The organism is Kribbella sp. NPDC051952, from assembly GCF_040680855.1.
Taxonomy (GTDB): Bacteria; Actinomycetota; Actinomycetes; order Propionibacteriales; family Kribbellaceae; genus Kribbella.
In genome coordinates, this window is the sequence record NZ_JBFAXQ010000035.1 from 1 (window position 1) to 56,541 (window position 56,541).

The window sequence follows — 56,541 nt, forward strand, 5'->3', positions numbered from 1 at the left end:
GCCGGAAGGGAACGACGCGCTACGCAGCCGGATGCTGTCCGGGCTGGCGTTCACCGAGTTCGTCGGAGCTCCCGGCGTCGAGGCGCAGCAGCACGCGACCGAGGCGCTGACGCTGGCCGAACGATTCGGCGATGACCAGGCCCTTGCCGAGGCGCAGCTGGTGCTGGCCGGGCTGCGGATCCACAGCGGCAGGTCGGACGGGATGCGCGACCTCCTCCAGCAGGCGCAGCGATCGGCCGAGGCAGCCGGTGATCAGCACACCTACCTGACGTCGCTGCAGTGGGAAGGCATGGCGCTGACGCAGTCGGGTCAGCCCGAGGAGGCGGTGCGGTTGCTCGAGCGGGCCGAGCGACTGGCCCTGCAGTGGGGCCGGATGCGTGCGCGCGGATCGATGCTCGCGGCGAACCGGGCGATAGCGCTGGTCATGCTCGGTCGATGGGACGAAGCAGAGGACTTGATCGACCTGGCTCTGGCCGATGCCCCGCCCGCCTGGTACGACGCGACCCTGCGCCTGACGCTGGCAGATATCGCCGTACGCCGGGGGGACTATGACCGAGCTGCGGATCATTTCGCCCAGATGCGGGTGCAATCGGAAGTCGCCAGCGAGTTGTGGCGGCAGTGCATGCCGGTCCAAATGATGCTCGCGCTCGGCCGCGGCGATCTCGCGGCGGCGGATGCCCTCCTCGCCGACGCGGCGGCCGCGATGCCGGCGGATTTCGAGATCGACGCCACCGGGGCGCGCCTCTACCTCGCGGCTGCTCGGGTGGAACACGCTGCGCGGGACCGGCGGCAACCGCGGCGATCGGAGGAGTTCCGGCGCCGGCTGCCCGATCCGGAGGCGGGGTGGCTGGATGTCGCGGCGGCCGTGCGGACCGGTGACGCGCTCGCCGCCGGAACGGTCTCGGCCTGGGATACCGCGGAGCAGGCCTGGCGCGACTGTGGTGACGTCTACGAGTTGGCGATGAGTCTGGCCGACGGAGCGGCGGTCGCGCTCGGATCGAACAACAAATCGGGCGCCCGGCGGCGCCTCGACGAAGCGCGTGAACTCGCGACCCGGCTGGGCGCGGCGCCGCTGCTCGAGGAGATCGACCGGCTCGCGGAACGCGCCGGGCTCCGGGACGCCGCGCCGGCTCAGGCGCACGGCCTGACCGCTCGCGAAGTCGTCGTACTGAAGACCCTGGCGCGCGGCCTGTCGAACGCCGAGATCGCGCGCGAGCTCTTCGTCTCGTCGAACACCGTCGCGACCCACGTCGCCCGGATCCTCCGCAAGCTGGGTGTCACGACCCGCACCGAAGCAGCGGCCGTCGCCCACCGGACCGGCCTCACCTCCGACTGACTGAACCCGGTGGTGTGGTTTCGTTGACGGGTGAATGGAGTCGGACTCTGGGTCCTGGTCGTCTTGGTGCTCGGCGCGGCCGGGATCGCGTGGGGCATCATCGCGATCGTACGGCGGCAGCGCTACATCCGGTCGCTACGGGACCGCGGCTGGACGTTCGTGAACAGCCCGACGTTCGACGCCGTCGCGCGGTTCGCCAATCCGCCGTTCGGGATCGGTTTCACCCGTCAGCCCGACGACCAGATCATCGGACTGACCAGCGCCGGGCGGCCGTTCCAGGTGATCGAGTACAAGTCCGAGCAGTGGTCGGGCTGGGTCGGGATGGCCAGCCTGTCCCGCCGGCTCCCGGAGCTGTGGATCACCGGCGGAGAGACCCGGCCGCGGTTCGGCGTCGAGGCATCGGTGATGGCGGCTCCGGCGCAGCTCGGACCGGGCTGGCAGATCGGCGCGCTGGACGCGGAGTTCGCCGCCGCGGTGCTGACCCCGCAGGTGTGTGAGCGGCTGACCGCGCTGGCCGCGGGACAGCCGGGGGTGAACCTGAGCATCGACGGCGACCAGGTGGTGTCGCTGGACCCGCCGCACAAGGATCCCGAGCTGCTCGCCCCCTGGCTGGAGCTGCTCGGCACCGTCGCCCAGGCGATCGACGCGGCTCCGGTCGATCGCTGGATCGAGCCGGAGTTGCCGCCGCGGCTGCACTTCTACCACCACCCGGAGTGGTACTGGGTCGGCGTCGACGACAGCCTGCTCCAGTACACGCCGGTCACGCAGGGTGGCCACGGCCACGAGACCCGCGACGTGATCCGCGGACGGGACGGTGACGGGCCGCCGTTCGTGGCGTTCACCCACCACTGGAAGACGACCCGGACCGAGACCTACACCGACAGCGAGGGCCGGACCCAGACCCGGACCGTCACGGACAACCACAGCGAGGCGATCCTCGGGTTCCAGTTGCCGGTGCACATGCCGCCGCTGCAGGTCGCGCGGAGCGGACGCGGGATCAGCTTCGAGAGCGAGGCGTTCAACAAGCAGTTCTCCGTCTACGCCCAGGACAACAAGTACGCGTACGACGTGATTCACCCGCGGCAGATGGAGTACCTGATGGCCAGCCAGCCGACGGAGTTCAGGCTGGCCGGCGACTGGGCCTGGTTCTCGCCGGGTCGGCACAACCACCCGACGATCGCGCACAGCTCGCAGTTCATCCGCGGCTTCCTGGCCCGCGTCCCGCGCTTCGTCTGGCGCAACATCGGCCTGGCCGAATCGCCGTACCCTCCGCTCGACGCACCCGTCACCCAGGACGGCCGTTCCTGACCGGATCGGGCCGAGCCCTCTGCACGGAGCGTGTGGGGGTGCATGATCTGCGGTATGGGTGAGGGTGATGATCTGCGCGCGATGATTACGGGATTCCGGACCTCGGCGGCGCTCAGCGTCGCGGCCGAGTTGGGGATCTCGGACGCGCTGGCAGACGACGGGCAGACCGTCTCGGAGTTGGCAGCCGCCGTGAAGGCGGACGAGGACACGCTCGGCCGGTTGCTGCGGGCAATGGTCGCGATCGGGGTGTACGCCGTCCAGGACGGGGTGTACACGAATACGTCACTGGGGGAGCGGCTGCGTTCCGACGTACCGGGGACGCTGCGTCCGCTGGCCCGGATGGGGCAGGACCCCGCGTTCTGGGCGGCCTGGGGGCATCTGGCGCACAGCGTGCGGACCGGGGAGAACGCGTTCGAGGCGATGCAGGGTGTCGACGTCTGGACCTATCGGGAGACGCGGCCGGAGCTCAACGCGAACTTCAACGAGAACATGACCGCGCTCAGCTGGTACGTCGGGAAGGCCGTGGCCGACACCTACGACTTCGGCAAGCTGAGCACGGTCGTCGACGTCGGGGGCGGTCACGGCATCCTGCTGGACGCCGTCCTGAACCGGTACGAGAACCTGCACGGCGTGGTCTTCGACCTTCCGCACGTCGTCGCCAAGCAGCCGCGAACCGAGGCATTGGCGCCGCGATGGTCGGCCGTGGCCGGCAACTTCTTCGAGGCGGTCCCACCGGCGGACGCCTACCTGATCAAGTCGATCCTGCACGACTGGCCCGACGACCGGTGCGTCCAGATCCTCCGTACCTGCGCCGCCACCCTGAACCCGGGCGGCGTCGTCCTGGTCGTCGAACTCGTCCTGGACCGCTCCGGCTACGAAGGCGAAGCGGCCTTCTCCGACCTCAACATGCTCGTCATGCCCGGCGGCCGCGAACGCACCGAGGACCAGTACGCCGCACTCTTCAAGGCGGCCGGCCTACACCTGACCAAGGTCATCGACACCAGCGCCCGGTTCTCGATCATCGAAGCAACTGCCTGAGCTATCTGCTCGCGGGTTTGGGTCCGGTGGAGCGCAGCGATCCGAGCCGGGAGAGGGCGTCGAACCAGAAGCGGGCGCCGGGGACGACGGCGAGGATCATCAAGGCCCAGCCGACCAGGACCAGGAGGAAGTAGCCGATGTCGTGGCCGACCCCGTCGTCGGGGTCGGCCAGGCCGATCCGTTCGAACCAGTTGCAGTCGGAGGTCGCGCACGCCGCGACCGTGCCCCAGCCGACCGGGAGGCCGGAGGTGTGGACGGCCCGGATCTCCTTCTGGATGTCGGTCAGGCAGACGGCGGGATCCTTGTCGTCGCAGTTCGCGGAGTCGACGGCCTGGCTGACGACCGACCCGCGCAGAGCCTCGTCGGTGTAGAGCGATCGGGTGATCTCGACCGCGTTGACGTTGAAGAGCAGGATGACGACGGCCGCGATCCCCAGCGAGATCCAGCGGACGTGGCGCTTGTACCAGCCCGAGACTCGCGCCATGTGGTCGTCGTACCACTCCTCGACGCCCTCCCGGAACCTCGTGACGTCGTCGCCGGCCTCGGTCAGCAAGCTCAGCAACGGCCCGCGGATCGGGTTGTCGGCGGTCAGGTCGGAGACCTTGTCCTTGATGTCGACGATCGTCGTCTGGCCGTGCACATCGGCGACGAGAACCCCGATCAGCGCCCGCGCAAAGGCCCGGCCCGACACGTACGACGGAAGCCGGCGGCGATCGTGGACACTCAGCTTGGCGTTCCCCGCGTTCGCGGGCGGTGAGCCCTTGTCGGCCGACGGGGACACCATCGGCTGCTCGATGATCTTCGTGACCATCGGCGTCTGCTCCGACGGAACCACCCGCCGGTCGGACTCGCGCCGGAGCAGGTCCCGCCACGGCAGCTCGAAGGTGCTCTTGCCGTCGACCAGGGAGCGGATCCCGCGCAGGAGGTACTCGCCGCGCAGGCCGATCATCCGGGCCGCGCCCTCGGTCAGCACGGTGACGAGCGCCGAGAAGGTCAGGAAGATGAAGACGAGGCCGATGGCGGTCTGCAGGATCAAGCTGTCCATGGTTCCCCCCACCGACGATGTCCGCTTCGCAAGGTAGCGGGGGGATCGGCCTTCTGGCTAGCAGGTAGCGAAGATGGGCGCCTGCCGGGATGATGCGCGGGCCGGTGGAGCGGAACGTGGCGAGTATGAAGGCTCTCTGGGATATGCGCAGAACTCTCCGCACCGTCGCAGCGATGACCGGAGTCGCCGCCGCGATGACGGTCGGACTGGTCGGGTGTGGCAACAACAAGGCCGCTTCGTCGGGCAGCAGTGCTCCGCCGGCGAACACGAAGGTCGGCATCCTGCTGCCCGACACGGCGTCCTCGCCGCGCTGGGTCTCCGCGGACCCGACCGAGCTGAAGGCGCAGTGCGCCGCGAACAAACTCACCTGCTACATCGACAACGCCAACAACAGCGCGACCACGCAGCAGTCGCAGGCGCAGGCCCTGATCAACCAGGGCGTCGGCGTACTGCTGGTCGTGAACCTCGACTCGGGCTCCGGTAAGGCGATCGAGGCGCTGGCACAGCAGCACAACGTCGTCACGATCGACTACGACCGGCTGACCGCCGGTGGCACCGCGTCGTACTACGTGTCCTACGACAACGTGAAGGTGGGTGAGGACCAAGGCACCGCGCTGACCCAGGCGCCGCAGGTGAAGGGCAAGAGCGCGGTCAACTACGTCGAGATCGACGGCGCGGCGACCGACAACAACGCGACGCTGTTCGCGCAGGGCTACAACTCCGTGCTGTCGAAGCAGCCGGGCTGGAAGAAGCTCGCCGACCAGAGTGGCAACTGGGATGCCGCCACCGCGCAGACCGTGTTCACCACGATGCTCGGCCAGCACCCGAACCTGAACGCGGTCATGGTCGCCAACGACACCATGGCGCAGTCGGTCATCAACGTGCTGAAGTCCCAGGGCCTGGCCGGCAAGGTCGCGGTCTCCGGGCAGGACGCGACCGCGGGCGGTCTCGACAACGTGATGGCCGGTACGCAGGCGTTCACGATCTACAAGCCGGTCGCGGGTGAGGCCGATGTCGCGATCAAGCTCGCGGCCCAGATTCTCGCCGGCCAGAAGCCGACCGCACCGACGACGGTCAAGGACCCGACGAGCGGCCGTGAGGTCCCGTCGTACCTGGCCGACCCGACGGTCATCACCAAGGCGAACGTCGCCCTCCCGGTGACCGATGGCTACGTGACCGCAGCAGCTGTCTGCCCCACTCCCGCGCTCGTCAAGGTCTGCGCGGCCAACGGAATCAAGATGCCGTGATGGGCGACCAACCCGCCCTCGAGCTAAGGGGCGTCGACAAGTCCTTCGGCCCGGTGCACGTGTTGTCGTCGGTGGACTTCACCGCGTACAGCGGTGAGGTCACCGCCCTAGTCGGCGACAACGGCGCGGGCAAGACGACCCTGGTCAAATGCATCGGCGGCACCTACCGCGTCGACGCGGGGGAGTTGCTGTTCGACGGTACGGCGCAAGTCGTCAACGGACCGCGGGACGCAGCCCAGCTCGGGGTCGAGATCGTGTACCAGGACCTCGCGCTGGCGGACAACCTCGACATCGTCGAGAACATGTTCCTCGGCCGCGAGAGGGTCACCAGGCTGCGCACGCTCGACGAGAACTCAATGGAGAAGCTGGCCCGGCAGGCGCTCACCTCGTTGTCGGTGCGGACCGTCCGGTCGGTCCGGCAACGCGTCGCGAGTCTCTCCGGCGGCCAGCGCCAGACCGTGGCGATCGCCAAGTCCGTGCTCTGGCAGTCGAAGATCGTCATCCTCGACGAGCCGACGGCCGCACTGGGGGTGGCCCAGACCGAGCAGGTCCTCGACCTGGTCCGGCGCCTGGCCGAACAAGGGGTCGCGGTGATCCTGGTGTCGCACAACATGAACGACGTCATGAAGGTCGCCGACTCGATCGGGGTCCTGTTCCTCGGCCGGATGGCGGCCCAGGTACGCCGTACCGAGGTCACGCAGACGCAGGTGATCGAGCTGATCACGACAGGCCGTGCGGGCGACCTCGGCCTGTCCCGTGAAGAGTCGACGGGAGCGACGGTATGACCGCGGCGGCCGATCACCTGGTCAAGCAGGAGGACCCACCCAGCGAGGGCCTGACGGCGTTGGGTGAGTACGTCAAGGACTACCTCGGCCGCGTCCGTGGCGGTGAGCTCGGATCGCTGCCGGCGCTGGCCGGGCTGATTGTCATCACGGCCGTGTTCGCCCTTGTGCACCAGGGATTCCTCAGCGCCTACAACTTCGAGGCACTGGTGATCCAGGCCGCTCCGATCATCGTGATGGCGATGGGCCTCGTCTTCGTCCTGCTGCTCGGCGAGATCGACCTGTCGGCAGGTACGACGGGTGGCCTCTGCTCGGCCATCACCGCCGTACTCATCCTGCGGCACGGCCTCGCCTGGTGGCTGGCCCTGGTGGTCGGGCTGGCGGTCGGGGTGCTGATCGGGTTCGGGATGGGCTGGCTGCGGGCGCGGGTCGGCATCCCGTCGTTCGTGATCACGCTGGCGACGTTTCTGGCGTTCCAGGGCATCACGCTGATCCTGATCGGCGGCCAGGGGTCGGTGATCCTGCCGGACAACTCGCCGCTGATCAAACTGGAGAACAGTTTCGTGCCGATCTGGCTCGGCTGGACGCTTCTGGTGCTGGTCGTGGCCGGCTATGCCGCGATCAAGATCAACGACGCGGCCGGGCGGCGGCGGTCCGGCTTGTCGCGGCCGCCGTACACGGTGATCGCGGCGAAGGTCGTCGTCCTCGCGCTGCTCGGTACGGCGTTCACCTACGAGATGGGCGTGAATCGCAACCTGACCGTCAACGCGTTCTTCAGCAACAAGGCCCAGGGGATGCCGTGGGTCGTGGTGCTGCTGGTGATCATGTTCGCGGTCTGGAACTTCGTGCTCAGCCGGACCCGGTACGGGCGGCACGTGTACGCCGTCGGCGGCAACGAGGAGGCGTCACGGCGCGCGGGCGTCGTGGTGTCCCGGATCCGTATCTCGGTCTTCGTGATCTGCTCCGGGATGGCCGCGATCTCCGGTCTGGTCGCGGCCTCGCTGCTGCAGTCGGTCCAGTCGAACGCGGGCGCGGGCAACACCCTGCTGCTCGCCGTGGGTGCGGCCGTCATCGGAGGTACGTCGCTGTTCGGCGGACACGGCCGGATCATCGACGCCGTCCTCGGTGGCCTGGTCGTCGCGGTCATCATCAACGGCATGAGCGACCTCATCCAGGGCGCCAACTCGGCCGGCTACGAGTGGGTCGTCACCGGCGCCGTACTGCTGCTCGCGGCCGGATTCGACGCCGTCGTACGCCGGGCCCGGTCGAGGTGATCACCCGTGCAGCGGGAGCACCATCACCATGGTGGTGCCCTCGCCCGGCGGGCTGGCCACGGTGACTGTGCCACCCAGTGCCTCGACCCGGTCGACCAGTCCGATCAGGCCGGACCCATACCGGGGATCGGCGCCACCTTTGCCGTCATCGCGGACGGACACGTGAAGGGTGTCGGCATCCGCGCGGGCGTCGATCCACACGGTCTCGGCGGCAGCATGTTTGGCCGTGTTGGCGAGCGCCTCGGAGACGACGTAGTACGCACAGACCTCGACCGGCTCGCTGAGCCGGGCCGGGATGTCCACGGAGATCTCCGTCGGTACGGCGCTCCGCCGAGCCAGCCCCTTGAGCGCCGGCGCGAGACCGCCCTCGGTCAGGATCGCCGGGTGGATGCCGCGGGACAGCTCACGCAGTTCGTCCAGCGCGACGGTGAGCTCACGCGCGGCACTGGCGAGCTGCGTTCGTACCTCTGGAGGTGCGCCTGCCTCGGCCGCCCGCAGTTGCAGGGCGAGCGCCACGAGCCGCTGCTGGGTGCCGTCGTGGAGGTCGCGCTCGATCCGCCGACGGGCTCGGTCCGCGGCCGTGACGATCCGGGCCCGCGAACCGGCCAGCTCCTGCTGACCTTGCTGGACCGCCCCGGCCATGGTGTTGAAGCTTCGCTGCAGCACGCCCAGTTCGCCGACGCCGTGATCGGAGACTCGAGCGCTGAGATCACCATCGGCGAGCCGGCCGGCCATGGCCGACGTACGGCGGACCGGGCGCAGGATGCTCCGGTTCAGATTCCAGGTGTACAGCGCGATCAGCAGGACGGATCCGGTCAGGCCGCCGGCCGCGGCGATCATCGCGCGGGTCTCGACGGCATCCGCGTGGTCCTGTCGCTCGGTCGCGAGCCGTTGCTCGGTGGACAGCAGCTGATCGAATTGCTTGCGCATGGCATCGACCCGCTGCGTGCCCTCCGCGGTCACGGAAAGAACGTTGATCGAGGCCCGATCCCGTTGTGCGGCAGCGATCAGCGGGATGGAGTAGTCGTTCAGGTAGGAGTTGCCTGCCTGGGTGAGGCTAGCGGCCTGGGTTTGCTGCTCGGCGTTGCCGGCGACCAGGTTCTCCAACGCGGTGGCCTGCACCGGGAACTGGCCGCGGGCAAACACCCAGGGCTGCAGGAACTGGTCGGACCCGGTGAGCAGGAACCCGCGCTGGCCGTCTTCCAGATCGACGATCAGTCGCTCCAGCCGGTTGGTTGCCACCAGCACGTCCTCGGACTGCTTCGCGCTCCGTTCGAGGCCGCGCAGTTCGGTGACCGAGGTGAGCAGTACGGCGAAAGTGGCGCCGATGATCGCGGCAAGCAGGGCGCTCGCGATGATGATCCGTCCACTCAGGCCAAATCGCCTCATACACCGAGCGTCTCTCGGATGGCGGCACCGGACAACGCGGTCTTCGGCAGGAACCCGATCGCGGGGCTCGCGGCAACGAGATCGGCGTAGTCCTCCTCTGAGTGGGTGGAGATCATGATCAGTGGTCCCGGCGACCCGTCGGCCTGCTCCGCGATGAGGGTCGCGAGCCGCAGCCCGCTCTCACCGCCGAGATCGATATCGACGAGCGTCACGTCGGGCCGCAGCCGGACCACCAGGGCCAAGGCCTCCGCGCCGGTGCACGCCGTACCCACCACCTCGATGCCGTCGGGTTCCAGCACCGCCCGCGCGACCTCGAGGAAGCGCAGGCTGTCGTCAACAATGAGGCACCGGAGCATGCGTTCATCATGTCAACGATGCGAACCCGGGGCATTCCCGCTACCTGCACCCTCAACGGCGTTCAAGGAAGGTCAGTACGGCGAGGACCCGCCGGTGGTCGTCCTCCGCCTCCGGCAACTCGAGCTTGGTGAGAATGCTGCGCACATGCTTCTCCACCGTGCCCTCGGTGACCCACAGCAGGTGGGCCACGCCGGCATTCGACCGGCCTTCGGCCACGAGCGCGAGCACCTCGCGCTCGCGTTCGGTGAGTACGGCGAGTGGGTCGTGCCGGTGCCTCGCGTCGACCAGTTCCTTCACCAACGCCGGATCCACCACCGAGCCGCCACGGGCAACCCGCTCCAGGGTTTCGACGAACTCGGCCACATCCGTGACGCGGCTCTTCAACAGGTAGCCGACTCCCTGCCCACTCGCGAGGATCTGCATCGCGTGCTCGACCTCAACATGGGCCGAGAGCAACAAAACCGCGGTGTCCGGGAACTCGCGACGGATCGCCTGCGCGGCCTCCAGCCCTTCGGTGGAGTGGCCCGGAGGCATCCGGATGTCGATCACGACGAGATCCGGGACCTGCTCGCGGACGAGGGTCAGCAGTCCCGGGGCGTTGCCGGCCTGACCGACGACCTCGAACTCCGACCGCTCCAGCAGGCTTGCAAGCCCCTCCCGCAACAGGACGTCGTCATCAGCGATCGCCACCCTGGTCCGGCCCATACCTTCACATTAGCTCGGAGCCCTTACGGTACGACGGTTACCGGCCAGCGCGCGTCGCGGACCAGGCGGGACGCGAGCGAACCCACCAACCGGCGACCGGACCGCGTCGAGGCACCGATGACCACCGCGTCGACGCGGAGCTCGTCCGCGAGCCGGACCAGCTCGAGGTAGGGATTGCCGTGGCGTTCGTGGAAGGTGAAGCGGACGCCGAGAAGCGTTGCGTTGCGCCTGATCTCGACCTTGAGCTCATCGACCACGGTCGCCTGTGCCTCCCGCTGTACCTCGATCAGGCCGGCACTCAGGATGCCGGCGCCCGGGGGAGTGTGAACGAAGAGGATGATGACCTCGGCGCCTTGGCGCCGGGCCAGACCGGCGGCGTAGGCACCGGCGCGCAACGATGTCTCGGAGCCGTCAACACCGACCAAGATCGAGTGGGGACCATCGGTGCCGAGCTCGAACATCTGCCAACCGTATCGAGTCTGCGCTCACTCGGCGCGATCCGGGGTTTCGACGTGCACGTAGCGACCGCCGCGGAACAGCGATGCGGCGGCGGCGATCAGCGACATCGCCACGGCCGCGCTGAACACCACCATCAGCCCGTGATGGAAGGGACTGGCGATGAGCTGCGGGAAGAACTGCTTGCTGGTCAAGGTGTTCAGGTCCGCGCCCTGGGTCGCCGATGCGGGCAGAGCGCCGAGCAAGGTACCGATCGGGTTGGCCCCGAGGAAGGCGGCGAACAGGCTGCCCACGGGCGGCTGTTGTCCGATGCCGGTTGCGACCGACGCGGAGACGCCGTGCGCTTCGAGGCCGCCGGTGAGGGCGGTCGGCAGGGTCTGGGCGAGGCCGACGATCATCAGGCTGAAGAAGATGCCGATGGACAGCGACGTACCCGAGTTCATGAAGGTGCCGCGCATGCCGGAGGCGACGCCACGCCGGTTGGCGGGGACGCTGTTCATGATCGCGGTGGTGTTCGGCGCGGAGAACAGCCCGGAGCCGATGCCGTTCAGGACCAGGAGGCCGGCGAAGGCCCAGTAGTGGAAGTTCGTCGGCAGCAGCATCAGACCGGCGAAGCTGATCGCGACCACGAGCAGACCACCGGTTGCGAACGTGCGGGCGCCGTACCGGTCGGAGAGGAAGCCGGACAGCGGACCGGCGAGCAGGAAGGCCAGAGTCAGCGGGAGCAGGTAGATCCCGGCCCAGAGCGGCGTACTGGCGAAGCTGTAGCCGTGGAGTGGTAACCAGATGCCCTGCAGCCAGATGATCAGCATGAACTGCAGTCCGCCGCGGCTCACCGAGGCCAGGAGGCCGGCCAGGTTGCCCGCGGCGAACGCCTTGATCCGGAACAGCGACAGGTTGAACATCGGCGCCTCGACCCGGGACTCGACCACGCAGAACACGAGCAGCAGGACGGCTCCGCCGATCAGTCCGGCCAGCACCCACGGATTCGTCCAGCCCATGTCATGACCGGCGTACGGCTGGATGGCGTAGGTGATCCCGGCGAGGATCGCGGTCAGGCCGAGGGCGAAGAGTGCGTTCCCGGCCCAGTCGATGTCGGCCGGCGTACGGGCGCTTGTCTCGCGAAGGCTCTTGTACGACCAGAAAGTGCCGATCAGCCCGAACGGCACGGAGATGAAGAACACGAGCCGCCAGTCGACCGGTGCCAGCAGACCGCCGAGGATCAGGCCGATGAACGAGCCACCGAGGGCCGCGACCTGGTTGATGCCGAGGGCGAACCCACGCCGGTGGGCCGGGAAGGCGTCGGTGAGGATCGCGGTCGAGTTGGCGAACAGCATCGCGGCGCCGACGCCCTGCACCAGTCGCCACACGATCAGCCAGAGCGCGCCATGGCCCTGGGTGAACGGATCGAAGACCAGGGCGACCGATCCGAGCGTGAACACCGCGAAGCCGAGGTTGTAGATCTTCACCCGGCCGTAGATGTCTCCGAGCCGTCCGAGTGAGACGACCAGGACGGCGGTGACGAGCAGGAAGCCCATCAGCATCCAGAGCAGATAGCTCACGTTGCCCGGCTGCAGTGGGTCGAGCTTGATGCCACGGAAGATGTCCGGCAGCGAAATGATCACGATCGAGGAGTTGATCGTGGCCATCAGCATGCCCAGCGTGGTGTTGGACAGTGCGATCCACTTGTACCGAGGGTGATCGGCATCGACAGTGAACCGCGACGACGAGCGAACCGGCGCAGAACTCACTCACACACCCCAAACAATATCGTTAGCTAAAGTAAAGATACCCGGCGTCTCGTGACAACCCAACCGCCGGGTGGGCAGGCCCGCCGGCCTCGTGATGCTTGTCTTGGGCAACGACTGCTGCCCGAGTGGTTGCCGGTAGCAACCGAACCGGGGTTGGTGACGGAGTGTGGCTGAAGGTGGACGCGACGTCACAGAAAGTTAGTGTGCATGGTTCGTTCCGGAGGGGGTAGGGTCTTCAGTGCTGCTGACCGTGGTTCAGAGATGTGCCACGCCGTGACGAACAGTCGCGAGGTCAGAAACATGGTCACTCACATCACGTCAGTCCAAGCGGTGCCGACGCCATCGGTGTCGACACAGTCCCGCACAGCGGATGCACGAGCTGCCCGCGAAACCGCAACCAGGGAGTTGCTGGAGCGCCGGGAGCGCAGTACCAGCGAAGCGGAGCGGCAGGAACTTCTCGCCGAGGTCATCGAGCTCAACATCGAGATCGCCCGCGGCATCGCGCACCGATTTCGCCATCGCGGTCCCGACGCGGAAGACCTCGAGCAGGTCGCGTATCTGGGCCTGGTGAAGGCTGCGCACGGCTACCGGCTGGACGCCGACACGCCGTTCATCGGGTACGCCGTACCGACGATCCGGGGCGAGGTGAAGCGCTACTTCCGCGACTGTGCCTGGACCGTGCGGATCCCGCGCCGGCTGCAGGAATTGCAAGGAGTGATCGCGGCGAAGCTGCCGCAGATCGAGCAGGAGCTCGGCCGCGAGCCGAGCCCGGCGGAGATCAGCAAGTACATCGAGGCGGAGACCGAAGAAGTCGAGCAGGCGCTGGCGGCCCGGGGCTGCTTCAACGTCTTGTCACTCGATCGTCCGGAGGCGGACGCGGGTCTGACGCTGGCCGAGACGGTGGCCGACGAGGAGGACACGTCGCTGGACCAGCTGGAGACGATCGACATGCTCCAGCCGGTGCTGAACGATCTGTCCACGCGTGACCGTCGGATCCTCCAACTGCGTTTCGTGGAGGGCCGCAAGCAGGCCGACATCGGTGCGGAGATCGGTGTCAGCCAGATGCAGGTGTCGCGGTTGCTGCGGCAGATCCTGGACCAGCTCCGGCATCGACTCGCCCCAGAGCGCGCAGCTGCCTGAGTGGCCTGTACGCCCGTCCGGCACCCTCCCGCCGGGCGGGCGTACTCCGCCCCACTCAAAGTCGGGAGCCGGGCACATGTTGGAGCGTAGGCGGGGCACTGGAAGACATGCGGCTGACTGAGACTGCGGATGTCTGGTGGAAGAACGCGGTGATCTACTGCCTCGATGTCGAGACGTTCTTCGACACCGATGGCGACGGACGGGGTGACCTCCGGGGGGTGGGTCAACGGATCGATCACCTGGCCGAACTGGGGGTGACCTGTCTGTGGTTGATGCCGTTCTATCCGACGCCGGATCGCGACGACGGCTACGACATCACCGACTTCTACGGGGTCGACCCACGGCTCGGGACCCACGGTGATCTGGTCGAGCTGCTCACGCTGGCCCAGGATCGCGGTATCCGGGTGATCGCCGATTTGGTCGTCAACCACACCTCCGACCAGCACCCGTGGTTCCGCAGTGCGCGCGCGTCGCGACAGTCGCCGTACCGGGGCTGGTACGTCTGGCGGGACGAGAAGCCGCCGAACGCGGACGAGGGTGTCGTCTTCCCGGACAAGGAGGACAGTCTCTGGCAGTACGACGAAGAGGCCGGTCAGTACTACCTGCACCAGTTCTACAAGCATCAGCCGGATCTCGATATCGCGAACGCCGAAGTACGGCAGGAGATCGAGCGGGTGATCGGGTTCTGGTCCCAGCTCGGACTGTCCGGCTTCCGCGTCGACGCCGTACCGTTCCTGCTCGACACCACCGGAGCCCTGGACGCGGCGAACCTGCCGGACCCGCACGACTACCTGCGTGATCTGCGGTCGTTCCTCGACCGCAGGCAGGGGCAGGCGATGCTGCTCGGTGAGGTCAACCTCGAGTATCCCGACGTACGGCGCTTCTTCGGCGACGAGGACGGCGACGAGTTGACCATGTGCTTCGACTTCATCGGCATGCAGCGGCTCTACCTGTCGCTGGCCCGCAACGACCCGGCGGAGCTGGTGAAGGCACTCCGGACGCGTCCGGATCCGCCGGAGGAGTCGCAGTGGGGAACGTTCGTGCGCAACCACGACGAGCTGACCCTGGACAAGCTGTCCGACGACGAGCGGCAGGAGGTCTTCGACGCCTTCGGTCCGGACAAGGACATGCAGCTCTACGGTCGCGGGCTACGCCGGCGGCTGCCACCGATGCTGGGCAACGACCCGGCTCGGCTCAAGATGGTCTACAGCCTGCTGTTCGCGCTTCCCGGTACGCCGGTGCTCTTCTACGGCGAAGAGATCGGGATGGGTGAGAATCTTGCGGTCGAAGGGCGCAGCGCCGTCCGGACCCCGATGCAATGGACGGCCGGCGTCAACGGCGGCTTCTCGACCGCCGACCCCGATCAGCTCGTGGCTCCGCTGCCCGACGGTGAGTACGCGCCCAAGCACGTCAATGTCGCCGCGCAGCGTCGCGATCCGGACTCGCTCCTCAACTGGATCAAGCTGCTCGTACAGCGCTATCGGGAGTGCCCGGAACTGTCCTGGGGCGACCCCACGATCCTGGAATCCAACGTATCGTCCGTGTTCGCGCAGCGGACCGACCACGAGGACGGCACCATCGTCACGGTCCACAACTTCGCCCCCGAGCCGGCTCGGATCACGCTTGCCGTGGCCGGCGCCGCGGCAGGCGTCCAGGCCGTCGATCTGCTCCGCGACGGTACGGCGGAGGTGGGTCCGGACGGGCTGGTGACACTGGACGTCGAGCCGTACGACTGCCGCTGGCTGCGCATCGTCAGAGCGGGCGATAGATACATCATCTGAGCGGGGTTTTCGTGGCCAATTCGTAGGGTGGTGTCGTTGGCTGGCGCGCGGTTCGTGGGGGCATCATGTACCCATGGAAATCGGTGATCGGACAGACGAGGCGGCTGCAACCGTTCTCGATCTGGACCCCGCCACATCGGCCCTCGTCGTGGACACCGACGGGCTCGCCGATGTGTTCGCTCGGCTGGCCGTCGAACTGCATGAGTCCGACGGCGTCGAGGAGACGGTGCAGGCCGTGGTGGAGTTCGCCCTGCAAGCCGTGAGCTGTTCATATGCCGGTGTTGCGCTGGCTACCCGGGGGCGGCCTGAGGTTCCGGCGGTAACGGATCCGGTGGTGGGGGAAATCCTGCAGTGGCAGATGGTGAGCCGCGAAGGCCCACTGGTCGAGTCGATGAGTGAACACAGAACGCTGTTGATCCGCGACACGGTGACTGATGGGCGGTGGCCGGACTGGGCGGCGAAGGTGTTGTCGCTGGGGGTCCGGACCGTTCTGGACGTCCCGTTGGCGACGTCCGGCGGCACCGTCGGCGTACTGGGCTTGTACAGCGCGGCGCCGGACGCGTTCGACGACGACGACGAGGCGGTCGCGCAGATCCTCGCGCGGCACGCGTCCGTGGCGGTCGCGAGTGCCCGCCGGGAGGAGAGCCTGGGGCAGGCGGTCGACGCCAGGAAGCTGGTCGGCCAGGCGATGGGCATCCTGATGGAGCGCTACAACGTCGACGGCGACCGCGCGTTCGCGATTTTGAAGCGGTACTCCCAGGACACCAACACCAAGCTGCGCGATGTCGCGCAGCAGTTGATCGACACCCGCAAGCTGCCGAAGTAGCCGGGACAGGTCGGAGGTGCGGGCGGTCGCGCGCGCTGTGTGGTTCAACGCGCGCGACCTCGGCACCTGGTTCCCGCGGGCTTTACAACAACCTCAGGCCGCCTACCGGCCCTGTGCCCCACAACCGCCTAACCATGTGTGATCACACGATCGAGTTTTGCTCAAGGCGGGTTTGCTCGATCTGGGTGGCGAGTTTTCGCACTCCGGGCGCTCGGCCGGCGGCCTTCACGCTCTTGGTGACAAGGGTGGATTGAGCCAGGTGGTCCTTGACCTCCCGGACGAGGATCTGGTCGAAGGGTGCGCCCCGGAGATTGCTCAGGGCGACGATCTCCTCCTGCGTCATCATGCCCGGCATGTCGTGCCCCTGATGGGGATTCCCGGCCGGAAGACCGGCCTGGTTGCGGAGGGCTACTAATTGTTTCAGCTCGGTCCGGTGGGCGGTGGTGAGCTCTGCGGCGAGACGGCGTACGGCGGGGTTCGCGGAGTGGGTCGGGGCGAGGGCGAGGATTCCGAGGAACTGCTCGTCCATCGGGATCATCAGCTCCAGCCAAGCGGCGTCGGTGGGGTTGAACTCCGACTGCGTGGTCGCGGCGGCCGGCGGCGGGGGTGGTGGTGACTGCGTTCCGCAACCGGCAGCCAGGGCAAGCAGGAGCAGGGCGAGTACTGAGCGCATGGAGGTGCTCCTCGGGTGCCTGCGGTGCCGGGGTCTGCCCACCTCCGGCACCGCAGGAGCTGGGGTCAGGGACGTCCGGGGAGGCGGTAGTTGTCGCCGAGGACCTGACCGCGGTCGGGTTTGTAGAGGTCGAAGCCACGGGAGTTGCACTGCAGGCCACCGTTGATGCAGTGGCTCACCAGGGCTGCCAGCGTGGGCGGGTCCCACGCGTTGAAGAAGTCGTAGTGCCAGGAGTACCCGCGACCCCTGGCGAGCCGGATCGCGCTCTCGTCCCCGTCGGCCGGGAACGCGATCTTGAACTCCAGCATCGGCACCGGGACCGGGTGCGAGGCGGGGCAGGAACCGTTGACCGGGTAGGCCATGTGGCTCTTGTGGTCGGCCGAGTCCAGGTCGTGGCCGTTCCAGCAGCTCGGTGCCTGGTAACGGATGTTGAGCTGGGTCCCGAGCGGACAGTTCGCCGGGAAGTCCCAGTTGTGCGTGCTGTCCCCGCACTCCCAGCCCTCGACGGCACCGGGTGCGGTCCGGAACGCGTCCTGGGTCGCACTCGGGCTACCGACCACGAACCGGATACCCGGCGGGAACGGCTGAACCTTCGTGTAGTCGAGGATCCCGGACTTGTAGTAGATGACCTGCGCCCAGGTCTGGATGATCGGCTGGTCGCCACGGAACATCGTCGGCCACCAGTACGCCGACAAGTCGTCCGGATTCAGGCACGTCGTCGAGTAGGCGCCGGCGCCGTTCAGGCTGTCCGGCGTCGTGGCTGCGTTGGTCGTGGTGTTCCCGACGAAGCTGTGCTCGTGGGAGGCGCCTGGCATGTTTCGGGAATACGATCGGGTCGTCGGGGGCTCGGTGGTGGACGGTGCAGTTGACCTGGAACTCGTGGTGAGTGACCAGGTCGTCGGCCTGCGCGGACGAGCCGGCGAAGGCCGTCAGCAGGGCAGCGATGACGCCGGCGCTGGTAATGCCGGCGTACAGGACTCTCTTTCTTCTCGTGAACACGGAACTCCTCCGGTCGGGGGATTCCGCGGGGGCGGTGGATCGGGCAGCCCGCGGCTGGAATGTCGCGGGAGAGCGCTCTCTGGAACACCTTGATCCGGGCCTGTGGGAGTGTCAACCCTCCGCCGGTTCCGGAACCGGCTGAGCGTGACGAGCCATTGACAAGGCGGGAAGCGGCCCGTGACTATCGGTCTGCGAGAGAGCGCTCTCTCAGTCTCTCTCCCCGAAGGAGTCCGCCCAGATGAAACTCCGACGTTCTCGCAGGACGGCTGCCGCCGTGGTCGCGGCCGGCCTGCTGCTGCTCGCCAATGTCGTCCTGCTCGCCGAACCGGCGCAGGCGGCGACATTGCTCTCGCAAGGAAGACCGGTCACCGCGTCGTCGAGCGAAGGAGCCGGTACGCCGGCAACCGCCGCCGTCGACGGTGACGCCGGGACGCGGTGGTCGAGCACCTTCGCGGATCCCCAATGGTTGCAGGTGGATCTGGGTACGACGGCCCACGTCGACCAGGTCGTGCTGCGCTGGGAAGCGGCGTACGCGACCGGCTACCGGATCGAGGTGTCGGCCGACGGTCAGCAATGGAATCCGATCTACAGCACCACGACCGGACATGGCGGTACCGAGACGCTCGCGGTGAACGGCTCCGGCCGGTACGTGCGCTTCTACGGCACGCAGCGCGTGGGTGGCTATGGCTACTCGCTGTGGGAGTTCCAGGTGTACGGGACTGCGGGCGACGGCGGTCCGCCGCAGGGCTCGGGCACGGTCCACATCGCCGGTAGTCAAGGTAACTGGCAACTGCTGGTCAACAACGCACCCTGGGTCGTCAAGGGCCTGACTTGGGGGCCACCGGCAACAGAAGCCGCGCAACGGTTGCCCGAGCTGAAGTTGATCGGCGTCAACACGGTCCGGACCTGGGGAACCGATGCGAGCTCCAAGCCACTGTTCGACGCCGCGGCCGCGAACGGGATGCGAGTCGTGGCGGGCTACTGGCTCCAACCTGGTGGTGGACCCGGTAGCGGCGGCTGCGTCAACTACGTCACCGACACCAACTACAAGACCACGATGCTCGGCGAGATCCGGCGCTGGACGACCGAGTACAAGGACAACCAGGGCGTCCTGCTCTGGAACGTCGGCAATGAATCCGTACTCGGTCTGCAGAACTGCTTCTCCGGCACGGAGCTCGAGCAGCAGCGGATCGCGTACGCCACCTTCGTCAACGACGCCGCCAAGGCGATCCACGCGATCGACCCGAACCACCCGGTCACGTCGACCGACGCGTGGACCGGCGCCTGGCCGTACTTCGCCCAGTACTCGCCTGACCTCGATCTCCTCGCGGTGAACTCGTACGGGCATGTCTGCCAGGTCAAGCAGGACTGGATCGACGGCCACTACACCAAGCCGTACATCCTCACCGAGGGCGGACCGGCCGGTGAGTGGGAGGTGCCGAACGACGCGAACGGCGTACCGAACCAGCCGACCGACGTGCAAAAGCGCGACGGCTACACGCAGGCGTGGAACTGCCTGATGAGCCACTCCGGTGTCGCCCTCGGCGCGACCCTGTTCCACTACGGCACCGAGAACGACTTCGGTGCGGTGTGGTTCAACATCACGCCGGGCAACGAGAAGAGCCTCGCGTGGTACGCGATCCGGCAGGCGTACGGCGGTCCTTCCGGTGGGAACAAGCCCCCGGTGATCACCGGGATGACGCTCAGCCGGACCACCGACGTACCGGCCGGCGGGACCATCGCGGTCAACGTCGCGGTCAGCGATCCGAATGGGGACGCGCTGACGCATGAGTTCAAGGTCGGCGGGAAGTACATCGACGGCAGTGGTGCACTTGTTGGTACGCCCTCAACCGGCAACGGGCCGTTCACCGTCACAGTGCCGCAGCGGCTGGGTGTCTGGAAGCTGTACGACTACGTCCGCGACGGGCACGGCAACGTGTCCATCGAGACCAGGTCGTTCCGCGTGGTCGCACCGCCGGTCGAGGGTACGAACGTTGCCCGCGGCAAGCCCGTGACGGCTTCGTCGTACCAGCAGGTCGGGGACGGTGCGCCGTACCCGCCGTCGAATGTGACCGACGGGAACGCGACGAGCCGGTGGGCCAGCGATTGGTCGGACCCGCAGTGGGTGCAGGTGGATCTCGGGCAGGTGACGTCGTTCGATCGGATCCAGCTGATCTGGGAGGGCGCGTTCGCCCGGGCCTACCGGATCGAGGTGTCGGACGACGGGAACGCGTGGCGGCCGCTCTACAGCACCGCGGACGGCAACGGTGACGTCGACGAGGTGACGACCGGCGGATCCGGCCGGTACGTCCGGCTGACCGGGACCCAGCGCGGCACGGGCTTCGGCTACTCGCTCTACGAATTCGGTATCTACAAACGCTGAGAAAGGAGGAGAGTGCCACCCATGACCGAACAGGCAGCCCGCCGTACGCCGACCCTGGAGGACGTGGCCAGGGCGGCGGGGGTGTCGCGCGCCACCGTGTCCCGGGTGGTGAACGGCATCGCCACGGTCAATCCGAGCATCCGGAGCGCCGTCACGAAGGCGATCGAGACCACCGGGTATATCCCGAACGCCGCAGCCCGGACGCTGGTCAACCGGCGTTCGGGCACGGTCGCCCTGGTCATCTCGGGGTCCGACGGCTCGGCCGACCAGCTCTTCCGGGATCCGTTCTTCGGGCGGATCACCGGGGGAGTGGTCCAGCACCTGCGGTCGCGAACTATGCACCCGACGCTGATGCTGGCCGATTCCGACGCGGCCCGGCGAGAGGCGGTCGACTTCGTCCGCCGCGGCAACGCGGACGGCGCGCTGTTGGTCTCGACTCACGCGGGAGATCCGCTGCCTCAGCTGTTCGTGGATGCCGGGATCCCGGCCGTGCTGTTCGCGCGGCCGGCGGTCCCGGTGCCGATCAGCTTCGTCGACCTCGCCCACGAGGCCGGCGCGGCGCTGGCCGCGGACCGGTTGGCGGATCGCGGCTGCCGGCGGGTCGCGACGATCGCCGGTCCGGCCGACCTGCCCGCCGCGAACGGCCGCCTGTCGGGTTTCCAGCGCGCGATGGAGCGGCGCGGCGTGCCGTACGTCGATGTTGTCCGAGGCAACTTCACGACCGAGAGCGGGGAACGGGCGATGACGGAGCTGCTCGAGCGGGCTCCGGACATCGACGGTGTCTTCGCCGCGAACGACCTGATGGCGATCGGGGCGCTCCGGGTCCTGCACGAACACGGCCGGTCGGTCCCGGACGAGGTGGCGCTGATCGGCTTCGACGACAGCGAGCCGGCCCGCCTCGCTCGACCCCGACTCACCACCGTTGCCCAGCCGGTCGAGGAGATGGCCGCCCGGATGACGGCCATCCTGCTGGACCAGCTCGCCTCGCCCGGTATCGGTCTCACCTCCGTCGTCTTCGACCCGGAACTGGTCCTGCGCGAATCCGCCTAGACGTTCCACGACAGTTGTTTCCGCCCCGCCCTACCGATTGGACCCGCCCATGTCCTTCAAACCCTTGCGCTGTCTTGTCGCGCTCCTACTTGTTGCCTGCGGCATCGGCGCTGGTGACGCCGTGGCCGCGCCCCAGGCGTGTGGATCCACCAACGTCGCGTTGAACCGCCCTGCCACCGCGTCGTCGTCCGAGAACCCCGGCCTGTCCGCGTCGGCCGCGGTCGATGGAAACCCAGGAACGCGCTGGGGGAGTGCCTTCGCCGATCCGCAATGGCTCCAGATCGACCTCGGCTCGACCACCTCGGTGTGTCAGGTCGCGTTGAGCTGGGAGGCGGCGTACGGGAAGGCGTTCCGGATCGAGCTGTCCGACAACGCGAGCAACTGGACCCAGGTCTACGCGACGACCACCGGAACCGGTGGGCCGCAGGTCCTCGACGTCTCGGGTAGCGGTCGCTATGTGCGGATCACCGGAACCCAACGAGGGACCGGCTACGGCTACTCACTCTGGGAGGTGGCGGTGCGCAGCACGGACAGCGGAAGCGGCCCGGTGATTCCGCCGACCGATCCGGCCAACCCCGACCTCGGCCCGAATGTCTTCGTGTTCAGCCCCAGCACCCCGCAGGCCGAGATGCAGAACAAGCTGAACCAGATCGCCACCGAGATGCACACCAACCAGTTCGGCACGCAGCGGTACGCCGCCCTCTGGAAGCCCGGCACCTACACCGCGGACGTCAACCTCGGCTTCTACACGCAGGTTGCCGGCCTCGGCCTCTCACCGGACGACGTGAACCTCAACGGTCACGTCCGCGTCGAGGCGGACTGGCTGCAGCAGGGCGACAACCCGAACAACAAGGGCAACGCCACCCAGAACTTCTGGCGCTCCGCCGAGAACCTGTCCGTCACCACACCGGCCGGCCAGATCGAACGATGGGCCGTCTCACAGGCAGCGCCGTACCGGCGGATGCACCTCAAGGGTGCACCGGAGATCCAGCTCTGGAACGGCGGTGACGGCTGGGCCAGCGGCGGCCTGTTCGCCGACACCAAGATCGACAACACGGTCGTATCCGGGTCCCAGCAGCAGTGGATGTCGCGCAACTCCGAGTTCGGCGGCTGGACCGGCTCGGTCTGGAACATGGTCTTCGTCGGTACGACGGGAGCCCCGCCCCAGCACTTCCCGGACCCGGCGCACACGGTCGTCGGCCAGACCCCGGAGGTCCGCGAGAAGCCGTTCCTGTACGTCGATGCCGCCGGCAACTACAACGTCTTCGTCCCGGCTCTGCGCACCAACTCGGCCGGTACCAGTTGGTCGCACGGAGCGCCGGCCGGATCGTCGATCAGCCTGGCCGACTTCTACGTGGTCAAGCCCGGTGCGTCCGCCGAGACGATCAACGCTGCCCTCGACCAGGGCAAGCACCTGCTGTTCACGCCGGGCATCTACCACCTGAGCGACACGATCCGGGTGAACCGTGCCAACACCGTCGTACTCGGGCTGGGTCTGGCCACCTTGATCCCGGACACCGGTAAGGCCGCGATCAGCGTCGCCGACGTGGATGGCGTGAAGCTCGCCGGTCTGCTCGTCGACGCCGGTCCGGTCAATTCGCCGGTCCTGATCGAGGTCGGTCCGGCCGGCTCGACCGCGAGCCACGCGGCGAACCCGACCTCGCTGCACGACGTGTACGCCCGGATCGGCGGCGCCCACATCGGCAAGGCGAGCGTGAGTGTGCGGGTGAACAGCAACGACGTCATCGGCGACCACCTCTGGCTGTGGCGCGGCGACCACGGTGACGGTGTCGGCTGGAACGTCAACACCGCCGCGAACGGTCTGGTTGTCAACGGCAACAACGTGACGATGTACGGCCTGTTCGTCGAGCACTTCCAGCAGTACGAGACGCTCTGGAACGGCAACGGCGGCCGCACGTACTTCTACCAGAACGAGTTCCCGTACGACGTCCCCGACCAGGCCTCGTGGTCGAGCGGCGGCGGCACCCAGGGGTGGGCGGCGTACAAGGTCGCCGACAACGTCACCAGCCACGAGGCCTGGGGCGTCGGCAGCTACTGCTTCTTCAGCCCCAACAACTCGATCGTCGCGTCACGGTCCTTCGAGGTCCCGAACACCCCCAACGTCCGCTTCCACGACCTCGTCTCGGTCTCCCTGGGCGGCGTGGGCACCATCAGCAACGTCATCAACAACACCGGCGGCACCGCGAACGCCGCCAACCAGCAGCGCTACCTCCCCAGCTATCCCTGACCCAGGATTCATCGTGGGTACCGGCCGGTCATGCGACTTCGTCGAAGCCAGCCTGACCGGCCGGGCTACTCGCGCCGGCGCCGGGGGAGCGGGTTCAGCTACCTGGACGAGGACGGGCGGGTTCTGCAGGACACGGATGTCGTCGAGCGCATCCGGACGCTGGCGATCCCGCCGGCCTGGGCTGAGGTCTGGATCTGTCCTTATCCGAACGGGCACATCCAGGCGACGGGGACGGACGAGGCGGGCAGGCGCCAGTACCTCTACCACGACGACTGGCGGACGTCGCAGGACGAGGACAAGCATGATCGAGTACGTCGGCTGGCCCGGAAGTTGCCCGCGTTCCGGGAGGCAGTCGACGGTGATCTGGGTGCGCGAGGGCTCGACCGGAGCCGGGTGCTGGCCGTCGCGTTGCGGATGCTGGACTACGGCGTGTTCCGGACCGGGAACACTGAGTACGCCGAGGAGTACGGCAGCCGGGGTGCGGCGACGTTGCTGCGGAAGGACGTCAAGGTCAGCAAGGCGAAGGTGGTCTTCGATTTCGTCGCGAAGGGCGGGCAGCAGCGGAGGCTGGAACTCGAGGACGATCGGCTCGCTGCCGCCGTACGCGGGCTGATGCGTGGTCGGCACAAGAATCCCCGCCTGCTCGTCTATCGCGACAGCGACGGCTACCACGAGATCGACGCCGGCATGGTCAACGAGCGCTTCCAGGAACTGGTCGGCGACGACTACACGGTCAAGGATCTGCGGACCTGGACCGCCACCGTGCACGCCGCGGTCGATCTCGCGGAGGCCGATCCGCCGACGACGAAGAAGGCGCTGAACGCGGCGGTCAAGGAGATGCTCGCGGAGGTGTCCGACCACTTGGGCAATACACCGGCCGTTGCGCGGGCGTCGTACGTCGATCCGCGGGTGGTCGAACAGTACGAACGCGGCCACACGATCGCCGGTGCGGTCACCCGGGCCGGCACCGATCTCGGGGACGCCGAGACGCGTGCCGCCCTCGAGCGATCGGTCAACCGCCTCCTGGATCTGGACAGCCGGGCGTAGAGCGCATCCGCCACGGGTTTTCGGGGTACTGGCGGGACGTGAATGATGACCGGCTTACAGATGTAGCGCAGCGGTTGTCGAGGAATCTGACTCCCGGTGATCTCGACCATACGCTGAGTCGTATTACGGCGGCGGCGGTTGAGGTGCTGCCGGAGGTCGATTACGCGAGCATGACGATCCTGCACGCCGGTGACCGGCTGGAGACGGTGGCGCCGACCCACGAGTTGCTGTGGGGGCTGGACGCCACCCAGTACGAGCTCCAGGAGGGACCCTGCTACCAAGCCGCCACTGACACCGTTCACATTGCCTCGCCCGATCTGGCGAACGACGATCGGTTCCGTCGCTACGCCGTGGCCGCGGTGGCGGCCGGGGTCCAGGCACAGGCCGCGATCCGGCTCTACGACGGGCCGAAGTCGCGGGGAGCACTCAACCTGTACTCCCGCGACCTCGGATCCTTCAGCGACCTCGGCGCGATCGGAGAACTCTTCCGGCACCAGGCCGCGATGGCGATCGACTACGCCCGTGAGATCCACAACCTCCGCGAGGCGGTGCGGACCCGCGGCACGATCGGTACGGCGGTCGGCATCGTGATGGAGCGCTACCACCTCACCGACGAGCGCGCCTTCGCCTTCCTCACCCGCGTCTCCCAGGACGGCAACATCAAGCTCCGGGAGGTGGCCGAGCGCCTGATCTCGACCACCTCCGAAGCCGAGCTCAAATAACCCCGAAGCGCCCGATCGCGAGATTGGCCAGGTCTTTGGGGCCAGGGACGCCGTCGACGAACTTGGGTGCGTTCCCGATCTTCTTCTGATGCACCTTGTAGGCGGCCTTGGTGAACTTCCCGGCCCGGCCGTCGATGGCCAGCTTGGACCCGACCCGGCCGTTGAGCGCAACCTGGATCGTCTTGACGTCGGCCAGTACGGCGGTGCCCCCGGCCTTGAACTGCTTCTGGACCGCGGCCAGCCGGACCACCGGCCGGCCGGGCATGACGTCGGCCACGCGCTTGGCGGACGGACCCGGCATCGTCAGCGGAAAGACCGTGACGGCCACCCGCGGACCGTCGAGCGGCCCGTGATCCTTCAGCCCGTTCTTGCCGGCCTTGTAGTCCGCGACCTGCCGGGCCGCCGACGGGTCGAGACCAGGGTCACCGATCGCGACCGCATGGATGTGGTCGGCGAAACCCTGCTTCGTCGTCCGGTGAAACGCGGCGAACGAGACCTTGCGAAGCTCCAGCAGCGTCTGGGCCTGCTGCGCGGGCGTCTGATCCTTCGTCCGGATGTCGACGACCCCGGCGCGGTCGTGTGTCGGCCCTGACCGCTCGGCGGCCTTGCCGGCCAGGAACGAGCCTTGCACGATGGTGAGCTTGCGTCCGAGCTTGCGCTCGGCGGCCGCGAGCATCGCCTGGGTTCGGCGGTTGATCACGAGTGGTCGTCCGGACGAGTCCTTCCCCAAGGAAACCTTGTCCAGGAACGGGTTTGCCATGGTCTTTCCTTCCCCCAACAGGCCAGTCTCTCCTGGCCCCCCTTAACCCTTCAGTGAACGCCCGGTCGGCGAGGTGAACAAGAGGCTGGGATTTGTCGCGCTGTAAGGTCGCGGGCATGTCGAGCCGGCCGAACATCTTGTTGCTGATGACTGACCAGCAGCGGGCCGGATTCACGGCCGGCTCGGGGTTCGGGCTGGACACGATGCCGTGTCTGGATCGGATCGCCGCCCGGGGAGCGAGCTTCGAGCGTGGGTACACGAGCTACCCGGCCTGTGTGCCCGCGCGGACCAGTCTGCTGACCGGTCGCTTCCCGACCGCGCATCGGGTCCGGCAGAACAGTACGGCGGAGCACGCGTACTACTCGGATGATCTCCTGGATGTACTGCGTGCCAGCGGCTACTCTCTGCACTTCGCCGGGAAGCCGCACATGCACCGCACGGCCGAGGACTTCGACACGTTCCACGGGCCGTTCATGCACGAGAACGGGCCGGCCGCGTCGAGCATCGAGGCCGAGTTCGACCGGTGGCTGCATGGACTCGACCACGGGGTCGCGGCCGAGCCCACGCCGTACCCGCTCGAGGCGCAACTGCCGTACCGGATCGTGTCCGGCGCACTCGACGCGCTGAGCACGGCCGGGGAAGATCCCTTCTTTCTCTGGGTTTCCTTCCCCGAACCGCACAACCCGTACCAGGTGCCGGAGCCGTACTTCAGTCTCTTCGCCGAGGCCGACGTCCCCGATCGCCTGGCCGGTCCGGAGGCGATCCCGCAGCTCGGCTGGCGCTACCGCTGGCTGCACAAGCTGATGGCCGAGAAGCGGCCCGGGTACGACGAGGCCTGGCGAAGATACCGCGCGAACTACCTGGGCATGTTGCGCCTGATCGACGATCAACTCGAACGGTTGCTGACCGGTCTGGGTGATCGACTCGACGACACGATCGTCGTGTTCGTCAGCGATCACGGCGACTACGTGGGGGAGTACGGCCTGCAACGCAAGGGCGCCGGCATGCCCGACGCCCTGATGCGAATCCCCTTTGTCATCAGCGGTCCCGGGGTCGAGGCCGGGCGGCGCCAAGAGCTCGTGTCGCTCGTCGACCTTCTCCCGACGGTGTGCGAGCTGGTCGGCGCCGACTTCCCAGCCGGCGTTCAGGGCCGGAGCCTCGCGCCACTCCTCGCAGGCGAATCCGGTCCCGCCGCGGAGTTCGGCAGCCTGTACGCCGAGCTCGGCTACGGCGGTGTCTCGTACGACGAGCAGGACCGCCCGGAACTGCACTTCCCCTACGAGGGTTCGACGTACGACGAACTGAACAGCGTCACCCAGAGCGGTGGCGAACGCATGGTGGTCAGCCGCCACCACAAGTTGATCGTGGACGACCGCGGCCAGCGAAGGCTGTTCGACCTACGTGCGGATCCGGCCGAACTGGTCGACCTGTCCGACGACCCCGCCCACCAGGACGTGCTGGACGCGCTCCAAGCCACCTTGCTGCGCTGGCTGATCCGCGTCGCCGACGACCTGCCGGTGGGGGCCTACGTGCCGAAGACGACCATGCACAACTGGCGCTGGGCCTGACCCGTCCTACTCCGGGAGTTGGGTGCCTGCTTGCTCGGCGACCATGTACTCGGCGTACCAAGCGGGCCAGTTCACGTCGAACTCGCCGCCGTTGCGCTTCTCGTGTTCACCATGGGCCGTGGCCGCACGCACCAGGGCCAGACGCAGGTCGTCCACCGACGAGAACGACGTCTCGGCGGAGTCGATCCGGCCGGGGAGCCGGCTGGTGATCTCCTGCAGCAGCCAGCCGTTCCCGTCCGGGTCGCTGAACGTCGCGAACGAGCTGTAGCTGGCGCCGTCCTCCGCCCGCCCGCCGACGCGGTCGGCGCTGCCGTCGGCCTGGAACTGGGCACCCGGTGCGGCGGGGTGGAAGACCTCGCTGACCTCGACGCCGTGGCTGAGCAGTTCGTTGCGGGCCGCCTCGATGTCGGACACGATCAGGTACAGGCCGCTGGCCGAACCCGGCTCGGCCGAGGTGATCCCGGCGCCGAACTGCACCGAGGCCGGCGAACCCGGCGGGGTGAACTGGACGACCCGGAAGCCGTTGTCGAAGGCGAAGTCGGCGTCCTCCCGCCAGCCGAGGTTCGCGTAGAACGCCTTCGCGGCGTCGACGTCGGCGACCGGGATGACGGTGGCCTCGAACTTGAACGGGACCTTCCCGGCGTCCTGGTCGGTCGCGGTCGCGTCGGTCGAGTTCTGAGTCGTGCTCATAGTTCCTCCTGTGGTGTGGCTTCCACCAACGTAATCCTCAGGACGCGGTACGTCGTCCGTTCGGGAGCGACTGCTTTTCGGGTCAAGGACGGACCGGCGGCGCAGCTCTGCCATCAGGGTCGGTGGGGTTCGGTCCGGGCTGCGAGTACGGCGAAAGCGGGAACGGCGAGCGTGGTGAGCGCGGCGGGAAGGAAGAACACGTGGGGCAGGCCGATCGCGGCCACACCGAGTCCGCCGATCGCTCCACCGATCGCGGACGCGAGAGGGATGGTGCCGAGGAAGATGCCGGACGCCGTACCGACGCCTTCGGGGTAGAGCTGCTGGGCGATCGAGACGCCGAGCGCACCGACGCAGGCCCACAGGCCGGCCGTGAGGGCCTGGCCGAGGAAGAGTCCGCTGACCGACGTGCTGGTCGCGTAGGCGAGGTTTCCGCCGAGGCCGAGGGCGGCTCCGACCGTCATGATCCGCAGCGGGCCGAAGCGGTCGGCCAGTCGGGCGACCAGGGGGAGCAGCAGGAGTTCGAGCAGCGGCTGGATTCCGATCACCGCGCCGCGCATCGCGTCGGAGGTGTGGAGTTGCTCGGCCATGTAGATCGGCAGGTAGCCGAACTTGATCGTGTCACCGGTCATCGTCAGGACGCAGACCGCGGTGAAGATCAGCAACGGCATCAGATGGTCGATCTGCCGCCGGCTCGGGGGACGTGGGGGCAGGGTCAGGTCGGCGTACCGCTCGACTCGTTGGCGGCCGAGTGGGATCAGCTGCGCGAAGACGCAAACCGCGGTCGCGACCAGCAGTGCGCGGAGCCCGAAGACGCCGCCGAACCAGCTGCCGAAGACCGGGCCGATGATCCAGCCGACGGTGAAGGCCATCCGGACCGCCGCGATGACCCGGTTCTCGACCTTCGTCGGGTGCCGGCTCAGCTCGTCGCGGCAGGCGGCGAAGAGCTGGGCCATAGCTCCGCCGGCCACGCTCAACGCCACGGTGCTGATCACGAACGGCATCCAGACCGCATGTGCCGAAGCCATCGCGAGCCAGCCGGCCGCCCCGATCAGTGTGCAGATGCGGAACCAGAGCAGCCGGTCGTGGCTTCGGTCCGACCAGCGTCCGACCACGTAGCCGGCGATCGGCGCAGCCAGATTGGTGATGTAGTAAAGGCCGGCCACGGGGAGGGGCGCTCCGAGGTCGCGGACCATGAAGAGGGTCAGCTGTGGTGTCGCGGCCGACAGACCGATACCAGAGATCAGCAGGGCAAGGAACGCCGAACGGTAGAAACGCGACCGGATGACAACGGTGAAGGCGGACTCGGAGCGGTCCAGCATCACGACTCGGGCTCGAGCAGCTGGTTGTGGACCATGAAGGCCGTCCGGAGTTCCTTGTAGCCGACCCGGTCGAAGAGGACGGTCATCGTGGTGCCGGTGTAGTGCTCGACCTGGCCGGGGCCGAAGGTCTTGTGGGTGACCCTGCTGCCCACCGGGAACGGTTCGTCGGCGGCGGCAGCCGCGGTGCGGCCCTCGAGGTCGTTGTCGCAGTTGCCGCACGGACCTTCGTACTGCTCGCCGAAGTAGCTGAGCAGCCACTCGCGGCGGCACCCGCCGTACTCCGCGTACGCCGCCATCATCTCGACCCGGGACCGGGCCACCTCGCGGCGATCGTGCTCGACCGCCGACGCCGCCGCGACGGCCTTGTCGACGTCGACCCGCGCGCGCAGCCGGAAATGGTGGCTGATGGCAACTACCCGTGCGTCGGTCAGCCGGCCGAGCGCTCGTTCGACCCGGGCCGGACCGAGGCCGCTCGCGGCGGCCAGTTCGGCGATGTTCGCCGGGTGCTCCTTGTCGATCGCGGAGGCGACGGCGAGAAGGTCCTCGTCCGGCACTCCACCCGAGGCGAAGAACCGGTTCAGGCCGAGGTTGGCGTGGCGGTAGAACAGCTCGATGTCGGCCGGTTCGCCGTCGCGGCCCGCGCGGCCGATCTCCTGGTAGTACGCGTCGATCGAGCCCGGTGCCTCGGCGTGGCTGACCCAACGGATACCGGGCTTGTCGATGCCCATCCCGAACGCGATCGTGGCGACGATGACGCGGTACCGGTCGGCGAGGAAGCCGTCCTGGACCTCGCGACGCTGCTTGGCCGAGAGGCCCGCGTGATAGGCCTGCGCGGGTACGCCGGCGACGTCGAGATCCCGGGCCAATTCATCGGCATGGCGGTGGGTGGCGACGTACACGATGCCCGGTCCGCGGGACGACCGGACGTGGCTGAGCAACCGGCGGTTCTTGGTCTCCTCGTCCGCGAAGGTGAACACGGCGAGGTTGAGGTTCGGCCGGTCGAACCCGCCGACCACGACGGCCGGGTCGCGCATCTCCAGCCGATGGACGATCTCCTTGCGCACCGGCGGTGCGGCAGTCGCGGTCAAGGCGAGGATCGGCGGTCGCCCCATCGTGTGGATGGCCGCGGCGAGCCGAAGGTAGTCCGGGCGGAAGTCCTGACCCCACTCGCTGACCAGGTGGGCCTCGTCGACCGCCACCAACCGCGGCCGCGACGCAGCCAACAGTTCGAGTACGTCGCCATGCGTGAGCTGCTCCGGCGACATCAAGACGAACCCCGGCCGGCTGTTGGCCAGCATGTCCCGGGCCACCCGGCGACCGGCGTGATCACTCGCGTTCAACTCGGCGACCTCGACGCCGGCGGGATGCGCCGACAAGGCCCGCAACTGATCCCGCTGCAGCGCCACCAACGGGCTGACCACGATCGTTACCCCGCCGAGCGCGAGCCCGGCCAGCTGGTAGATCGCCGTCTTACCGGTGCCCGTGGCGAGCACCGCGAGCGTGTCCTTACCCCCGAGTACTGCGTCGACCGCCTCGCCCTGGCCCGGCCGCAACCCGTCGAACCCCAACCGCTCGCGAGCCAGCGCGGCAACATCGGAGGACTCCAGCACCCGAACATCATCCCCCAGACGGGTAACGCGCTGCTGATCTGTCTCGCGCCGAGCGGCACGGCCCCACGGCCGTATGATCCGAGGGTGTCGACTCTTGTGGTTGCCACCAAGTTGTTTACGCCGGCTCGGCGGGTGGGGGTGGTTGCGCGGCCGCGGCTTCGGGCGCGGTTGGAGGGGACGCTGGCGCGGGGCCATCGGCTCACGCTGGTCTCGGCGCCGGCCGGGTTCGGGAAAACCACGCTGCTCAGTGACTGGGTCGCCGGGCAGGAGCTCGTGGGCTGGGTCTCGCTCGACGAGGCCGACAACGCGCTGCCACGGTTCTTCGCGCACGTCTGGGCGGCGCTCGCCGGGATCGGGCTCGAGCTGGATCCGGCCGCGCTGGACGCTGCCGCGTTGGATGCTGCCGTGCCTACCTCCGCGACGGTGACCGCGGTCGTCAACGAGATCGTGCGTGCCGGGCAGGAACGGCCGGACAGCCACTGGCTGTTGGTGCTTGATGACTATCACGTGATCGAAACGCCGGAGATCCATGAGGCGATGGCGTTTCTGCTCGACCACGCGCCGGATCAGCTGCATCTGCTGGTCACCACGCGCTCGGATCCGCCGTTCGCACTGTCCCGGTTGCGGAGTCGCGGGCAGTTGATCGAGGTGCGAGCCGCGGACCTGCGCTTCGAATCGGCGGAGGCACGGGAGTTCCTGAACGAGCTGATGGGGCTGGAGCTCACCGAGACCGACGTACAGGCGTTGGAGGAACGGACCGAGGGGTGGATCGCCGGTCTGCAGCTGGCGGCGCTGTCGCTGCGTGGGATGTCGGAACGCGGGGATGTCGTCGACTTCATCGGCGCCTTCACCGGGAGTCATCGCTTCGTCATCGATTATCTGGTCGATGAGGTCCTGGCTCGGCAGACGGCCGACGTACGGGCGTTCTTGTTGCGTACGGCGATCCTCGATCGGCTCACCGGATCCCTCTGCGACGCGGTCACCGGTGGGACGGATGGCTCACGCCAGTTGGACGAACTCGATCGCGGCAACGTCTTCGTGGTTCCGCTGGACGCCGAGCGTTCCTGGTATCGCTATCACCATCTGTTCGGGGACGTCCTCCGCGCCCGGTTGACAGCTGAGCAACCCGAGCAGGTCCCGGCCCTGCATCGAGCCGCCACTGCTTGGTACGCCGAACATGAGCTCATGGGGGACGCCGTACGACATGCACTGGCCGCGGGCGATCACGATCGTGCCGCCTATCTGATCGAGGCGGCTCTACCCGCCCAACGCCGGGCCCGGCAGGACAACGTGTTGCTCGGCTGGATCCGACCACTGCCGGACTCGGTGGTGAAGCGGAGCCCGGTGCTGAGCATCCTGGCCGGATGGTCGCTGATGATGGCCGGCGACCTCGACGGAATGGAACGTCGCCTCGACGATGCCGACGCGGCCCTGGCTGCCGGTGCTCGCGATCCCGTACTCGCGGCAACCTGGGCTGACACCGAGGATCTGCGGACCGCCCCGGCGGCCGTGTGGGTCTACCGGGCCGCGCTCGCGCAAGCTCGTGGCGACGTACCGGCGACTGTGCTGCATGCTCGGCGGGCGTGGGATCTGGCGGAGACCGAGGACCACTTCGTGCGTGGGGCGGCGGGCGGGTACCTTGGGTTGGCGGCTTGGGCGGCTGGTGATGTCGAGCAGGCGTTGTCGACGTTCGGGGCGGCGGTTCGCAGCCTGCACGCGGCGGGGAACCTGACCGACGAGCTGGACTGCACGGTGGTGCTCGGCGACATGTGGCGGACCGCGGGCCGGCCGGATCGAGCGCGCCGGCTGTATGAACAAGCGCTGGCCGGAGTGTCCGAGCCCTACCCGCGGGCCACCGCCGATCTGCATGTGGGCCTGGCCGAGTTGGACCTCGAGCTCGGTGATCTGGTCAGTGCCGAAGCACATCTCGAGACGGCGAAGGTGCTCGCTGAGCGCGGGTCGATCACCGAGAACCGGCATCGCTGGTACGTCGTGATGGCCCAGGTCCGCGTTCTGGCTGAAGATTATCCGAGCGCTCGGCAGTTGCTCGATCGGGCGGAGGAGTTGTATCGGCCGGGCTTCTATCTCGATCTGCGTCCACTCGCGGCCATCCGGGCCCGGGTGGAGCTCGCGGCCGGAGACCTCGCCGCGGTCGAGGAGTGGGCGCGCGATCACAACCTCAGCACGGACGACGAGGTGTCGTTCCTGCACGAGTACGAACACCTCACGCTGGTGCGGCTCCTGCTTGCCACCCGGACGTCACTGGTCGATGCGCTGGCCCTGCTGGACCGGCTCCACGTCGACGCCGAGGGGACACGCGCCGGCAGCCTGGCGGAGATCGACCTGCTGCGTGAGCAGACGCGCCAACTGCTCGGGCAGCCGGACCGGAGTGCACTGCCTGACCCACTGAGTGAACGGGAACTAGAAGTCCTGCGGCTCCTCGGCAGTGAGCTCACCGGTCCGGAGATCGCCCGTCATCTCTTCGTGTCGCTGAACACCCTGCGCACCCACACCAAACGCATCTTCACCAAGCTCGACGTCAACAACCGCGCCGCCGCCACCCGCCGCGGCCGTGAACTCGGCCTGCTCTAGTCACATCGTCAGTCACCAGATGTGGTGACGCCTGCTCACCAGCTCCGGTCCTACGTTCCGGGTATCGACAAACCCATGGAACAAGGAGCCTGACATGACCATCACACCCACCACCCTCACCCGGGTCGCCGGGATCGCCGCGATCGCTGCCGGGCTGCTGTTCGTCGGCGTGCAGATCAAGCACCCGCACCTGGACGCGACCTCGATCGGCTCGACCGAGGTCGTCGTACGGAACGTTCTGAAGATCTTCATGGCGCTGTTCGCGCTGGTCGGGATCACCGGCATGTATCTCAGTCAGGTCCGCCGGAACGGCCTCACCGGCCTGATCGGATACGTCGTGCTCGGCGCCGGGTATCTGCTCATCCTGAGCAATGAGGTCGTGGCCGCGTTCGTGATGCCGACTGTCGCCAAAACCAGCCCCGCTTACGTGAACGATGTCATCGCAGCCATCCTGAGCCACCCGCTCACTGGTGACATCGGACTGTTGCGCACCGTGCTGCACATCCAAGACTTCGCCTTCCTGGCCGGCGGACTCGTGTTCGGCATCGCGCTCTACCGCGCCCGCGTTCTGGCTCGCTGGGCGGCCGTGCTGCTCGCCGTCGGGGGAGTCGTCACCATCGTGCTCTCGCTGATGCCGGACGCGTTCTACCGTTTGCTCGCCTTCCCGAACGGCATCGCGATGATCGGCCTCGGCTACTCGCTGTGGCGCGTGACCCGGACGACGCAGTCGAGCGTCGCCCGCGTACCCGCCGGTGTGGAATGACCGAAGAAATGAACCGGTACGAACTCCGCGTCGAGGGACACCTCGATCAGCACTGGTCCACCTGGTTCGGCCTCACCCTTACCCACGAGCCTGACGGCACCACCACCCTCCGCGGCCCGATCGCGGATCAAGCCGACCTGCACGGCCTACTCGGCAAGATCCGCGACCTCGGCGCCACCCTCATCTCCATCAATCCAGTAGGTGAGGGCTCAGCGGACTAACCGCCGTTGAGCGTGTCGTACTTGGGAGCCCAGCGGAAGTACTGGGGGTCTGAGAAGGTCATGGGGACCTTGCCCAGGCTCTTGATGACGGTGTTGCGGCCGGCCGCGTGACCAACGGCGTACAGGTAGCCGGACTGGGTGTCGCGGTCGATGCCGAGCAGGAGTGTTCCGTTCGCGCCGCAGCTTGTGGCGATCAGCTGCTCGAACGTCTGCCAGGTCTTGTCGCGGACCACGGTGGAGGTCGGGCCGCTCAGGTACTTGCTGGGCCACTGGAGCGTGATCAGCTTGCCGTCGCGGGTGTTGGTGATGAAGGTGTCGTTGGTGTAGGTGCGGCCGATCAGCGCGAGCGACTTGATCGTGCTGAGGCCACCGACCCCGGCCGTCACCCGCCAACCGGTTCCTTCGGCGATCCAGCGAGTGGTGGTCCCGTTGGTCTCCTGGGCGTACAGCGTGGTCCGGCTCGGCTTGCCGGCGTCCGAGGGCCGGTGGATGGACTGCTCGATCCAGCGGAAGTTCGACCAGCCGCCGCCGATGCGGAGGTTGTTGTGCGGGTACTTCGGGTCGATCTGGCTCTGGCCGTCGACGACGTACGTGCTCGAGTACAGCGCGCCGCCCATAACCGTCAGGCCGGCGCGGGACTCCTCGCCCAGCAACGGCGTACCGACGAAGGTGCTGGTGTGCTGGACCGCGTTCGGCCCGAAGACACCGGCCGTGCCGCGGACCCCGCCGACGGTGATCGGCGCGGTCGCGTTGAGCGTGCGGCTGGTGTGCGCCCCGGTCGCGGTCACCGAGCCGAGCCGGAGCGAACAGGCCGCCGCCGTGGCCGACGTACCGGCCTGTGCGGGTGCGCCGGCCGCCACGCCGAGTGTCAGTGCGAGTGCCCCAGCCGAAGCCAGACTTACGGTCTTGCGAAGCATCTGGATCGTCCTCCCCTCATCGAAGGTCACAGTGACCTCCGGCACCTCTAGGACAACGGCCAGGTCCGAAAAGTTGGATTGTTGAAGCTAGGTTGAATGGTCGCCATGACACGCGGTGACACGCGGTGACCGAGCGAACCGAGAGTGGTTTTTCTAGACTCGTAACCAGGGGACAGCCGCTGGGAGGTTCGCAGGGATGCTTGCCGGGTCCGGTGGTTATGACCGTGCGGCCGCGGCGCGCGTGCTGGCGGGCGTGGCCGGTGCGTTCAGTACGGCGGTTTCCCTCGGCGCGTCTCGTCGAATCGAGGTTGAACTGACGCCGCTCGCCGGCGATCCGCTGACCGCGCTGCAGCTGGAGTACCTGACTACCCGGATGGTGCCGTGCCGCCCCGAGCAGGTCACGAGTGCCGAGTACGCCGTGAGCTGGCGGGACAGCACCGGGGTCACGAACGTGGGTCACTGTGGTCCGCTCGGGGCTGTGGTCCCGGTGGTGGCACGGGAGGCGACGCTCGCGCTGTGGCAGGCGATTGCGGCTGACTCGGACGTCGTACGGGCTGCGGGGGAGTTGTCGGACCAGGAGCGGTCCGTGATGGCGGCGACCACGACGGACAAGGATCCGGTGGAGATTCTGCGGGTGGGTGTGGACACCACGGCTCGGGCGTTGGTTCAGCACGCCTACCTTGCGGATCAGACGCCGTACCGGAGTGCCGGTGAGTTCGCTCGTGGGTTGCGGGACTCGGGGATCTTCGCGGTCGTGGCGAACACGTGGTTCTGGGGCTTGCAGTCGTCGACGTACCGGCGCGGGATGATCCCGGCGCGGCTGGTCCCGCAGGAGGACGGCACAGTCCGGTACGCCGCCGAGACGGTGGCGATCCTGCGGTCGATGAAGGAACAGGCGATCGCGGACGCCCACGAGCAGCAGTACGCGCTCTTGCCGGCGGGCGAACAGCCGCGCTGCCTGGCGAACATGGCCGTGGACGGCGTCAGGCTGTTGCCCGGCTTGGTCGACGTGTTCGTCGAGACGTTCGTGGGTTTGCTCGACCTGGTGCGGATCGGATCGGAGGCTGCCGAGATGGAGGCTGACATGGACGAGGTGTTCGAGGTCCCGGACATGACGTGTTCCCACTGCACGAACACGATCACCGGCGTACTGGAGTCGTTGGGTGTGCGGGTGACCTCGATCGACCTGGACACGAAACAGGTCGCCGCAACGTTCCCCACGGAGGACCTCCGGGCTCAGTCCTTCGAGGCGATCCGCGGCCGCGGGTACACCGTCGTACCCCTGAAAGCAGTTTGAAACCGGCTTGTCGTTCACTGCTTGGGTGGGGATGACGAGTCGGTTTGTGAGTGGGCCGGACGGCGTTCTGACCGGGGTGTGGACCGCGGAGTGTGACAGTCCGACCGGCTTCAGCTCGCTGGCCACGAGCCACCCTGGGATCGGGTTCGCCCGGATCGGTGGCAAGTGGGCGGTGCATCTGCGCGGTCCGGCGACAAAGGCGTCACCGATGACGTGTCCGGCCGACGCGGAGTTCTTCGGGTCCGACTTCCGGCTCGGGGCGTACCTGCCGATGTTCCCACCGGCGCGGCTCAGCAACCTGCGGGACGCGATCCTGCCGACACTGTCCGACGGACGGATCCTGCTGGACGGTCGGGCCTGGGAGATGCCGACGCCGGACAATCTGGACGTGTTCTTCACGCGCCTCGAGCGGGCTGGATTGCTGGCGTTCGATCCGGTGGTCGAGGAGTTGCGGCACGGCGTCGCCGTACGCAGGCTGCCGGAGCGGACCGCGCAGAGCCGCTTCGTCCGGGCCGTCGGGTTGTCCCGGCGCAAGCTGCAGTTGATCGAGCGGGCGCGGCACGCGGTGCACCTGCTGCACGGAGGAGTGGCGATCGCGGAGGTCGTCACGACCGCCGGCTTCTACGACCAGCCGCAGCTGACCCGGTCGTTGCGACAGTTGATCGGTCACACTCCGGCCGAGGTGGCACGCGGTACGGCGGTCCTGGGCCTGTGAGATTGCGTTTCGGTACAAGACAGCCGACGACCGCGATCGATAGTTTTCGGCCGCATGAAGCTGATCGAATCGACGTACATCTCGCTGGACGGCATGGTCTCCGGCGATGATTTCTGGGCCGGGCAGATGCAGTTCCAGGGCGACCAGCATGTCGGCGAGGCGGCGAAGTTGCTCGAGGCCGCGGACGCGCTGGTGCTGGGCCGCGAGACGTACGAGGTCTTCGCGGACTCCTGGCCGGAGCGCGAGGACCATCTGGCCAACCTGATCAACCCGCTGCCTAAGTACGTCGCCTCCCGCACCCTTACCGACGCCAAGTGGAACGCCGAGATCCTGGCCGGGGACGCGGTCGAGGCGGTCCGCAAGTTGAAGGACTCTCAGGAAGGTGTCCTGCTGAAGTACGGCACGGGCTCGTTCAGCAAGGCTCTGATCGAGGCCGGGCTGCTCGACGAACTGCACCTGTGGCTCTTCCCGTTCGTCGCCGGCTCGGGCAACAGCCTCCTCCCGGGGCTGGCCCGGACCCACTTCGACCTGGCCGAGGTCAGCGAGATCGGGAACGGAGCCGTCGTACTGACGTACACCGCGAAGTGATCATCGTCCTGAGGTACGGTCGACGTCGGTTCGTCCGCCGATCTCAGGAGTGCCCGTGGCTGGTGAAATCCGTCTGATCGTTCAAGGTGACGACTTCGGCATGTGTCACGCCGTCAACGTCGGCACCCTGCAGGCCTTCGAGGACGGGATCCTGACGCAGGCGTCGACGATGGCCGCGTGCCCGTGGTTCACCGAGGCCGCGACGCTCGCGCGTGAGTCCGGGATCCCGCTCGGCGTCCATCAGACGCTGACGTGTGAGTGGGACTACCTGCGCTGGCGGCCGCTGACCGACGGGCCGTCGCTGGTGGGCGAGGACGGAACGTTCCGCCGCACGGTCGAGGAGGTGCGGGCGTCGATCGCGCACGATGACGCCGTACGCGAGTTGTCCGCGCAGGTGGCGAAGTTCGCCGCCGAGGGCCTGACGATCGACTATCTGGACGTCCACATGGGCGACAGCGTGCCGGACGCGTACGCCGAGGTGTCCAGCGCGGCCGGGAAGCCGTACATCTACGGGCCGGTGGAGTCGCAGAAGTTTGCCTCGATCGAGACGCTGAGCGACCGGGACGCGGCCGACAAGAAGCCCTGGTTGCTCGACCATCTTGCCGGCCTCACGCCCGGCGTACACCTCCTGGTCACGCACTGCGCGGCTGCCCACCCGGAGCTCGCCGCACTGACCGCACCGGGCACGTACACCTACCGCTGGGCCGAGGAGTACCGCCTCACGGACCAGGAGCTCGTGCTCGACCCGGAGATCCGTCAGACGATCGAGGCCCACGGCATCGAACTGGTCTCGATGCGCAACGCCTTCACCGACTGACAGACCGGGGGCTAGGCTCCGGGGATGGATCGGACCGAGGCAGCGAAATCGCGGCGGGAAGGGGATCGTCGCGGGTCGTTCGACCGGTTCGTCGAGATGGCGTACCTGCGGGTGAGCCAGGCGCCGTTCTTCTTCATCTGCACCGGGATCGTCGTCGTCTGGTTGATCAGCCTGCCGTTCTGGGTGGATCTGAAGTCGTGGCAGGTCGCGATCCACACGGTCGCGAGCGTGGTCACCTTGCTACTGCTGGTGCTGCTCGAGAACGCGTCCCGCCGGTCCGAGGAGGCGGCGCAGGAGAAGCTGAACGTGATCGCCGAGGCGCTGGCCGAGTTGATGACGTCCCAGGGCCGCACGGATCCGGCCCTGCAGGACGCGACCCAGAAGCTTCGCGACGCGATCGGCCTCGAAGAGCGTCACTGACCTCATCGACGTCCCGCTCGGGGGACACTGCTGCGATGGGTCGATGGTCGTTGTCGTCTCCCGGAGTTGCCACGCTCCGGCAGTACCGCCTGGGCTGGTTCCGGGCGGATGCGATCGCGGGTGTGACGGTGGCGGCGTACTTCGTGCCGCAGGTGATGGCCTACGCGCAGCTCGCCGGGCTGCCGGCGGTCACCGGGTTGTGGGTCGCGATCGGCCCGCTGCTGATCTACTTCCTGCTCGGCTCGTCACGGTTGATGTCGCTGGGACCTGAATCGACCACGGCCCTGTTGACGGCGACCGCGCTCGGTCCGTTGGCTGCTGGTGATCCGGCTCGCTATGCGGCGCTGGCCGCCGTACTGGCTCTGCTGGTCGGGGTCATCTGCGTGGTCGGCTGGCTGGCTCGGTTGGGGTTCCTCGCGGACCTGCTGTCGAAGCCGGTGCTGATCGGCTATCTCGCCGGGATCGCGGTGATCATGATGACCGGGCAGCTCGGGCGGTTGACCGGAGCGCCGGTAGAGGGCGATACGCCGCCCGCCGAGGTGCTGTCTGCGCTTCGGCTGATCGGTCAGTGGCGGTTGGCGCCGATAGCAGTGTCGGTGGTCGCGCTGGTGTCGTTGCTGGCGCTGGCTCGGTGGACGCCGCGCCTGCCCGGGCCGTTGATCGTGGTGGCGTTGGCTGCGCTGGTGACGTGGGCGGCCGGGTTGGCCGACAGGGGAGTAGCGCTCGTCGGCGAGGTGCCGAGCGGGTTGCCGGTTCCGCGGCTGCCTTCGCTCGAGGTCGGCGACCTTGGGCTGCTGGCGGTCGCTGCGCTGGGGGTCGCGTTGGTCGGGTACACCGACACGGTGCTGACGGGACGGGCGTTCGCGGCGCGGGGTGATGAACGGGTTGATCCGGATCGCGAACTGCTCGTGCTCGGGTTGGCCAATGTGTCCGCGGCGTTGGTCCGCGGATTCCCGATCAGCAGCTCCGGAAGTCGTACGGCGCTGGCCGCGGCATCGGGCGCGAAGAGCCAGGTGTACTCGCTGGTCGCCGCGGTGGTGATCATCGCGACCCTGTTGTTCGCCGGGCCGCTGCTGTCGACGTTCCCGATCCCGGCGCTCGGCGCGCTCGTGGTCTACGCCGCCATCCGGCTGATCGAGGTCGGCGAGTTCCGCCGGGTGGCCGGCTTCCGGCGCAGCGAACTGTTGTTGGCCTTGGCAACGACCGTCGGAGTCGTCGCGCTCGACGTCCTGTACGGCGTACTCGTGGCGGTCGGATTGTCGGTGCTCGACGTACTGCGCCGGGTCGCGCGACCGCACGACGGCATCCTCGGGTACGTGCCCGGGATCGCGGGCATGCACGACATCGACGACTACCCGAACGCCGAGCCCGTCCCCGGCCTGGTCGTCTACCGCTACGACTCGCCGCTGTTCTTCGCCAACGCCGAGAACTTCCGGCGCCGCGCGCTGGCCGCGGTCGACGCTGCGGAAACTCCCGTCCGCTGGCTGCTGCTCAACACCGAGGCGAACATCGAGATCGACATCACCGCCATCGACGCCCTCGAGTCGCTCCGCGAGGAACTCGACGACCGCGGCATCGTCCTGGCCCTGGCCCGGGTCAAACAGGAACTCCGTGACGACCTCCAGGCCGCCGGCTTCCTCGACCGCCTCGGCCCGAACCGGGTCTTCTACACCCTCCCGACCGCAGTAGAAGCGTTCCGGTCCTCCTGAGTCGTACGGTGGGCAGATGATCGCGCGAATGTGGCGGGGATGGGTCCGGACCGAGAAGGCCGCCGAGTACGTCGACATCGTCGAGCGGACCGGGATGTCCGGGTATCGCCGTACGCCTGGGAATCAAGGGGCTCAGCTGCTCACCCGTGACCTCGGCGACGGTCGGACCGAGATCATCACGTTGAGCTGGTGGACCGATCTCGATCACATCCGTGCCTTCGCCGGGGACGACATCGAGCATGCCAAGTACTACCCCGAGGACGACGAGTACCTGCTAGACCGGGAGACCACGGTCGCGCACTTCGAGGTGGCGGATCCACCGGCGCTCTGAGGGCTTGGCAATGTCTCGTGGGGGCGGGATAGTGCGGTTGAGGGGGGAGCCTTATGAAGGTTCGGGTTCATCACAATGGTGATGATGTTTTCGTCGCGTGGAAGCCGGATGGGTTCATCGACGGCTGCCGCGGGTTCGCGTTGCTGCGGCGCCGCAACGGGGTGGAGGAGGTCGTCAGCACGTGGGTCGGTTTCGAGACCGACAAGTGGGTCGACGGTGAACGTCGGGCCTCCACGAACTGGCCGATCCAGAAGTACCAGTGGACCGACTACATGGCCAACCCGGGCGATGTACTCGCGTATCGAGTCGTGGCGATGGTCGGTCCGGACAAGAAGAACCTGACGGCCGACCCGGCGGCGACGAGTGAGTGGACGCCGGAGGTGACGCTCAACCACACCATGAGCGCCGGCATCGAGGTCGTCTTCAACCGCGGCATCGTCGCGTCGCAATGGGTGTCGCGGCGGCTCGGCGTGACCGAGCACGACCTGCAGAACGCCGCACTGGAGAAGATCATCGCCACTCCGGGCGATCCTCTTCGCACCTACCTGGCCGGCCCGCTCGGCGAGCGCCTGTTCGCGTTGCTGGCCACTGCCGCAAAGCAGAAGCTGCACGTGTACGCCGTACTTTATGAACTCGATGATCAGCAGCTGATCGATGCGCTGCTGAAACTCGGTCAGCGCGCGCACGTCGTCCTGGCCAACGGGAGCGTGAAGAAGAAGGGCGAGGACCAGAACGCCGCCGCCCGCGCGCAACTCGAGGGCAAGGTCGAGTTGCACCACCGGATGATTTCGCCGCGAGCCTTGGGGCACAACAAGTTCCTGGTCGTCTGTGCCAAGAACCAATCGCCGCGGTGGGTGTGGACCGGCAGCCAGAACTGGACTGAGACCGGACTCTGTACGCAAGCGAACAACTCGGTGTTGCTCGACAATCCGGCGTTGGCGGGGGAGTACCGCAGCCAGTGGGACATCCTGCGCGACGCGGGCGACACCACACCGCAGACGCTGCGCGACAGCAACAGTCAGCCTCGCGATCATGCGATCAAGAAGGCGCACACGCGGCTGTGGTTCACGCCGACGACGGGTCATGTCGACCTGGTCGACGCGCGCGAGATCATCAATGCGGCCGAGCGCGCCGTACTGTTCCTGATGTTCAACCCCGGCCCGCGCGAAACGTTGCTCAACACAATCATCGAGCTGGCCCGCTCCGATCAGGCCGGCACCCGGCTCTACATCCGTGGCGTGGTCAACCAGGATCCGAGTACGACGAAGACGCCGGTGGAACTGTTCGATCAGCGCAACCGGGAGAAGACCGACTACGGCGTCGTACTGCCGGCCGCCATCGACGCGCCGACCAAGTTCTTCCGGCGCGAACTGAAGAAGCTGGATCGCGCGTTCGCGATGGTGCACAGCAAGGTGATCATCGTCGACCCGATCGGCCCGAACCCGGTGGTCCTGACCGGATCGCACAATCTCGGCCCGAAGGCGAGCGGGACGAACGACGAGAACCTGCTGATGATCCGCGACGCCCCGGCCCTGGCCGGCGCCTACGCCACGAACATCATGTCCGTCTACAACCAGTACCGCTGGCGGTTCCGCCGAAGGTTCGAGGATCCCGCCCGCCGCTGGAAGGGGCTCGTCGACACCGACACCTGGCAGAACGGGTACCTGAAGCCGAACACGCCGTCCCAGCGAGAGATCAACTTCTGGGTCGGCGACTGATCACCAATGCCCGCGGTGATCCGGCACCAGGAAGGCGATCGGAATCATCACGAGCAGGAGGGCGGCGAAGACCACGAAGGTGTAGGCCTGCGTCAGCCCGCTGTGCGCCGAGTGGGTGAGGATCGCGGTGGTGATGGAGACCGCCACGATCCCGCCCGACTGCCGGAACATCCCGCGCAGGCCGGCGATCGCGGAGATCTGGTCCGGCGCCAACTGCAGGCTGGCGTTGTTGGACGCGGGAATCGACAACCCCATGCCGATGCCGGTGATCCCGGCCGCCATCGCCAGCCACGCGTACGGCGTGAGTCCGTGCGGAGCCAGCGACATCACCGTCATGCCGGCGGCGACGAGCACGAAGCCGCCCACCATCGGAGCCCGATACCCGGTACGCCGGAGCGCGAACACGGCCAGGCCCGCGACGCAGATCATCCCGACGGCCCGTGCGGTCAGCAGGGTGCCGGCCTGGAGTGGCTGGATGCCGTACCGGGATTCGGCGTACAGGGGGACGAGGGCACCGAAGCCCAGCATGGCCGCGCCGAAGAGGAAGTTGATCAGGTTCATCGCCCCGAAGCCGCGGCCGCGCAGCAGGCTGATCGGGATGAACGGCGCCGCGTGCCGGTTGGCGTGCCGGACGAACAGCACGCCGAGCACCACCGCGAGCGCCATCGGCGCGATGAACAGTACGTCGGTCGGTTCCGCGCCGCTGCCGCCGAGCGAACTGATCCCGAACATGCCGAAGAGCAGTGTCAACGCCAGCAGCGCGGCCCCGGTTCCGTCGACTCGGGCGGCGACCTTCGGTGGACTGTTCGGGATGAAGCGCAGGCCGAGCGCGATCAGCAGGATCCCGATCGGGATGTTCACCACGAAGATCTCGCGCCAGGACCAGTACGTGACGATGACGCCGCCGATGATCGGGCCGATGATGCCGCCGATCGGGAAGATCGAGGTGAACATCCCGATCGCCCGGTCCCGGTCACGGCCGAACTGCTCGGACACGATGCCGGTGGCGGTCGGCATGAACGCGCCGCCGCCGATCGCCTGCAGGGCGCGGAACACCACCAGCAGGTAGATGTTGTCGGCCAGGCTGCAGCACAGCGAGGCGATCGTGAACAGCGCCGCGGCGCCGAGGAAGACCTTCTTGCGCCCGAACTGGTCGCCGAGCCGGCCGGCCAGCGGCATCACGATGATCTGGCCGAGCGCGTAGACGGTGATCGTCCAGCCGCTCCAGGTCAGCTCCGCGTGGAGGTCGCCGCGGATGGCGTTGAGCGCGGTCGCCACTATGGTCTGATCGATCGATGCCATCAGCAGGGCGATCGCGACGATGCCGAAGACGAGCCGCCGGTGCGCCAGTGGTTCGTCCGGGGCCGGCTCGGTGATGACTGAGGGTGAACTCGACGGTTCCATCGATGAATACACTACATTGCTTGCTGGCAGGCAATAAAGGGATGAGATGACTGACACCGAGACCTTGAGCAAGCTCCGCGGGGTGATCTCCAAGCTGGCGCGGGAGCTCAACACCACCGCGACCGACGAGGGCCTGACCCCGACTCAGGCCTCCGTGCTCGGCCTGATCACGGTCCGCGGTCCACTCGGCCTGACCGAGCTCGCCCAGTTCGAAGGCCTCAACCCGACCATGCTGTCCCGCGTGGTCGGCCGCCTCACCGAACTCGAACTGATCCAGCGCGACCCGAACCCCGACGACCTCCGCGCCGTCCGCGTCGAAGCAACCGCCGCCGGCCGCAAACTCCACGAACGCGTCAAACTCCTCCGCACCGAAGCCATCGGCGCCTGCCTCGACCAGATGCCGGCAGCCTCCGCCCAAACCATCATCGCCGCCCTCCCCGCCCTCGACGACCTGGCCCAAGCCCTCCGCACCCGCCGCTGACTACTCGCGCCAGCCGGTGAGCTCTACCGATTTGGCGGTGTCTACTCGGTAGCCGAGGTGGATCTTTGTTTCGGTGCCTGGGGCAAGGGTTAGTTTCCAGGTGATTACGCCTAGGTCGGTGGTTTCGGTGGGGGCTGGGTCGGTGGTGGTGGGTTTTACCGTGATCTCGTGGTCTCGGGCGACTGGGAGTTGGTCGAGGACGGTGATGCGGGCTTCGCGGGGGGTGTGGTTCTCGAGCTGGGTTTCGTATTCGACCTCGCGGCGGCGGGTCGATCCGAGGGTTGCCTTGGTGGCGGTACGGCGTACGAGCTTGCGCTCGACGCGGATGCGGTCGTCCAGGCCCAGGGCGAGCTCGACGTCCTCGCCGGGGGCCCAGAGGGGAAGGGCGGCGGAGCCGACGAAGTCGGCCTCGTGGAAGACGGCGGCTTTGCCGGCGGGCAGGGTGTGGGCGGAGGAGTTCACGACCGTTGCGCGCAAGTGTACGTCGTTCGACCGGACCGGCGCGGTCACGTAGTCGAGCTCCGCGTCGAGGTCGATCGCGGCGATCGTGGCGCGGTGCGAGGCGCCGTCGGCTGGTACGGCTACCGGGCGGGGCGGTGTGTAGGTCGCCGCGGTGACACCTTGTTCGACGGTCGCCGAGACGTCGGCGAAGGCGGGTGCGGGTGCGGCTGCCCCGGCAAACTGAGCCTGTTCAGTCATTGCGAGCGCATCGCGGCCGCGCCGCAGCGGAGCACCGCCGGGAGCAGCGCCCGGCGCCACCGGCATCGGCGGGTGGAAACGGTCGAGGTACCAGGGCTCGAGCTCTGGTACCTTCGCGGCCACCGTCGGCCGGGCCGTCGAGAGCGTGAGGTCGCACTCCGGCCAGTCCTCACCAGTCTGCTGGGTGATGAGCCCGAACCAGCTCAGCGTGAGCTGGTCGCCGGTGAGGCGAACGTCGTACGAGCTGGTCCAGCCGGCGCCGGGTACGACGTACGAGAGCTCGATCTCCACCTCCGCCTCGGCCTCCAGCGAGAGCGCGACCGCAGCGGCTCGCCGGTCCGGGGTGCGCTGCTGTGCGACCGCGGCCAGCCGGCGGTCGGCGGCATCGAGGCGCTCGTCAGCTTCGCGCCGCTGCGTGGCGAGCTCCCGTCGCGTCGTCCGTACGGCGGCCAACCGGGCCGCGAGCGACTCCGTGAACCCGCTGAGCTCGGCGCCCGGTTCGGCGGAGGCGAGTGTCCGGGCGAAGCTGTTGCCGGCTCGCCGGGCCAGCTGGGTCAGGAACGCGTCGAGCTGGGCCTGGACGTCATCGGCGTCGGCCAGTTCCGCGACCTCGGCCTCGGCGTCGCGGCGCTGCCGCTCGAGCTCGGCGACGGTCTCGTCGGGCGCCTGCGGATGATGCCGCATGGTCAGATCCACGCCGAGCACCGTGGCCGGTCCGTGGCCGGAGACCCGGACCGAGTCCTCGTGCAGGGTGAGCGGCAGCGGCTCGACGTACACCGTCTGGTCGCCGGCCGGAACGCTGATCTTGCCGCGGCGGGTGACCCGCGCGCGGTCCGGATAGACGGTGACGGCGGCGATCGGAGCATCCACGACGAGTTCGGTCATGGTCCCGACACTAGTCGCCGGAACTGTATTTTTGGGGTGCTGTTCCAGCTCTTGTGGACAGGCCGCGGTGGACGCGGCCGGTACTGGGAGGGTCGATGAGATCTGCGGTTGTGGTCGGCGGCGGCATCGTCGGGCTGGCGGTCGCGCGGAGTTTGCAGCGCCTCGACCCCGGTACGCCGGTCGTCGTCCTCGAGAAGGAATCGTCCGTCGCGGCGCATCAGACCGGGCACAACTCCGGGGTCGTGCACTCGGGGCTGTACTACCGGCCCGGCTCCCTGAAGGCGCGCCTGGCGGTCGCCGGGGGAGCGGCGCTGAAGGAGTACTGCGACGCCAAGAACATTCCCGTGGACATCCCCGGCAAGCTGGTCGTCGCGACGACTGAGGCCGAGCTGCCACAGCTCGACCGGCTGTTCGGCATCGGCCAGGAGAACGGCGTCCCGGTCCGGCGGCTGTCCCTCGGCGAGGTCGCTGAACGCGAACCGCACCTCCGGGTCAAGGGCGCGCTGGCGGTCGATTCGACCGGGCGGGTGGACTTCAAGCTCGTCGCGGCCGCGTTGGCCGAGGATGTCCGGGCCGCCGGCGGTGAGATCCGTACCGGGGTGACGGTGACGTCGATCGACAACGCGGGTTCCGTCGTGCGGGTGCGGACGACCGAGGACGTGATTGAGGCGGACCGCGTCGCGGTGTGCGCCGGGTTGCACGCGGACCGGTTGGCGCGGGCGTCTGGACTCGACCCGGGCGTGCGGATTCTGCCGTTCCGCGGCGAGTTCAGCGAGATCGTGCCCGAGCGGGATTTCCTAGTGAAGGGACTGGTCTATCCGGTGCCCGATCCCGACCTGCCGTTCCTCGGCGTGCACCTGACCCGGGGCATCGACGGGACCGTCCACGTCGGGCCGAACGCCGTACCCGCGCTGGCCCGGGAGGGCTACTCCTGGTCGAAGATCGTCCCGCGGGATCTGTGGGACTCGATGAGTTATCGGGGCACGTGGCGGTTGGCCCGGCGGTACGCGAAGACGGGCGCCAAGGAGGTCATGCGGTCGCTCACCGGGCGGGCGCTCGTACGGGAGGCGCAGCGGATGCTGCCCGAGCTGCGCGTTGCCGACGTACGGCGTTCTGGGGCAGGCGTGCGCGCTCAAGCGGTCACCCGTGAAGGCAAGCTCGTCGATGACTTCCTGTTCCTCCGGGACGGCCGCACGCTGCATGTCCTCAACGCCCCGTCGCCGGCCGCGACCGCGTGCCTGGTGATCGGCGAACGGATCGCCGACGAACTCTGCGCCGACCGGGCCTGAGCTCAGGCTGGTTTCACGATCAGGGTGACGACCCAGCGGTGTGGAGAGATCGGCCTGGTGCGGGTGAAGCCGTAGCTCTCGAAGGCCGACATCGGTCCGGTGTGGAGGAACGATCCGGCCACCGTGCGGTCGTCGGTCTCCTCGGGGTAGCCCTCGACGACGCCTCCGCCGCTGCGGGCGATCTCGTCGAGTGCCCCACCGAGCGCGGCGTGGGCGACGCCGCGTTTTCGTAGGCCCTTGCCGGTGAAGAAGCAGGTGATCCGCCAGTCCGGCAGGGCCTCGAGGCCCTTCTCGTACAGCCGTCGGCTCTTGATCTCCGGCAGCTCGTCCGGCGAGCCGAACTGACACCAGCCGAGGCACTTGTCCCCGTCGAACACCAGCGAGTTGTGGGTGAGGCCCTGGTTGACCAGGTCCTCCTTCTCGGCGCGGTTCTGCGCCGCCGTCCGCCCCTTGCCGAGCTTGACGTGGAACCCCATACACCAGCAGCCGCCCCACACCCCGTTGTTCGCCTCGACCAACTCGGCGAACGCAGGCCAGGTCTCCGACGTCAGCGCCCGAACCGTGAGCCCACCCTCTACACCACTCATAGTTCCTCCATCAGCTCACCGTAGAGCCACCCCCGGACAATTCCACGCCTCGACAAGCCGCCGAACGAGGCGCACTGTGGGGCCATCGTGACGAGGGGTCGGCTGAAGGACCGAACGACGGAGGGGGCTGGGGCCGCTGACGCGCGCCCGGTCGGCTGGGGCTTCATCGTGCTGTACACGCTGGCCTACCTGAGCACCTGCCTGGTGCTGATCGCGCCCCTGCTGGTCACCCTCGCATTGAAGGTGAACTCGCTGGTCGGGATCGAGGCGGCCCCGCGCAACCTGGCGCTCGTCGCCGGCATCGGCGGCCTGATCGCCATGGTCGGCAACCCGTTCTTCGGCAAGCTGAGCGACCGTACGTCGTCACGCCTGGGCATGCGGCGTCCGTGGATGGTCACCGGCCTCGTGGGTGGTTCCCTCGGCGTCTTCGTGGTCGCGGTCGCACCGAACGTGCCCGTCGTACTCATCGGGTGGTGCGTCGCCCAACTGTTCTTCAACGCCTTGCTCGCCGTCGAAGTCGCGGTGCTGCCGGACCAGGTCCCCACGGGGCAGCGAGGCTTGGTCGCCGGCGTACTCGGCGTTTGTCTGCCGATCGCCTCGGTGAGCGGCACCTACGTGGTCAAGCTGTTCACCGGCCATCAGGTCGCGATGTTCCTGGCTCCGTGTGTGATCGGCGGGTTCTTCATCCTGCTGTTCGCGGTGTTCCTCGACGATCGCCGGCTTGCCACCGAGGACAAGCCGGCGTGGTCGCTGCGGGAATTCGCCAGTACCTTCTACGTCTCGCCGCGCAAGAACCCGGACTTCGCCTGGGCGTTCGCGAGCCGCTTCCTGTTCGTGCTGGCCTACGCCTTCCTGTTCACGTACCAGGCCTACTACCTGCTGGACAAGCTCGGCAGTGCCGAGGCCGACGTACCGCGGCAGATCTTCCTCGGCACCCTCGTCCAGTCGGCCGTCATCGTCATCGCGTCCCTGATCGGTGGCCGGCTGTCCGACTGGACGCACCGGCGGAAGGTGTTCGTCCTCAGCGCATCGATCGTCTACGGGTCGGCGATGTTCGTGATCAGCAGCGCCGTCAGTTTCAACGGCTATCTGGTCGGCATGGCGATCGGTGGACTCGGATTCGGTCTGTACATGGCCGTCGACCTGGCGCTCGTCGTCGACGTACTGCCGGACCAGGAGAACGCCGCGAAGGATCTCGGCGTACTGAACATCGCGGGCGCTCTTCCTGGGTCCGTCGCGGCGGCTGTCGCTCCGGCGATCCTGGCCGTCGGTGGTGGCAGCTACGGCGTTCTGTACGCCGTCGCCGGGGTGTGCGCGATGGTTGGGGCCTTCACCATTGTGCCGGTGCGAGGCGTTCGATAGCGGCTCGGTCGAAGCCCTTGACGACGAGCCAGACGCCGAGGGAGAACTCCCAGGCGGCGATGGGCAGGACGAGGACCAGAGCGGGGCCGGAGAACTGGTCGAAGCCGCCGAACCAGGTGGAGATCGCCGAGATCAGGAGCAGCGGGACACCGATCAGGCCCACGGTCGGGATGATCCGGGGCACGAGCCGGGAGCGGTACATCAGGGTGCCGAGCATGAGCCCGTTCAGCGCGGCCATCACGCCGGGGCCGAGCAGCATGGTCCAGTTGCGGACCGCAACGAGTGAATGGCCCGCGATCAGCAGTGAGTCCGCCTCGGGGCCGGTCGCGCCGGCGTGGCGAAGCGTCACGACCGACATCAGGCTCACGATGCCGATGGCGATCACCGCGGCCTCGAAGAGACGAGTGGTGACGAAGCCCAGCGCCAGGCTCTCGTTCTGCCGTCGCACGACCGGGAACAAGGCGACCGCCGTACCGATGGCGGCGAGCGCGTTGATCAGGTCCAGCAGGCACGCGAAGAGCACTCGGGTATCGGCGCCGGAGCCGATGATGTAGTTCGGATCGTTCAGCACCGGCCCGAGCAGCGGGACTGCCGGGATCGAGCTGACGAAGGTGAGCAGGTACAGCGCGCCCGCTACGAACGCGGTCTTCCGCAGCGTGCTCATCGGTACTCGCGTAGTCGTGGTGATGGTGGTCATCTCAAGGTCTCCTTGCCGGGGTGGTCGGACGCGACCTGCCGGACCGAGACGAGCGGCAGCCCGAGGTCGCGCACCTTCTGGAGCAGGCCGTGCAGTGCGGCCTGGTCGACGACCGGACCCTGGATGCGAGTGGTGCCGTCGTTCTCCCGGGTGAGCGTCATCTGGTCGAACCAGGTGGCCCAGCGGGATTCGAGGTGGCCCTCGATGCGGATCTCGTACTGTCCGGTCATGCCCCGAAGGTAGGAGCCGATGTAGTGAACGCAGATCACCACATGTGGTGAAATCAGAGGTTGAGTTCTTCGGCCCGGCGTACGGCGGCCCGGCGGTTGTTCACGCCGAGCTTGGCGTAGATGTTCTTGGTGTGGGTCCGCACGGTGTGCAGCGACAGCACCAACTGCCGGGCGATCTCGGGTCCACCGAGGTCGGACCGGAGCAGTCGCAGTACGTCGTTCTCGCGCGCACTGAGTGGCTCGATCAGTCCTGATTTAGGGGCCGTCAGCAACCGCCGTGGAGTGATCCCGCGCTTGGCCCCGGCCTGCAGCAGGACCTCCATGGGCCGGCCCTCATCGAGGAATCGGCGGACGTAACCCTCCGGCTCGGCGAGCTGCAGAGCGCGTTCGAGTGGCACGAGTGCGCCGGGGATGTCGCCGTACACCTGATGGACGAGTGCCTGCAGCACCAGGATCTCGATGACACTCCCGATCCGGCCGCCAGCCTCGGCGGTGACGAGGAGGCGCTCCAGCAGTACGGCGGCCTTGTCGGGGGAGCCCGCCATCAGAATCCGGGCGAAAGTGAGGTGCTCGTACTCGCGGAGGTAGCTGAGCTCGTCCTCGACCGACAGTTCCCGCGCCCAGCTCCGGGCCTCGGCGAGCCTGCCCTGAGCGACCCACACGCGCGCCCGCACGGCCGGGACTGGGCGGACGTTGGGGGAGAAGTCGCCTACATACAGGCGATCCGCCTCGTCGAGCAGGGCAACCGCCGCCGGCAGATCACCCTCAGCCTGCCGTACCCGGGCCATGGCGAGCCGCCACCGGTACGGGTTCTGCGGCAACCACGTGTGCTCGCCGAGCTTCTGGGCGTGCAGCAGGTGCTGGGTCGCAGTCGGCAGATCACCGAGTTCGCAGGCGACCTGCGCCATGCCGACGTACATGTCCGCGGTTCCGCGCAGGGTCGGCTCGGCCGAGGTGAGTCGCAATGCCTGTTGATAGGTGCGCATCGCGTCGCCGAGGCGGCCTTGCGTGATCCGGATGTCGGCGAGCGTGATCGAACAACCGAGTACGTCGGCCAGATGCCCGACACGCTGCATTCCCTCGACGCAGACGGAGTACCTGTGGTGTGCGGCCTCGAGCTCGCCGCGACTCCAGTCGACGAGCCCGAGGATGGCCGAGGCGCCGGACCGGGTGAGGAGGTCAGCGTCCTGCGCCAGGTCGATCGCGGATTGGGCATGCGTACGAACGGAATCCACATCGCCCTCGGCCAAGGCCAGCGCTGCGTGGTACATCTCGATCGCCGCGGACAGCCCTGGAGGCGCGTCCTCGACCGCTCTGAGCCGCTCCGCGACGCCATCGAACTCCCCGCATGACATCAGCGCACCGATGAAGCCCACCGCAAGGACCGGCCGCTCGCGAACCACCTCCGCAGGGATGTCGTCGATCCAGCCGCGGAGCGTGGCTTCCTGCCTGTCCCGCAGCAGCCCCGGAATCGCCGGCTCGATCAACCCGGCCGCGCGCTCGGCATCCCCGGCCAAGAGCGCGTGCCGTACCGCGGGCGTGATCATCGCGGCCCGCTCGTACCACTGACTGGCTCGGCGGTGCAGCTCGGCGACCTCCTCGGACTGGTCATCCAGCAGGTGAGTGTGCAGGACGTCGGCGAAGAGATGGTGGTAGCGGTACCACTGCCGGTGGTCGTCCAGCGGCACCATGAACAGGTTGCCGCGGTCAAGCGTTTGGAGCATCGCCTTCCCGTCGTGCTGCCCGGTGACGGCATCGCAGAGTGGCCCGCTGAGCCGGTCCAGGATGCTGGTCCGGATCAGGAACTGCCGGAGGTGGTCGGGCTGCCGCGCCAGCACCTCGTCAGCCAGATAGTCGACGATGTACCGGTCGTCGCCGGCGAAGCCCGCGATGAACGCACCGACATCGTCCCGCCCTTGCATCGACAGTCCGGCCAGCTGCAGCGCGGCGATCCACCCCTCCGTCCGGCCTTCCAGTACGGCGATGTCGCTCGCCGTCAGGTCGAGTCCGACGGTCTCGTTCAGGTACGTCGCCACTTCGTCGAGCGTGAACCGCAGTTCCGCGGCCCGGATCTCGACCAGGTCGGCGCGGGCCCGGAGGCGGGCGATGGGGAGGTCGGGGTCGGCGCGAGTACTGATCACCAGGTGCACGTGCGGCGGCAGGTGATCGAGGAAGAACGCCGTACCGGCTTGGATCTCTGGCGCGTTGACCAGGTGGTAGTCGTCGAGCACGATGTCGAGTTCGTTCGGCACGGCACCGAGCTCGTTGAGCACGGTCGCGAGGATCGTCTCGATCCGTGCCTCGCTCGACCGCAGCAGCGCCAGAGCGCTGGCGCCGATCCCTGGTACGGCGTTCTGCACCGCGGTAATCACGTACGTCCAGAACGCTGCGGGCTGGTTGTCGCCGGCATCGAGAGACACCCAGGCCACGGACCGGCCTTGGGCGGACGCGTCGGCGAGCCATTCGGCCAGCAACGTGGTCTTTCCGAACCCTGCGGGCGCCGAGATCAACGTCAATCGCGATTCGGCACCATGATGCAAGCGCTCGCGTAACCGCGGCCGCACGACCAGCCGGTGCCGCACCTTGGGCAGATAGAGCTTGCTCTCGATCAGCGGACCCACCATGGAGCTTCCCCCTCAGCCCCTAGTGTGCGCCTCAGCGGTGGAGTGGCATGGGGCAGTGCGGTTCGGTGGCTACGTCGTCGAGGTCGTAGGCGACCAAGGGGCAGCGCGTGCAGTAGAGCAGTCCGTCGTCCGGGTTCGTCATCAGCTGGTGGCCGTGCGAGGTGCCCGCGGCCGGACAGTGGGTGGTCGCGATCTCGGTCGGGTGCGCGAAATGGCCGCCGCAGCGGATGCAGACCCGGCCCGCGCTGACCTCGCCGTGCGGCGTGACCATCGACACGTCCGCCACCCAGTGACCGTTGATCACAGCTAAGGACTCGTTCACGGCCCTCTTCTCCGAAGGATGCGGACAACCCCTCGGTGCCCCGCCGCAGGATTTCTACCCACGCCTGGCCCGGTCAGTCGCAAGACGGTCATAATGGAAGCGGCCGCGCGTGCTGGTTCCTTCAACACGCGCGGCCTCGGTAGTCAGCGATCCATGGTTCTCGCCGTCCACCTGACTACCAAGTGCCCCGAAGCGCCCAGATCATGTACGGGTGAGCCAGCGATCCAGCTCACCCAGGACGTTCTCGATCTCCGGATACAGCCCGTCGACGATCTCGGCGGGGCTCTGTCCCGCGTGCGTACGGCGGCCTGACTCGCTGATGATGATCTGGAACACACCGGCCAATGCGATGCCCTGCAGGCGGGCGATCTCGGGCGCGACCGGGGTCGTGTCGCTGATCGCCGTGGCCAGCGCGGCGGCCTGGCGATCGGTCATTTCCAGGGCCAGCCGGTTGACGGCCGGGCTGATGGCGGCCAGATAGCCGAGGTTGCCGCGGGCATTCTCCGCCGGCATGTCGCGGATCGCCGACACCGTCTCCAGCACGAAGTCGCGGATGGCGGCGGCCGGGCTCGTCCCGGCCGGCCGGGAGCGGATCAGCTCGCCCAGCCGGTCCTGGATCTGCTGCTCGCGGTCGGTGACCAGCTGCTCCTTGGTCGGGAAGTAGTTGTACAGCGTCTGCTCCGCCACCTCGGCCGCGCGGGCGATCTCGCTGACGGCGACACGCTCGTACCCCCGCTCGGCGAACAGCCGGGCCGCGGTCTCGGCGATGCGCAAGCGGGTGCGGGCTTTCTTCAGGTCGCGGAGTCCGGGTTCTGCCACGCGCAAAGTGTATCAAGCCACATAATTAGAGTGAACCCTAAAAATCGTGTACGGTGCAGGTATGAGCATCCAACTCACCTCTCCTCGGTCCCTGCGGGACGCCTGGATCGCGTTGGCCGGCCTGTCCGCCGTGTTCCTGTTCGAGATGCTGGACAACTCGATCCTCAACGTCGCGCTGCCCACGATCGGCCGCGACCTGCACGCTTCGACGGTGTCCCTTCAGTGGGTGACCGGCGCCTATGTGGTGCTGTTCGGCGGATTGATGCTGCTGTTCGGCGCGATCGCCGACCGGTTCGGCCGCCGGCGGGTCATGCTCACCGGCCTGGTGGTCCTCGGGGTCGCGAGCCTGGCGACCGCCTTCGTCACGTCCGCCGGCGAACTGATCGCGGTCCGGTCGGTGATGGGCGTCGCCGCCGCGATGACCACGCCCGGCTCGATCGCGCTCGCGTTCCGGCTGTTCGACCAGGACAAGCTCCAGGTCCGGGCGATCACGCTCATCTCGACCGTCGGTCTGGTCGGCCTGGCGGTCGGTCCGACTGCTGGTGGCTTCGTACTCGCGTTCGCCCCGTGGCAGGCCCTCCTGCTGGTGAACGTGCCGATCGCCGTGCTCGCGTTCATCGGAGTGCGAGCAGGCATCGCCGCCGACGATCCGGCCGAGCTGCACGGCGACCCGGTCGACGTCCTCGGAGCAGTGCTGAGTACGGCGACGATCGTACTGGCGCTCCTCGCACCGACCCTGTTCGTGAACGAGGGGTCCGGCTCGTGGGCTCCATGGACGGTGACCGTGGCGGCCGTTGCCGCGGGCATCTTCTTCGTCCTGCGCGCCCGCACGGCGCGGTACCCCTTGCTCGACCTGAAGCTCATTGCCCGCCCGCTGGTGTCGAGCGCCCTGGCGTACAAGGCCGCGGCCGGGCTGGCGGTCGCGGGCCTCGGCTACCTGGTGACGTTGCAGCTGCAGCTCGACTGGGGGTGGACGCCCGTACAGGCCTCTCTTGGCATGCTGCCGCAGGTGGTGGTCCTGGTCGCGGGCGGCCGGCTGGTCGGTCCGTTCGTGGAGCGGGTCGGACCCGATCGGGCTGCCTGGATCAGCTCTACCGCTGTCGTGTCGGGGCTCGCGGTCTTCGGGCTGTTCGGCCACTTCGGTTATGTGTGGGTTGCCATCTCGCTCGTGCTGGTGGCTGCCGGGATGCGCGTGATCGGCACTGTGGCCGGCTTCAACGTTCTCCGGGGTCTGCCGAAGAACCGGACCACGATCGGCGCAGCCCTGCTCGACACCGCCACCCAGGTCACCCCGGGCGTCGGCCTGGCCGTCACCGGCACGATCCTCGCGGCGATCTTCACCGGCTCGATCGCCACGCCGAACTGGAGCCCGCAGCAATCCGCCCAGTTCCACGAGGCCGTCACGATCGCCGGCCTGACCCTCACAGCCGTAGCGGGTGCACTCGTCGCCTGGGCGATCCTCCGAGCACGAGGCGCTATCGAGCCGGCGTGAGGCTACGCGCCGGCACTCGACGGAACACGATCCAGCGAAGAGCGCAGTACATGTAGAC

52 protein-coding genes (1 of these 52 only partly in view) are annotated in these 56,541 nt (G+C 67.9%); 30 read left to right on the forward strand and 22 right to left on the reverse strand.

Features of this window, described 5'->3' with window-relative positions; all coding sequences use genetic code 11:
- The 3 genes from AB0L70_RS37445 to AB0L70_RS37455 all read left to right on the forward strand — a co-directional run.
- The coding region (locus AB0L70_RS37445; RefSeq protein WP_363691605.1) for a LuxR C-terminal-related transcriptional regulator at positions 1–1,336 on the forward strand (1,336 nt) is incomplete at its 5' end.
- Positions 1,337–1,366: 30 nt separating this feature from the next.
- Positions 1,367–2,644: a DUF3137 domain-containing protein gene (locus AB0L70_RS37450; RefSeq protein WP_363691606.1), complete on the forward strand. Its 1,278-nt coding sequence runs from the start codon at positions 1,367–1,369 to the stop codon at positions 2,642–2,644.
- 54 nt (positions 2,645–2,698) lie between these two features.
- Entirely contained in the window at positions 2,699–3,682 is a 984-nt protein-coding gene (locus tag AB0L70_RS37455; protein WP_363691607.1) for a methyltransferase, read from the forward strand.
- 1 nt (position 3,683) lies between these two features.
- Here AB0L70_RS37455 and AB0L70_RS37460 read toward each other — a convergent pair whose 3' ends face one another.
- The gene (locus AB0L70_RS37460; protein WP_363691608.1) at positions 3,684–4,727 is read right to left on the reverse strand and encodes a hypothetical protein; all 1,044 of its coding nucleotides are present in this window, start codon (positions 4,725–4,727) and stop codon (positions 3,684–3,686) included.
- Between the two features lie 173 nt (positions 4,728–4,900).
- On the opposite strand from AB0L70_RS37460, the gene AB0L70_RS37465 reads away from it, so the two are divergent.
- The 3 genes from AB0L70_RS37465 to AB0L70_RS37475 are packed head-to-tail and all read left to right on the forward strand — an operon-like array spanning position 4,901 to position 8,030.
- Positions 4,901–5,974, forward strand: a complete 1,074-nt coding sequence (locus tag AB0L70_RS37465) for a substrate-binding domain-containing protein (protein WP_363691609.1) — start codon at positions 4,901–4,903, stop codon at positions 5,972–5,974.
- Positions 5,974–6,759 carry an ATP-binding cassette domain-containing protein gene (locus AB0L70_RS37470; RefSeq protein WP_363691610.1) on the forward strand — a complete coding sequence of 262 codons (786 nt, stop codon included), beginning with the start codon at positions 5,974–5,976 and terminating at the stop codon, positions 6,757–6,759. The genes AB0L70_RS37465 and AB0L70_RS37470 overlap by 1 nt, the downstream gene beginning before the upstream one ends.
- Complete coding sequence (locus tag AB0L70_RS37475) at positions 6,756–8,030, forward strand: ABC transporter permease (RefSeq protein WP_363691611.1); 1,275 nt, start codon at positions 6,756–6,758, stop codon at positions 8,028–8,030. Before AB0L70_RS37470 ends, AB0L70_RS37475 begins: the two co-directional genes overlap by 4 nt.
- On the opposite strand, the gene AB0L70_RS37480 is transcribed toward AB0L70_RS37475, so the two are convergent.
- From AB0L70_RS37480 to AB0L70_RS37500, 5 genes are read right to left on the reverse strand one after another with little or no spacing between them, the layout of a single operon-like run.
- Positions 8,031–9,419, reverse strand: a complete 1,389-nt coding sequence (locus AB0L70_RS37480; protein ID WP_363691612.1) for a CHASE3 domain-containing protein — start codon at positions 9,417–9,419, stop codon at positions 8,031–8,033.
- A complete protein-coding gene (locus AB0L70_RS37485; protein WP_363691613.1) occupies positions 9,416–9,775 on the reverse strand; it encodes a response regulator transcription factor in 360 nt (119 codons plus the stop codon). The genes AB0L70_RS37480 and AB0L70_RS37485 overlap by 4 nt, the downstream gene beginning before the upstream one ends.
- Positions 9,776–9,827: 52 nt before the next feature.
- Positions 9,828–10,481 (reverse strand): response regulator transcription factor, encoded by a 654-nt coding sequence (locus AB0L70_RS37490; RefSeq protein ID WP_363691614.1) that lies wholly within the window; start codon positions 10,479–10,481, stop codon positions 9,828–9,830.
- 23 nt (positions 10,482–10,504) lie between these two features.
- A complete protein-coding gene (locus tag AB0L70_RS37495; protein ID WP_363691616.1) occupies positions 10,505–10,942 on the reverse strand; it encodes a universal stress protein in 438 nt (145 codons plus the stop codon).
- A 24-nt stretch (positions 10,943–10,966) separates the two neighbouring features.
- The gene (locus AB0L70_RS37500; RefSeq protein WP_363691619.1) at positions 10,967–12,688 is read right to left on the reverse strand and encodes an MFS transporter; all 1,722 of its coding nucleotides are present in this window, start codon (positions 12,686–12,688) and stop codon (positions 10,967–10,969) included.
- A 300-nt stretch (positions 12,689–12,988) separates the two neighbouring features.
- Between AB0L70_RS37500 and AB0L70_RS37505 the strand changes: the two genes are divergently transcribed.
- The 3 genes from AB0L70_RS37505 to AB0L70_RS37515 all read left to right on the forward strand — a co-directional run bounded on the left by AB0L70_RS37505 (position 12,989) and on the right by AB0L70_RS37515 (position 16,435).
- Positions 12,989–13,828: a sigma-70 family RNA polymerase sigma factor gene (locus tag AB0L70_RS37505; RefSeq protein ID WP_363691620.1), complete on the forward strand. Its 840-nt coding sequence runs from the start codon at positions 12,989–12,991 to the stop codon at positions 13,826–13,828.
- Positions 13,829–13,935: 107 nt separating this feature from the next.
- The gene (locus AB0L70_RS37510) at positions 13,936–15,609 is read left to right on the forward strand and encodes an alpha-amylase family protein (RefSeq protein WP_363691621.1); all 1,674 of its coding nucleotides are present in this window, start codon (positions 13,936–13,938) and stop codon (positions 15,607–15,609) included.
- A 73-nt stretch (positions 15,610–15,682) separates the two neighbouring features.
- On the forward strand, positions 15,683–16,435 hold the full coding sequence (locus AB0L70_RS37515) for a GAF and ANTAR domain-containing protein (RefSeq protein WP_363691622.1): 753 nt from the start codon (positions 15,683–15,685) through the stop codon (positions 16,433–16,435).
- Between the two features lie 142 nt (positions 16,436–16,577).
- Here AB0L70_RS37515 and AB0L70_RS37520 read toward each other — a convergent pair whose 3' ends face one another.
- Positions 16,578–17,108 carry a DUF305 domain-containing protein gene (locus AB0L70_RS37520; protein WP_363691623.1) on the reverse strand — a complete coding sequence of 177 codons (531 nt, stop codon included), beginning with the start codon at positions 17,106–17,108 and terminating at the stop codon, positions 16,578–16,580.
- Between the two features lie 65 nt (positions 17,109–17,173).
- Entirely contained in the window at positions 17,174–17,923 is a 750-nt protein-coding gene (locus AB0L70_RS37525; RefSeq protein WP_363691624.1) for a DUF1996 domain-containing protein, read from the reverse strand.
- A 422-nt stretch (positions 17,924–18,345) separates the two neighbouring features.
- Here AB0L70_RS37525 and AB0L70_RS37530 point away from each other — a divergent pair, with 422 nt between their 5' ends.
- From AB0L70_RS37530 to AB0L70_RS37550, 5 genes are read left to right on the forward strand one after another with little or no spacing between them, the layout of a single operon-like run.
- Positions 18,346–20,490: a discoidin domain-containing protein gene (locus tag AB0L70_RS37530; protein WP_363691625.1), complete on the forward strand. Its 2,145-nt coding sequence runs from the start codon at positions 18,346–18,348 to the stop codon at positions 20,488–20,490.
- A gap of 21 nt (positions 20,491–20,511) precedes the next feature.
- Positions 20,512–21,540: a LacI family DNA-binding transcriptional regulator gene (locus tag AB0L70_RS37535; RefSeq protein ID WP_363691626.1), complete on the forward strand. Its 1,029-nt coding sequence runs from the start codon at positions 20,512–20,514 to the stop codon at positions 21,538–21,540.
- Positions 21,541–21,589: 49 nt separating this feature from the next.
- Positions 21,590–23,788, forward strand: a complete 2,199-nt coding sequence (locus tag AB0L70_RS37540) for a discoidin domain-containing protein (protein ID WP_363691627.1) — start codon at positions 21,590–21,592, stop codon at positions 23,786–23,788.
- Between the two features lie 30 nt (positions 23,789–23,818).
- Positions 23,819–24,835 (forward strand): DNA topoisomerase IB, encoded by a 1,017-nt coding sequence (locus AB0L70_RS37545; RefSeq protein ID WP_363691628.1) that lies wholly within the window; start codon positions 23,819–23,821, stop codon positions 24,833–24,835.
- A gap of 38 nt (positions 24,836–24,873) precedes the next feature.
- Positions 24,874–25,557: an ANTAR domain-containing protein gene (locus AB0L70_RS37550; protein ID WP_363691629.1), complete on the forward strand. Its 684-nt coding sequence runs from the start codon at positions 24,874–24,876 to the stop codon at positions 25,555–25,557.
- Here the strand turns inward: AB0L70_RS37550 and AB0L70_RS37555 are convergent.
- Positions 25,550–26,317: a hypothetical protein gene (locus AB0L70_RS37555; RefSeq protein WP_363691630.1), complete on the reverse strand. Its 768-nt coding sequence runs from the start codon at positions 26,315–26,317 to the stop codon at positions 25,550–25,552. The two genes, AB0L70_RS37550 and AB0L70_RS37555, sit on opposite strands and share 8 nt — an antisense overlap.
- 116 nt (positions 26,318–26,433) lie before the next feature.
- On the opposite strand from AB0L70_RS37555, the gene AB0L70_RS37560 reads away from it, so the two are divergent.
- Positions 26,434–27,885 carry a sulfatase-like hydrolase/transferase gene (locus AB0L70_RS37560; RefSeq protein WP_363691631.1) on the forward strand — a complete coding sequence of 484 codons (1,452 nt, stop codon included), beginning with the start codon at positions 26,434–26,436 and terminating at the stop codon, positions 27,883–27,885.
- A 6-nt stretch (positions 27,886–27,891) separates the two neighbouring features.
- Here the strand turns inward: AB0L70_RS37560 and AB0L70_RS37565 are convergent, their stop codons facing one another.
- The 3 genes from AB0L70_RS37565 to AB0L70_RS37575 all read right to left on the reverse strand — a co-directional run bounded on the left by AB0L70_RS37565 (position 27,892) and on the right by AB0L70_RS37575 (position 31,504).
- The gene (locus AB0L70_RS37565; RefSeq protein ID WP_363691632.1) at positions 27,892–28,575 is read right to left on the reverse strand and encodes a VOC family protein; all 684 of its coding nucleotides are present in this window, start codon (positions 28,573–28,575) and stop codon (positions 27,892–27,894) included.
- A 113-nt stretch (positions 28,576–28,688) separates the two neighbouring features.
- Positions 28,689–29,894, reverse strand: a complete 1,206-nt coding sequence (locus AB0L70_RS37570) for an MFS transporter (RefSeq protein WP_363691633.1) — start codon at positions 29,892–29,894, stop codon at positions 28,689–28,691.
- Positions 29,894–31,504 carry a RecQ family ATP-dependent DNA helicase gene (locus tag AB0L70_RS37575; RefSeq protein WP_363691634.1) on the reverse strand — a complete coding sequence of 537 codons (1,611 nt, stop codon included), beginning with the start codon at positions 31,502–31,504 and terminating at the stop codon, positions 29,894–29,896. The genes AB0L70_RS37570 and AB0L70_RS37575 overlap by 1 nt, the downstream gene beginning before the upstream one ends.
- Before the next feature lie 84 nt (positions 31,505–31,588).
- Here AB0L70_RS37575 and AB0L70_RS37580 point away from each other — a divergent pair, with 84 nt between their 5' ends.
- The 3 genes from AB0L70_RS37580 (at position 31,589) to AB0L70_RS37590 (ending at position 35,080) form a co-directional block, all read left to right on the forward strand.
- Positions 31,589–34,096 (forward strand): LuxR C-terminal-related transcriptional regulator, encoded by a 2,508-nt coding sequence (locus tag AB0L70_RS37580; RefSeq protein WP_363691635.1) that lies wholly within the window; start codon positions 31,589–31,591, stop codon positions 34,094–34,096.
- A 94-nt stretch (positions 34,097–34,190) separates the two neighbouring features.
- Positions 34,191–34,859: a hypothetical protein gene (locus AB0L70_RS37585; RefSeq protein WP_363691636.1), complete on the forward strand. Its 669-nt coding sequence runs from the start codon at positions 34,191–34,193 to the stop codon at positions 34,857–34,859.
- Positions 34,856–35,080: a hypothetical protein gene (locus AB0L70_RS37590; protein ID WP_363691637.1), complete on the forward strand. Its 225-nt coding sequence runs from the start codon at positions 34,856–34,858 to the stop codon at positions 35,078–35,080. Before AB0L70_RS37585 ends, AB0L70_RS37590 begins: the two co-directional genes overlap by 4 nt.
- Here the strand turns inward: AB0L70_RS37590 and AB0L70_RS37595 are convergent.
- On the reverse strand, positions 35,077–35,997 hold the full coding sequence (locus AB0L70_RS37595) for a hypothetical protein (protein WP_363691638.1): 921 nt from the start codon (positions 35,995–35,997) through the stop codon (positions 35,077–35,079). The two genes, AB0L70_RS37590 and AB0L70_RS37595, sit on opposite strands and share 4 nt — an antisense overlap.
- Positions 35,998–36,193: 196 nt before the next feature.
- Here AB0L70_RS37595 and AB0L70_RS37600 point away from each other — a divergent pair, with 196 nt between their 5' ends.
- From AB0L70_RS37600 to AB0L70_RS37635, 8 genes are read left to right on the forward strand one after another with little or no spacing between them, the layout of a single operon-like run.
- Entirely contained in the window at positions 36,194–37,294 is a 1,101-nt protein-coding gene (locus tag AB0L70_RS37600) for a heavy-metal-associated domain-containing protein (protein WP_363691639.1), read from the forward strand.
- Positions 37,295–37,325: 31 nt separating this feature from the next.
- On the forward strand, positions 37,326–38,009 hold the full coding sequence (locus tag AB0L70_RS37605) for a helix-turn-helix domain-containing protein (protein WP_363691640.1): 684 nt from the start codon (positions 37,326–37,328) through the stop codon (positions 38,007–38,009).
- Between the two features lie 54 nt (positions 38,010–38,063).
- Positions 38,064–38,597: a dihydrofolate reductase family protein gene (locus tag AB0L70_RS37610; protein WP_363691641.1), complete on the forward strand. Its 534-nt coding sequence runs from the start codon at positions 38,064–38,066 to the stop codon at positions 38,595–38,597.
- Positions 38,598–38,652: 55 nt separating this feature from the next.
- Positions 38,653–39,414, forward strand: coding sequence for a ChbG/HpnK family deacetylase (locus AB0L70_RS37615; protein WP_363691642.1), 762 nt, complete (start codon positions 38,653–38,655; stop codon positions 39,412–39,414).
- Between the two features lie 24 nt (positions 39,415–39,438).
- Complete coding sequence (locus AB0L70_RS37620; RefSeq protein ID WP_363691643.1) at positions 39,439–39,834, forward strand: low affinity iron permease family protein; 396 nt, start codon at positions 39,439–39,441, stop codon at positions 39,832–39,834.
- A gap of 35 nt (positions 39,835–39,869) precedes the next feature.
- A complete protein-coding gene (sulP, locus tag AB0L70_RS37625; RefSeq protein WP_363691644.1) occupies positions 39,870–41,543 on the forward strand; it encodes a sulfate permease in 1,674 nt (557 codons plus the stop codon).
- Between the two features lie 16 nt (positions 41,544–41,559).
- Positions 41,560–41,874: a hypothetical protein gene (locus tag AB0L70_RS37630; RefSeq protein ID WP_363691645.1), complete on the forward strand. Its 315-nt coding sequence runs from the start codon at positions 41,560–41,562 to the stop codon at positions 41,872–41,874.
- Between the two features lie 53 nt (positions 41,875–41,927).
- Positions 41,928–43,592, forward strand: a complete 1,665-nt coding sequence (locus AB0L70_RS37635; RefSeq protein ID WP_363691646.1) for a phospholipase D-like domain-containing protein — start codon at positions 41,928–41,930, stop codon at positions 43,590–43,592.
- Here the strand turns inward: AB0L70_RS37635 and AB0L70_RS37640 are convergent, their stop codons facing one another.
- Entirely contained in the window at positions 43,593–44,996 is a 1,404-nt protein-coding gene (locus AB0L70_RS37640; RefSeq protein ID WP_363691647.1) for an MFS transporter, read from the reverse strand. It abuts the gene before it with no gap.
- Between the two features lie 46 nt (positions 44,997–45,042).
- On the opposite strand from AB0L70_RS37640, the gene AB0L70_RS37645 reads away from it, so the two are divergent.
- A complete protein-coding gene (locus AB0L70_RS37645) occupies positions 45,043–45,477 on the forward strand; it encodes a MarR family transcriptional regulator (protein WP_363691648.1) in 435 nt (144 codons plus the stop codon).
- On the opposite strand, the gene AB0L70_RS37650 is transcribed toward AB0L70_RS37645, so the two are convergent.
- The gene (locus tag AB0L70_RS37650) at positions 45,478–47,061 is read right to left on the reverse strand and encodes a mucoidy inhibitor MuiA family protein (RefSeq protein ID WP_363691649.1); all 1,584 of its coding nucleotides are present in this window, start codon (positions 47,059–47,061) and stop codon (positions 45,478–45,480) included.
- A gap of 95 nt (positions 47,062–47,156) precedes the next feature.
- On the opposite strand from AB0L70_RS37650, the gene lhgO reads away from it, so the two are divergent.
- Entirely contained in the window at positions 47,157–48,350 is a 1,194-nt protein-coding gene (gene lhgO, locus AB0L70_RS37655; RefSeq protein WP_363691650.1) for an L-2-hydroxyglutarate oxidase, read from the forward strand.
- Positions 48,351–48,352: 2 nt separating this feature from the next.
- Here lhgO and AB0L70_RS37660 read toward each other — a convergent pair whose 3' ends face one another.
- Positions 48,353–48,937: a GNAT family N-acetyltransferase gene (locus AB0L70_RS37660; protein ID WP_363691651.1), complete on the reverse strand. Its 585-nt coding sequence runs from the start codon at positions 48,935–48,937 to the stop codon at positions 48,353–48,355.
- Positions 48,938–49,024: 87 nt separating this feature from the next.
- On the opposite strand from AB0L70_RS37660, the gene AB0L70_RS37665 reads away from it, so the two are divergent.
- Positions 49,025–50,299, forward strand: coding sequence for an MFS transporter (locus AB0L70_RS37665; protein WP_363691652.1), 1,275 nt, complete (start codon positions 49,025–49,027; stop codon positions 50,297–50,299).
- Here AB0L70_RS37665 and AB0L70_RS37670 read toward each other — a convergent pair.
- From AB0L70_RS37670 to AB0L70_RS37690, 5 genes are all read right to left on the reverse strand, one after another.
- Complete coding sequence (locus tag AB0L70_RS37670) at positions 50,268–50,996, reverse strand: DUF4386 domain-containing protein (protein ID WP_363691653.1); 729 nt, start codon at positions 50,994–50,996, stop codon at positions 50,268–50,270. The genes AB0L70_RS37665 and AB0L70_RS37670 overlap by 32 nt on opposite strands.
- A complete protein-coding gene (locus AB0L70_RS37675) occupies positions 50,993–51,226 on the reverse strand; it encodes a hypothetical protein (protein ID WP_363691654.1) in 234 nt (77 codons plus the stop codon). Before AB0L70_RS37675 ends, AB0L70_RS37670 begins: the two co-directional genes overlap by 4 nt.
- A gap of 53 nt (positions 51,227–51,279) precedes the next feature.
- Positions 51,280–53,850 carry a LuxR C-terminal-related transcriptional regulator gene (locus AB0L70_RS37680; protein ID WP_363691655.1) on the reverse strand — a complete coding sequence of 857 codons (2,571 nt, stop codon included), beginning with the start codon at positions 53,848–53,850 and terminating at the stop codon, positions 51,280–51,282.
- Positions 53,851–53,881: 31 nt separating this feature from the next.
- Entirely contained in the window at positions 53,882–54,172 is a 291-nt protein-coding gene (locus tag AB0L70_RS37685; RefSeq protein ID WP_363691657.1) for a hypothetical protein, read from the reverse strand.
- Between the two features lie 201 nt (positions 54,173–54,373).
- Positions 54,374–54,991, reverse strand: coding sequence for a helix-turn-helix domain-containing protein (locus AB0L70_RS37690; protein ID WP_363691658.1), 618 nt, complete (start codon positions 54,989–54,991; stop codon positions 54,374–54,376).
- A 61-nt stretch (positions 54,992–55,052) separates the two neighbouring features.
- Here AB0L70_RS37690 and AB0L70_RS37695 point away from each other — a divergent pair, with 61 nt between their 5' ends.
- The gene (locus tag AB0L70_RS37695; protein WP_363691659.1) at positions 55,053–56,483 is read left to right on the forward strand and encodes an MFS transporter; all 1,431 of its coding nucleotides are present in this window, start codon (positions 55,053–55,055) and stop codon (positions 56,481–56,483) included.
- Here the strand turns inward: AB0L70_RS37695 and AB0L70_RS37700 are convergent.
- Positions 56,467–56,541 carry the end of a GtrA family protein gene (locus tag AB0L70_RS37700; protein WP_363691661.1) on the reverse strand. It continues 426 nt past the right edge of the window, so the window shows 75 of its 501 coding nt (coding positions 427–501); its start codon lies beyond the right edge, outside the window; the stop codon is at positions 56,467–56,469. The genes AB0L70_RS37695 and AB0L70_RS37700 overlap by 17 nt on opposite strands.

Coding starts and splice junctions, on each gene's coding strand:
- AB0L70_RS37595 (WP_363691638.1), bottom strand. CDS start 35,997: ATGCTTCGCAAGACCGTAAGTCTGGCTTCGGCTGGGGCACTCGCACTG.
- AB0L70_RS37490 (WP_363691614.1), bottom strand. CDS start 10,481: ATGGGCCGGACCAGGGTGGCGATCGCTGATGACGACGTCCTGTTGCGG.
- AB0L70_RS37495 (WP_363691616.1), bottom strand. CDS start 10,942: ATGTTCGAGCTCGGCACCGATGGTCCCCACTCGATCTTGGTCGGTGTT.
- AB0L70_RS37545 (WP_363691628.1), top strand. CDS start 23,819: ATGCGACTTCGTCGAAGCCAGCCTGACCGGCCGGGCTACTCGCGCCGG.
- AB0L70_RS37555 (WP_363691630.1), bottom strand. CDS start 26,317: ATGGCAAACCCGTTCCTGGACAAGGTTTCCTTGGGGAAGGACTCGTCC.
- AB0L70_RS37620 (WP_363691643.1), top strand. CDS start 39,439: ATGGATCGGACCGAGGCAGCGAAATCGCGGCGGGAAGGGGATCGTCGC.
- AB0L70_RS37505 (WP_363691620.1), top strand. CDS start 12,989: ATGGTCACTCACATCACGTCAGTCCAAGCGGTGCCGACGCCATCGGTG.
- AB0L70_RS37465 (WP_363691609.1), top strand. CDS start 4,901: ATGACCGGAGTCGCCGCCGCGATGACGGTCGGACTGGTCGGGTGTGGC.
- AB0L70_RS37670 (WP_363691653.1), bottom strand. CDS start 50,996: ATGACCACCATCACCACGACTACGCGAGTACCGATGAGCACGCTGCGG.
- AB0L70_RS37590 (WP_363691637.1), top strand. CDS start 34,856: ATGACCGAAGAAATGAACCGGTACGAACTCCGCGTCGAGGGACACCTC.
- AB0L70_RS37640 (WP_363691647.1), bottom strand. CDS start 44,996: ATGGAACCGTCGAGTTCACCCTCAGTCATCACCGAGCCGGCCCCGGAC.
- AB0L70_RS37515 (WP_363691622.1), top strand. CDS start 15,683: ATGGAAATCGGTGATCGGACAGACGAGGCGGCTGCAACCGTTCTCGAT.
- AB0L70_RS37530 (WP_363691625.1), top strand. CDS start 18,346: ATGAAACTCCGACGTTCTCGCAGGACGGCTGCCGCCGTGGTCGCGGCC.
- sulP (WP_363691644.1), top strand. CDS start 39,870: ATGGGTCGATGGTCGTTGTCGTCTCCCGGAGTTGCCACGCTCCGGCAG.
- AB0L70_RS37605 (WP_363691640.1), top strand. CDS start 37,326: ATGACGAGTCGGTTTGTGAGTGGGCCGGACGGCGTTCTGACCGGGGTG.
- AB0L70_RS37540 (WP_363691627.1), top strand. CDS start 21,590: ATGTCCTTCAAACCCTTGCGCTGTCTTGTCGCGCTCCTACTTGTTGCC.
- AB0L70_RS37475 (WP_363691611.1), top strand. CDS start 6,756: ATGACCGCGGCGGCCGATCACCTGGTCAAGCAGGAGGACCCACCCAGC.
- AB0L70_RS37460 (WP_363691608.1), bottom strand. CDS start 4,727: ATGGACAGCTTGATCCTGCAGACCGCCATCGGCCTCGTCTTCATCTTC.
- AB0L70_RS37695 (WP_363691659.1), top strand. CDS start 55,053: ATGAGCATCCAACTCACCTCTCCTCGGTCCCTGCGGGACGCCTGGATC.
- AB0L70_RS37610 (WP_363691641.1), top strand. CDS start 38,064: ATGAAGCTGATCGAATCGACGTACATCTCGCTGGACGGCATGGTCTCC.
- AB0L70_RS37480 (WP_363691612.1), bottom strand. CDS start 9,419: ATGAGGCGATTTGGCCTGAGTGGACGGATCATCATCGCGAGCGCCCTG.
- AB0L70_RS37470 (WP_363691610.1), top strand. CDS start 5,974: ATGGGCGACCAACCCGCCCTCGAGCTAAGGGGCGTCGACAAGTCCTTC.
- AB0L70_RS37585 (WP_363691636.1), top strand. CDS start 34,191: ATGACCATCACACCCACCACCCTCACCCGGGTCGCCGGGATCGCCGCG.
- AB0L70_RS37570 (WP_363691633.1), bottom strand. CDS start 29,894: ATGCTGGACCGCTCCGAGTCCGCCTTCACCGTTGTCATCCGGTCGCGT.
- AB0L70_RS37510 (WP_363691621.1), top strand. CDS start 13,936: ATGCGGCTGACTGAGACTGCGGATGTCTGGTGGAAGAACGCGGTGATC.
- AB0L70_RS37485 (WP_363691613.1), bottom strand. CDS start 9,775: ATGCTCCGGTGCCTCATTGTTGACGACAGCCTGCGCTTCCTCGAGGTC.
- AB0L70_RS37455 (WP_363691607.1), top strand. CDS start 2,699: ATGGGTGAGGGTGATGATCTGCGCGCGATGATTACGGGATTCCGGACC.
- AB0L70_RS37520 (WP_363691623.1), bottom strand. CDS start 17,108: ATGCGCTCAGTACTCGCCCTGCTCCTGCTTGCCCTGGCTGCCGGTTGC.
- AB0L70_RS37645 (WP_363691648.1), top strand. CDS start 45,043: ATGACTGACACCGAGACCTTGAGCAAGCTCCGCGGGGTGATCTCCAAG.
- AB0L70_RS37650 (WP_363691649.1), bottom strand. CDS start 47,061: ATGACCGAACTCGTCGTGGATGCTCCGATCGCCGCCGTCACCGTCTAT.
- AB0L70_RS37675 (WP_363691654.1), bottom strand. CDS start 51,226: ATGACCGGACAGTACGAGATCCGCATCGAGGGCCACCTCGAATCCCGC.
- AB0L70_RS37525 (WP_363691624.1), bottom strand. CDS start 17,923: ATGCCAGGCGCCTCCCACGAGCACAGCTTCGTCGGGAACACCACGACC.
- AB0L70_RS37660 (WP_363691651.1), bottom strand. CDS start 48,937: ATGAGTGGTGTAGAGGGTGGGCTCACGGTTCGGGCGCTGACGTCGGAG.
- lhgO (WP_363691650.1), top strand. CDS start 47,157: ATGAGATCTGCGGTTGTGGTCGGCGGCGGCATCGTCGGGCTGGCGGTC.
- AB0L70_RS37565 (WP_363691632.1), bottom strand. CDS start 28,575: ATGAGCACGACTCAGAACTCGACCGACGCGACCGCGACCGACCAGGAC.
- AB0L70_RS37535 (WP_363691626.1), top strand. CDS start 20,512: ATGACCGAACAGGCAGCCCGCCGTACGCCGACCCTGGAGGACGTGGCC.
- AB0L70_RS37635 (WP_363691646.1), top strand. CDS start 41,928: ATGAAGGTTCGGGTTCATCACAATGGTGATGATGTTTTCGTCGCGTGG.
- AB0L70_RS37630 (WP_363691645.1), top strand. CDS start 41,560: ATGATCGCGCGAATGTGGCGGGGATGGGTCCGGACCGAGAAGGCCGCC.
- AB0L70_RS37600 (WP_363691639.1), top strand. CDS start 36,194: ATGCTTGCCGGGTCCGGTGGTTATGACCGTGCGGCCGCGGCGCGCGTG.
- AB0L70_RS37680 (WP_363691655.1), bottom strand. CDS start 53,850: ATGGTGGGTCCGCTGATCGAGAGCAAGCTCTATCTGCCCAAGGTGCGG.
- AB0L70_RS37560 (WP_363691631.1), top strand. CDS start 26,434: ATGTCGAGCCGGCCGAACATCTTGTTGCTGATGACTGACCAGCAGCGG.